This window comes from Mycobacterium canetti CIPT 140010059, from assembly GCF_000253375.1.
GTDB lineage: Bacteria > Actinomycetota > Actinomycetes > Mycobacteriales > Mycobacteriaceae > Mycobacterium > Mycobacterium tuberculosis.
In genome coordinates, this window is sequence record NC_015848.1 from 3,971,753 (window position 1) to 4,029,423 (window position 57,671).

The following is a 57,671-nucleotide window of genomic DNA, read 5'->3' on the forward strand; positions in this document are numbered from 1 at the left end:
TGCTCGGCCCAGGTTGTCCTTGTCACGTGCCAGGATCGCGGAGACTCGGTTCAGCCCATCCAACGCATCGATGATGTCGTGAACCTGCCGGTTCAGGCCCGCCGTCAACTCCGCGAGCCTGGGGACCAGGTTGACGAACTGGGCCTGCCGACCCGCCACCGCCTGGTGGGTCTCGTCAATGATCTCTTCCAACGCACCGACGTTACCCTTGTTGACCACCACCCCCAGCGCCGAGAAAACCTCCTCGGTGGTGGGGAATCGGTCGGTGTTGGCCTCGGTGATTCTCGAGCCGTCAACCAACCTCCCGGTCGGCGGGCGGTCCGTCGGTGGCGCCAGCTCTACATGTAACGAACCCAGCAGCGAGGTCTGGGAGACCTTCGCCACGGCGTTGGCCGGCAGCAACACATTCTTGTCCAGGTCCAGCTTCACGGCGGCATAAAAGGATCCGTCGGGTCGTTGGACCGCGACAATGCCGGCCACGCTGCCGACGGTGACGTTATCGACCATGACCGGTGAGTTCTGCGGCAACGTCGCCACATCAGCCATTTCGACGGTGACCGAGTAGGCACCTTCACCGTGCCCGGCGGTGCCAGGCAGCGGCAGCGAGTTCAGCCCGCCAAACTGACAGCCGGCAAGCAGCGCGCTGCTGGCCGTCAATATGATGGCGCGCAACCAGATTCGGTTCATCCGCCGCCCCCATGCTCGCCCGGTCCTGCCCCCGGCGCCGGCGGGGCCGGTGCCGGACCGGGCGCCGGTGGGACGAGTAGGCTCTGCAGATCCGCGGGGTTGTCCACAGGCGCTCCTCCTCCCGCGGGTATCCAAGTCAATTCCGGAACCGGCGTCTCCGACTTGGCCTCGGTGGCCGGGGTGTCGTAGATGATCTGGCCCTTGTACGCCGTGATCGTGTTAAGCGGGTGGAACATGATCGGCGGGTAATTCACCGTGAGCCGGCGCAGCACCGGCCCCAGCCGCTCACGGCAGATCTCGGCGCGCCGGTAGTAGTCCGGCGCCGACGGGCCCGCGGCGGTATCGAAGGAACCGCCGCAGATGAACTGCACCGGGTTAGCGAAGTTGGGTATCGACAACAGACCGTTGAGGGTGCCTTGCGCAGGGTCATAGATGTTGTAGAAGTTGGTGATCCCCGGCCCAGCCACGTGCAGCACTTGCTCGATGTTCTCGCTCTGGTCACTCAACGTCTGCGCAAAGTCGTTGAGCTGATTCACCGTTTCGATCAGCGTCGAGTTGTTCTCGCGCAAGAACCCCCTGATGTCGGACAGCGCCTGGTTGAGCGTGCCCAGGGTCTGGTCCAGATTGGCCGAGCTGTCGGCGAGCACCTGCGACACCGATGCCACGTGGCCGGCGAACTGCACAATCTGCTCGTCGCTCTCCGATAGCGCGTCGACCAGTACCTGCAGGTTCTTGACGGTGCCGAAGATGTCGCCGCGCGAATCCCCCAGCCGCCCGGCGACCTGCGCAAGCTCGCGCAACGCGTTGTGTAACGAGTCTCCGTTGCCGTCAAGGGTGTCCGCGGCCTGGTTGATCGCCGCGCCCAGCGGCCCCTGCAGCTCGCCCGCCGCCGGACTCAGGTCGGCGGCCAACCGGGTGAGCCCCTCTTTCACCTCGTCCCATTCCACCGGCACCGCGGTGCGATCCAGATCGATCCGACCGTTGTCGGGCAGCACCGCCCCGCCGGTATACACCGGGGTGAGCTGAATGAACCGCGCCGCCACCAAATTCGGCGACATGATCACGGCCTGCACGTCCACGGGCACCTTGACGTCCTTGGACACCGACATAGTGATCTTGACGTCGGACGACCGCGGCTCGATCATGTCGATCTCACCCACCGGGACGCCCAGGACGCGGACCTGGTCACCGGGATAGAGCCCGACAGCAGAGGTGAAGTAGCCCACGATGGTGCGCTTATTACCGGTGGACGAGAGCACGTACACGCCGCCCACCAGCGCGGCCACCAGCGCGATCACCGTGGCGTAGCGCAATCCCCGGCTCCCCGTCAACATGGCGACCCGGCCCATCACGGCGACTTCGGTCTGATGATCCAGCGCTCCTGGATAAACCCGCGCAAGTAATCGGCGAGGCTATCCGGCAGCTTGCCCGGCTGAAAGACCAGGTCGAACACGGTCGCCACCAGCGGCCCGGGCAGCACGCTGTAGACGTTGACATTGAATCCGGGTCCGGATCCGACCACCTCCCCCAGCGTGGTCGCGTACGTGGGCAGCCGCTTGAGGGCCTCGGTGATATAGTCGCGGCGCTCGTTGAGGTTGGCCAGCACCAGGTTGAGCTTGCTCAAAGCCGGGCCGAACTCCTTACGGTTGTCGGCGACAAAGCCGGAAATCTGCGCTGCAACATCGTCGATCCCAGAGATCAACGCGCTGAGCGCGGCCCGCCGGGCATCGAGCGCCGCAAACAACTGGTTGCCGTCCTCGACCAGCTTGTTGACCTGTTCGGCGCGTTCGGACAACACCGATGTCACCGACTTGGCGTGCGCCAGCAGGCCTTGCAGCGCTTCGTCGCGACGATTCAGGGCGCGCGACAGCGACGTCAGCCCGTCCACGGCACCACGCACCTGCGGGGTGGCGTCATGCAAGGCCTGGGTGAACACGTTCAAGGCCTGCTCGAACTGCGGCCTATTCAGGTCGTTGGCGTTGCGGCCCAGATCCTGCAGCACCCCGTTGAGCGTGTAGGGCGTGGTGGTCCGGCTCAACGGAATCGTGGTCGACTTGCCGGAGCCAGCCGGACTGACCGCGATGGAGCGCTCGCCGAGGATGGTGTCGGTGCGGATCGCGGCCAGGGACTGGTCGCCGACGACGATGCTGCGGTCCACGCTGAAGGTGACCTTTGCACTGTTTCCGGCCAGACTCACGGCCGACACCGCGCCCACCTTGAGGCCCGAGACATAAACCGAGTTACCGGGGGTGATCCCACCGGCGTCGGTGAAATACGCGTCGTAGGTTTTGCCCTGTGGCCAGAAAGGCAACCCGCTGTAGCCGAATGCGATCAGGACGACGCAGATCACCAGCACCAGGCCGAAGATGCCGGTGCGGAGCGGGTCGCGTTCGTGTTTGCTACTTGGCTTCCTATTTAGCAAAGGCGCACCTCCCCTTGCTGGGATCCGGCTGGCCGCCGATCGGCAGCAGGATGTCGCTGCCGGCCGGTCCGTTGATCTTGATCGTCACCGAGCAGAAGTAGATGTTGAAGAATGCTCCGTAACTGCCCAGCGCGGACAGGCGCAGGTAGTCCTCGCCGAGCTGCTCGATGTCGTTGTTGACCTCGGCCTTTCGGTTGTCCAGCTCGGTAGCCAGCGGCCGGGCGTTTTCCAGGATGCCTTGCAGCGGCCGGCGCGAATTCCGCAACAGTTCCGTAAGATCCGTCGTCGTCGACGCCAGCGGCGAAATGGCGCCCGCGATCGGATCCCGGTTCTTGGCCAGGCCGCTGACCAGCTGCTGCAGCTGGTCGACACTGGCCGAAAATTGCGCGCTCTTTGCATCGACGGTCGCCAGCACCGCGTTGAGGTTGGTGATTACCTCGCCGATCAGCTGGTCGCGTGCGCCCAGCGCCGCCGAGAAGGCACCGGTGTCGGCGAGCACGTTCGCCAACGGACCACCCTGGCCCTGCAGCAACTCGATGACCGCACTGGTGATGGTGTTGATCTTGTCAGCGTCAAAGCCTTTCAGCACCGGCCGTAGCCCACCCAGCAACGCATCGAGATCCAGTGCGGGCTGGGTGTGGGCCACGTTGATGGTGCCACCCGGCGGCAGCTTGCGCAGTTCACCCGGACCCGACGTGATCTCCAGGAACCGGTCGCCCACCAGGTTTTCGTACCGGATCACCGCACGCGTGGACGAGTACAGCGTGTAGCTGCGGTCGATCGCGAATGCCACGTCGATGCTGTGGTCTGGGTTGAGCTTGACCGCCTTCACTGAACCGACCGGCACACCGGCGATGCGAACCTTCTGGCCTGCCTTCAGCCGCGACGCGTCGGTGAAGGTGGCGTGGTAGACGGTTGTGGGACCAAACCGGAAGTCCCCGAAGACCACCACCAGACCGGCGGCCACCAGCAGCATGACCACCGCGAAGACGCTGACCTTGATCACCATCGACCGGTGCGAGGGAACGCCCGAGCCCGCCATCAGAAGTCGTCCCGTTCCGCGAACGCACCGTTGAACAGGAACTGCAGCGTCGACGGCGCGTCAACCTGTAACTCGGTGAACGGCTGGTATGGGATCAAAGCGTTGTCGGTGACCAGGAACGGCGCGCGGTAGAACGACCCGCCCGTCTGCTTGGTCGGGATATCGGGCAACCCTCGGCAGTTCGGACCGCCGGAGGCGTTGACGATCGGCAGGCTCTCCGGATAGGTGTACGACGGCGCACCCAACACGAAGCTCGACGAGGTGAACAGCCCAGCCTTACGGACACCGATTAGCGGGGCAAACTCCTTGACACCGCGCGCGATGCCCTTGAAAAGGCAGCCGAATACCGGGGAGTAGTCGGAGGTCACTTTGAGCGGGGCTCGGAGCCGGTTGATGGCGTCGATGAAATTCTGTTCGGCGGGCGCCAACGTCTCATAGGCGTTATTAGACAGACCGATGGTGGCTAGCAGCGTGTCGTTGAGGTTGTCCTTCTGGTCGACGATCGTCTTGTTGATCGTCGGCAGGTTATCGAACACGGTGTTCAGGTCCCCGGCGGCGTCAGCATAGACGTTGGCCACCACCGCCGCCTTGCGGAAATCCTCCTGAAGGGCGGGTAACTTTGGGTTCGCTTGGCGGGTCAGCGTGTTCAGTCCCGACAACAGCGCACCCAGATCATCGCCGTGGCCGCGCAGGCCTTCGGACAGCGCGCTCAGCGTCGCGTTCGTTTCAAGCGGATCGATCTTGTGTAGCAGGTCGATGAGCGATTGGAACAACGTGTTGACCTCAAGCTGTACCTGAGACGCCGCCACGTGCGCATTCGGACTTAGCGGCTTGGGCGACGGTGTCTTTGGCGGAATGAATTCCACCGATTTGGCGCCGAAGATGGTGTTTCCGGCGATGCGCACCGTCGCGTTGGAGGGGATAAAACCCATCTCGCCGCTGTCGATGGCCAGCTTGAGCCGTGCTTGGTTGCCGCTGTAGCTGATATCCGTGACCTTGCCTACCTGGATGCCACGGTATTTGACCTTGGCGCCCTTCTCCATAACCAGGCCGGCCCTCGGCGACGATACCGTGACGGTGTCCGTAGACGTGAAAGCCGCCGTATACGAAAGATAAGTCAGCACTGCGGATCCCACCATCAGCCCGGCCAGCAGCGCCGCTGCCACCCTGACACTGGTGCGTCGAGATCCGCCGCCGGACATGTTTCCTTTCTGAAGGTTTTTACCCCGAGAGGTTGAAGTTACCGGACGCGCCGTAGACGGCGAGCGAGATGAACAAGGTGATGACAACAACCACGATCAGCGAGGTCCGTACGGCCTGCCCGACCGCGACCCCGACCCCAACCGACCCGCCGCTGGCGTTGTAGCCGTAGTAGGTATGCACCAGCATTACCGCGATCGACATAGCGATGGCTTGCATAAACGACCACAACAGGTCGGAGGGGATGAGGAAGGTGTTGAAGTAATGGTCATAAAGGCCCGCGGACTGCCCATTGACAAACACCGTGGTGAAACGAGCGGCGAAGAACGCGGCCAGCACCGACAACGAATACAACGGAATGATCGCCACCAGGCCGGCGATCAGCCGGGTTGACACCAAATAGGACACCGAGTGCACCGCCATGCATTCGACGGCGTCGATCTCCTCAGAGACCCGCATGGCACCCAGCTGCGCGGTGGCTCCGGCCCCGATAGTGGCCGCCAGCGCGATACCCGCAATCACCGGCGCGACAACGCGGACGTTCAAAAACGCCGACAGGAACCCGGTCAACGCCTCGATACCGATGTCGCCCAGCGACGAATACCCCTGCACGGCGATCACTCCACCGGACGCCAGGGTCAAAAAGGCCGCCACCCCGACCGTGCCGCCGATCATGACCAGCGCTCCGGCGCCCAGCGTCATCTCGGCGACCAGCCGGACCGTCTCCTTCCGGTAGCGGGTGATGGCGTTGGGCACATAGCGCATGGTTTCGCCGTAGAACAGCGCCTGCTCGCCGAAGTTGTCGACCGGCCGCTGCAGCCGCGAAAAGAAACGGCGAAACCGGATAGTGACGTCGTAGCTCATCGCGTCATCACCATCGCTCGCTCACCGTCGTTTGTTACTGCGCCGAGATTCGCACACCTATAGCGGTCATGACTACGTTGATCACGAAAAGGCAGATGAACGCGTAGACGACGGTCTCGTTGACCGCATTGCCCACCCCCTTGGGCCCACCCTTGACCGTCAGACCGCGGTAACACCCAACCAACCCGGCCATGACCCCGAACAGCAGCGCCTTGATCTCCGCCAGTATCAATTCGCGCAGTCCGGTGAGCACGGTCAGACCGTTGATAAACGCACCCGGGTTGACGCCCTGAAGAAAGACCGAGAACGCGTAGCCGCCGGACAGGCCGATGGCGCACACCAAGCCGTTGAGCAGCAGCGCAACCAATGTGGACGCCAACACCCTGGGGACCACGAGCCGTTGGATTGGGTCGATGCCCAGCACCCGCATCGCGTCGATTTCCTCGCGGATGGTGCGGGCGCCCAGGTCGGCGCAGATCGCCGTGGCACCAGCACCGGCCACCACCAGCACAGTCACGACCGGGCCCAGCTGGGTGATGGTGCCGAACGCCGTTCCGGCGCCGGACAAGTCGGCGGCCCCAATTTCACGCAACAGGATGTTGAGGGTGAACGCCACCAGGACCGTGAACGGAATGGACACCAGCAACGTCGGGACTAGCGAAACGCGGGCCACCATCCAGGTCTGGTCCAAAAACTCGCGGAACTGGAACGGCCGCCGGAAAGCGGCACGCGCGGTGTCCATCGACATTTCGAAGAACCCGCCGACGGCCCGGGCCGGAACCGCAAGTTGTTGGATCAACTGGGGTCCCCCCGTCTACTGCTCGCGGCGAAGTCTGTGAGTCTCCTGAACGCGCTCAGGGCCCGCATGTTGCACGGTGTGAGCCGGCTCATCCTAACCCAGAACAAGTTTTCCGTGTCAACGAACCGCATACCGGCTCAGCCACGTCAATTTCGCTGGTTAAGGCACTTGTTGCCAGGGTGATGCGGACACCGGTTCGAGGGCTCGCCCGGCGGCATCCACAGGTTACTGACGCATCAACTCGGTCGCGGAAAAACTCTGCTCGCGATCTCGACCAGCAAAGTAGTCCTGCAACGTCGCGCTGAGCTGGACGGGGTCCCAAGCCGTGTCATCCGCGCTGAACCGGCGCTCAATGCGCGGCGCCGACAGCAACGTCACTTGCGGACCGTAGACGATGAACACCTGACCGTTGACTTCCGCGGCCGCCGGGGACGCCAGAAACTGGACCAGGCTTACCACATGCTGCGGCGACAGCGGGTCGATCTGGCCCGCTTCGACATCGGGTGCGGCGCCGAAGACATCGGCCGTCATCGCGGTGCGCGCCCGCGGACAAATCACATTGGCGCAAACCCCGTAGCGCCCCAGCGCCCGCGCCGCCGACAGGGTTAGCGCGGTGATGCCAGCCTTGGCGGCGGCGTAATTCGCCTGCCCCACCGGGCCCACCAGACCCGCCTCCGACGAGGTGTTGACGAGCCGGCCGAAGACCGATCCCCCTTCGGCCTCCTTGGCTTTGTCCCGCCAGTAGGCAGCGGCGTTGCGGGTGAGCAGAAAATGGCCGCGCAGGTGCACCGCGATCACGGCGTCCCACTCCTCGTCGGCCATGTTGAACAACATCCGGTCGCGGGTGATGCCGGCGTTGTTCACCACGATGTCCAGTCCGCCCAGCCCGACGGCGCTGGCGAGTAGTTCGTCGGCCGTCGCGCGCTGGCTGACGTCACCGGCTACCGCGACGGCCTTAGCACCAGCATCGGCAGCGGCGGCACCGATCTCGTCGACGACGTCGGAAGCATCCAGGGCGGAAGCAACGTCGTTGACGACGACGGTGGCGCCCAACCGGGCCAGGCCGAGCGCTTCGGCCCGACCCAAACCCGCGGCCGCGCCGGTGACCACCGCCACCTTTCCAGACAGATCGGTCGTGTTCGTGGTACGCGGCGAGCGATTAGACTCGGTCAATTTATGAATACCTCTAGTTCCGTCCTACTCACCACGCAACAACGCCGCACGCGGGCATTCCGCTATGGCCTGCTCGGCCAGATCCTCCTGATCAGCCGGGATCGGATCGGTCTTGACCACGGCATAGTCCTCGTCGTCCAGGTCGAAGATATCCGGTGCGATTCCCAAGCACACCGCGTTGCCTTCACACCGGTCTCGGTCCACGATCACCCGCACGGCACCCTCCTTACCCTAACCATCCCCCCGGTCGCTGCTAGTTCCACCATAAGGCCCTGCTACATCCGAGGAAACGGTCGCTGGATTCAGAGACTAGAACGTGTTACAACCGGGAAGACGGACGGGTTGCCGTTGGCGTTGGTTGTCGACAGCTAATGGACGGCTGGTGACGGCCAGTGATAAAGACGCGATCATTCAATCGGAGGCAGCTGAGATGCGCATCAGTTACACCCCACAGCAGGAGGAGCTGCGTCGCGAACTGCGCTCGTACTTCGCCACGTTGATGACCCCGGAACGCCGGGAGGCGCTGAGCTCGGTCCAGGGTGAATACGGCGTCGGCAATGTCTACCGGCAGACGGTCGCGCAAATGGGCCGCGACGGGTGGCTTGCGCTGGGCTGGCCCAAGGAATACGGCGGCCAGGGCCGCTCGGCGATGGACCAGCTGATCTTCACCGATGAAGCCGCCATCGCCGGTGCACCGGTGCCGTTCCTGACCATCAACAGCGTGGCGCCGACGATCATGGCCTACGGAACCGACGAGCAGAAGAGGTTTTTCCTGCCCCGGATCGCCGCCGGGGACCTGCACTTCTCGATCGGCTACTCCGAGCCCGGCGCCGGCACCGACCTGGCCAACCTGCGCACCACCGCGGTTCGCGACGGCGACGACTATGTGGTCAACGGCCAGAAGATGTGGACCAGCCTGATTCAGTACGCCGACTACGTCTGGTTAGCGGTACGCACCAACCCGGAGTCTTCTGGGGCCAAAAAACACCGTGGCATATCGGTGTTGATTGTTCCGACGACCGCTGAGGGCTTCTCCTGGACTCCAGTGCACACCATGGCCGGTCCGGACACCAGCGCCACCTACTACTCCGACGTGCGGGTACCGGTGGCCAACCGGGTCGGTGAGGAAAACGCCGGCTGGAAGCTGGTGACCAACCAGCTCAACCACGAGCGGGTCGCCCTGGTGTCGCCGGCACCGATTTTCGGATGCCTGCGCGAGGTCCGCGAATGGGCGCAAAACACCAAGGACGCCGGCGGCACCAGGCTGATCGACTCGGAGTGGGTGCAGCTCAACCTGGCCCGGGTACACGCCAAGGCCGAAGTCCTCAAGCTGATCAACTGGGAGCTGGCTTCCTCGCAAAGTGGGCCAAAGGACGCTGGACCGTCACCGGCCGATGCGTCGGCGGCCAAGGTGTTCGGTACCGAGCTGGCCACCGAGGCCTACCGGCTGCTGATGGAGGTGTTGGGCACCGCGGCGACCCTGCGCCAGAATTCGCCAGGCGCGTTGCTGCGCGGCCGCGTCGAACGGATGCACCGGGCGTGCCTGATCCTGACGTTCGGCGGCGGCACCAACGAAGTCCAGCGCGACATCATCGGCATGGTCGCGCTGGGACTGCCGCGAGCCAACCGCTGAGCGGACCTGAGAGGACAAGACAGTCATGGATTTCACGACAACCGAAGCCGCCCAGGATCTTGGTGGTCTGGTCGACACCATCGTGGACGCGGTGTGCACGCCGGAGCATCAACGTGAGCTGGACAAGCTCGAGCAGCGGTTCGACCGCGAGCTGTGGCGCAAGCTGATAGACGCCGGCATCCTGTCCAGTGCGGCGCCGGAGTCGCTGGGCGGCGACGGCTTCGGCGTGCTCGAGCAGGTTGCGGTGCTGGTGGCGTTGGGGCATCAACTGGCCGCGGTGCCTTACCTGGAGTCGGTGGTGCTCGCCGCCGGCGCCCTGACCCGGTTCGGCTCGCCGGAACTGCAGCAGGGCTGGGGGGTGTCGGCGGTCTCCGGCGAGAAGATCCTCACCGTCGCCCTCGACGGTGAGATGGGCGAGGGTCCGGTGCAGGCCGCCGACACCGGCGATGGCTACCGTCTCACCGGCACACGCACCCAGGTCGGCTACGGCCCGGTGGCCGACGCATTTCTGGTACCCGCCGAAACCGATTCCGGTGCAGCCGTTTTCCTGGTTGCCGCCGACGACCCAGGGGTTGCGGTGACCGCACTGGCCACCACCGGACTGGGCAGCGTCGGACACCTCGAGCTAAACGCGGCCAAAGTGGACACCGCCCGCAGGGTCGGCGGAACCGATGTCGCGGTTTGGCTCGGCACGCTTTCCACCCTGGGCCGCACCGCTTTTCAGCTCGGTGTGCTCGAGCGCGGACTGCAAATGACGGCCGAATATGCGCGCACCCGTGAACAATTCGACCGCCCGATCGGCAGCTTCCAGGCGGTGGGGCAACGGCTGGCCGACGGCTACATCGACGTTAAGGGATTGCGGCTGACGCTCACCCAGGCGGCCTGGCGGGTGGCCGAAGATTCCCTGGCAAGCCGGGAGTGCCCCCAGCCAGCCGACATCGACGTCGCCACCGCGGGGTTCTGGGCCGCCGAAGCCGGGCATCGGGTGGCGCATACCATCGTGCATGTGCATGGCGGCGTCGGCGTCGACACCGATCATCCCGTGCACCGGTATTTCCTGGCCGCCAAGCAGACCGAGTTCGCGTTGGGCGGCGCCACCGGTCAGCTCCGCCGAATCGGCCGTGAACTGGCGGAAACCCCTGCCTAGCCCGGCGACGATGCGGTCCGCGCAGCGAACCGAGAAGGAGCGGGCGCATCGAACCCGCCCGTCGACGATGCGGTCCGCGCAGCGAACCGAGAAGGAGCGGGCGCATTGAACCCGACCGGCGACGATGCGGTCCGCGCAGCGGACCGAGGAGGAGCGGGCGCATTGAACCCGACCGTCACCGAACTTCTGCTGCCGCTATCCGAAATCGACGATCGGGGCGTCTATTTCGAGGACTCGTTCACCAGTTGGCGCGACCACATCCGCCACGGTGCCGCAATCGCCGCAGCGCTGCGGGAACGCCTGGACCCGGCGCGGCCGCCACATGTCGGTGTGTTACTGCAGAACACGCCGTTCTTCTCGGCGACACTGGTGGCCGGCGCGCTGTCGGGGATCGTCCCGGTGGGCCTCAACCCGGTGCGCCGCGGCGCGGCACTGGCCGGCGACATCGCTAAAGCCGACTGCCAGTTGGTGCTCACCGGCTCGGGATCGGCGGAGGTACCGGCCGATGTCGAGCACATCAATGTCGACTCCCCCGAATGGACCGACGAGGTGGCCGCACACCGGGATACCGAGGTGCGTTTTCGATCCGCGGATCTCGCAGACCTTTTCATGCTGATCTTCACCTCGGGCACCAGCGGCGACCCGAAGGCGGTGAAGTGCAGCCACCGCAAGGTTGCGATCGCCGGCGTGACGATCACGCAGCGCTTCAGTCTGGGCCGCGACGACGTCTGCTACGTCTCGATGCCGTTGTTCCATTCCAACGCGGTGCTGGTCGGCTGGGCGGTGGCTGCGGCCTGCCAAGGCTCAATGGCGTTGCGACGCAAATTTTCGGCGTCGCAGTTCCTGGCCGACGTCCGCCGTTATGGCGCCACTTACGCCAACTACGTGGGCAAGCCTCTTTCGTATGTGCTTGCGACACCGGAGCTTCCCGACGACGCGGACAACCCGCTGCGGGCGGTGTACGGCAACGAGGGAGTACCCGGTGACATCGACCGTTTCGGGCGCAGGTTCGGCTGCGTTGTCATGGACGGCTTCGGCTCGACTGAAGGCGGGGTGGCGATCACGCGGACACTCGACACCCCGGCGGGTGCCCTGGGCCCACTGCCGGGGGGAATCCAAATCGTCGACCCCGACACCGGCGAACCGTGCCCGACAGGAGTGGTCGGCGAACTGGTCAACACCGCCGGGCCGGGCGGTTTCGAAGGCTATTACAACGACGAGGCCGCCGAGGCCGAGCGGATGGCCGGCGGCGTCTACCATAGTGGCGACCTCGCCTATCGCGACGACGCCGGCTACGCCTATTTCGCCGGTCGGCTCGGCGACTGGATGCGAGTCGACGGTGAAAATCTAGGCACCGCCCCGATCGAGCGGGTGCTGATGCGCTACCCGGACGCCACCGAGGTCGCTGTGTATCCGGTACCCGATCCGGTGGTGGGTGATCAGGTGATGGCCGCGTTAGTGTTGGCGCCCGGCACCAAATTCGATGCCGACAAGTTCCGGGCGTTTCTGGCCGAGCAGCCCGACCTGGGGCACAAGCAGTGGCCGTCGTATGTGCGGGCCAGCGCGGGGCTGCCGCGCACCATGACCTTCAAGGTGATCAAGCGCCAGTTGTCGGCCGAAGGTGTCGCCTGCGCCGATCCGGTGTGGCCGATTCGCCGGTAGCCTCACGGCGCGCCACCATGCTCACCGGGATCTGGCCGGATGGTGGACCCGAATAATCGGGTAGAACCGCCGAATGAGCTGCCCGGATCGCGATACGATCCATTCCTAGCAATTGCACCGATGATGCACGGCCGCGGCCGGGTTCGGCTTGGGCTGGTGCGAGGTACCGGATGTCGTTTGTGTTGGTTTCGCCGGAGACCGTGGCGGCGGTGGCCACGGATCTCAAGCGCATCGGCGCCTCGCTGGCCCACGAAAACGCGTCGGCGGCCGCTTCGACGACGGCGGTGGTCTCCGCGGCCGCCGACGAGGTATCGACGGCCATCGCCGCGCTGTTCTCCCAACACGCCCAGGGCTACCAAGCGGCGGCCGCTCAGGTAGCAGCGTTTCACAGCCAGTTCGTGCAAGCCCTGACGGCCGGTGCCGGGGCGTACGCCTTTGCCGAGGCGGCCAACGCGTCGCCGCTACAGTCAGCCATGGGTGCGGTAAGCGCGTCTGCGCAGACGCTGTTATCGCGCCCGTTGATCGGTAATGGGGCCAACGCGACGACGCCGGGCGGTAACGGGGGCGACGGCGGATGGCTATTCGGCAGCGGCGGCAACGGCGCGCCCGGCGCGGCGGGCCAGGCCGGCGGTAATGGCGGGTCGGCCGGACTGTGGGGCAACGGCGGCGCGGGCGGCGCGGGCGGCAGCGGCGGCGCCGCCGGCGGCAACGGCGGTAACGGCGGGTGGCTGTTCGGCGCCGGCGGCACCGGCGGTATCGGCGGCACCGGCGCTGCCGGCGCCATGGGCGGCACCGGAGGCAACGGCGGCAACGGCGCGCTGCTGATCGGCGGCGGCGGCCTCGGCGGCGCCGGCGGCATGGGTGGCACCGGCGGCGGCACCGGCGGCACCGGCGGCAACGGCGGCAACGGCGCGCTGCTGATCGGCGCTGGTGGTGTCGGCGGCGCTGGCGGGATCGGTGGCCAGGGTACCGGCGCCGGCGGTGCCGCCGGCGCCGGCGGCAACGGCGGCAACGGCGGCGCCGGGGGGTTGTTCATGAACGGCGGCGACGGCGGCACCGGCGGGCAAGGCGGCGACGGCACGGCCGGCGACGCGGCCGCCAGCGCCGGCGGCACCGGCGGCAAAGGCGGCCAAGGCGGCGACGGCGGCACCGGAGGGGCCGGCGGCGCAGGCCCAGTGCTGTTCGGCCACGGCGGCGCCGGCGGCATGGGCGGCCAAGGCGGCACCGGCGGCATGGGCGGCGCCGGCGGAGACGGCACCACCATCATCGCCGCCGGTACCGGGGGCGACGGCGGCACTGGCGGCGCGGCCGGCGCCGGCGGAGCCGCAGGCGCTCGCGGGGCTCTCACCAGCGGCGGCCTAGCCGGCGGCGTCGGGGCCGGCGGCACCGGCGGCACCGGCGGCACCGGCGGCAACGGCGCTGACGCCGCTGCTGTGGTGGGCTTCGGCGCGAACGGCGACCCTGGCTTCGCTGGCGGCAAAGGCGGTAACGGCGGAATAGGTGGGGCCGCGGTGACAGGCGGGGTCGCCGGCGACGGCGGCACCGGCGGCAAAGGTGGCACCGGCGGTGCCGGCAGCGCCGGCAACGACGCCGGCAGCACCGGCAATCCCGGCGGCAAGGGCGGCGACGGCGGGATCGGCGGCGCCGGCGGGTCCGGCGGCGCGGCCGGCGCCGGCAACGGCGGCCATGCCGGCAACACAGGTGATGGCGGCGACGGCGGGGCCGGCGGTGACGGCGGCAACGGCACCGGAGGCGTGAACGGCGCCGACAACACCCTCAACCCCGACACCCCCGGCGGCGCCGGGGAGCCCGGCGGGGCCGGCGGGGCCGGCGGGGCCGGCGGGGCCGCCGGCGGCCCGGGCGGTACCGGCGGTACCGGCGGTAACGGCGGCAACGGCGGCAGCGGCGGCAACGGCGGCAATGCCGGCAACAACAGCACCAATGCCCCAGTCGGTGGCGAAGGCGGCGCCGGCGGCGACGGCGGCGCCGGCGGCGCAGGCGGGGCCGCCAACGGCGGCACCGCGGGCAGCCAGGGCACTGGGGGCGTCGGCGGCGACGGCGGCGCGGGCGGCAACGGCGGCGGCGGCAAGGCTGGCACCGGCAACAGCGGCAACTTCGGGGTGAACGGCGAAGCCGGCTTCAACGGCGGCGCCGGTGGCAACGGCGGCGTAGGCGGGGCCGCCGGCGCCAATGGCGGAACCGGCGGCAGCGGTGGTAATGGCGGTGACGGCGGTGCGGGAGGCATTGGCGGGGCCGGCGGCAACGGCATACCGGGCACTGGCACAGAGCCTGCCGGGGGCACCGGCGCCAAAGGTGGCGACGGCGGCGACGGTGGCGCCGGCGGCGCAGGCGGCAATGCCGGCGGGGCCGGCGGTAACGGCGGGGCCGGCGGCCAGGGCGGCAATGCCGGCCAGGGTGGCGCCGGCGGTGCGGGCGGCAACGCCGTGATTCCCGGCGACGGCGTCGGGAAGGCGCCGCACGGCGGCGCGGGCGGCAGCGGCGGCGACGGCGGCAACGGCGGCCAGGGCGGTAGTGGCGGCACCGCCGGATCCGGTGCCCCGATCGGTGGCGGCGCCGGAGGCACTGGAGGGTCCGGCGGACACGCCGGCAAGGGTGGCGCCGGCGGCATCGGCGCACAGGGCACCACCATCACCGTGCCCGGGAACGGCGGCAACGCCGGTGACGGCGGCAACGGCGGTGGCGGCGGCGCGGGTGGCACCGGCGGCGACGGCGCCACCGGCACGCCAGCCGGCAACGGCGGCAACGGCGGCAACGGCGGCAACGCCGGCGCCGGTGGAAACGGCGGCTCCGGCGACTTCGGTGGCAATACCACCAGCGGCGCCTCCGGCAGCGGCGGCAACGGCGGCAACGCCGGCAACGCGGGTAGCGGCGGTGCGGGCGGAACCGGCGGCACCGGCCTTAGCGGCGGCAACGGTGGCAACGGCGGCAACGGCGGCAACGGCGGTGACGGCGGTGACGGCGCCCACGGCACCGTCGGCGCCCAGTTCGTCCCGGCCACCAGCTTGCCCACACCCAACGGCGGGGCCGGTGGCCACGGTGGCACCGGAAGCAACGGCGGCGCGCCCGGCCTCGCCGGGGCGCCCGGCCCCACTACCGGCGGTAACGCTGGCAGCCAGGGCATCGGCGGCGATGGCGGCAACGGCGGTGACGGCGGTAAAGGCGGTGACGGCGCCGACGCTGTCAACGTCGTATTCATGCCGACTGAGCCACAGGCCGCGACCGGCACTGCCGGCAGCGCCGGAGACCCCACCGGCGGTAACGGCGGGCCCGGCACTCCCGGCAGCCCCATGGTTGCCCCGCCCCCGCCAACGCCAATCACTCAAGTCCAACAGGGCGGTGACGGTGGCGCCGGGGGCACCGGATCCACCAACGCCAACGGCGGCACAGCCACCGGTGGAAAGGGCGGAGAAGGCGGAGTCGGCAGCATTCTCGGCGGGCCCGGCGGTAATGGCGGAACCGGCGGCGACGCCTCGGCAACCGGCACCAACGGGGTGGCCAAGGCCGGAAATGGCGGCAAAGGTGGCGACGGCGGCCAGTTTGCGGCCGGCGGCAACGGTGGCGCCGGCGGCAGCGTAACCGACGGATCCGCCGGCAGCACCGCAGGCAACGGCGGCAACGGCGGCAACGCAACCAACGGCACCATCGCAGGCCAACCCGCTGGCGGCAACGGCTCCGCCGGCGGGAAAGGCGGCGACGGCGGAAACATCGCGGCCGGTGCCACCGGCACCGCCGGCAACGGCGGGGCCGGCGGCAACGGCAACGACGGCGCTGTCAACGCCGGCACCGGCGGCTCCGGCGGGGACGGCGGTAACGCCGGTGGCGGCGGCGCCAATGGCGGCGACGGAGGCACCGGTGGCGCCGGCGGGGCCGGTGGACGTGGCGGCAAAGGCATTGACGGCGGGTTCGGCGGTGACGGCGGCAACGGCGGCAGCAACAACGGCACCGGCGCCGGTGGCAACGGCGGCAACGGTGGCACCGGCGGGGTCGGCTCGGTTGGCGCGGCAGGTGGCGATGGCGGCAACGGCGGCACCGGCGGCTTCGCCGGTTTCGGCGGCACCGCAGGCAATGGCGGTTCCGGCGGCACGGGCGGGGCCGGCGGCGACGGCGGCACCGGCGGGGGAGGCGGCAACGGCGGCACCGGCGTTATCGCCGGCGGCGGGGGGACCGGCGGCAACGGCGGCGCCAGCGGGGCCGGCGGCGCCGGCGGCACGGGCGGGTTCGCCGGCAACGGCAATGCCGGCGGCAATGGCGGCGCCGGCGGCGCGAGCGAGGACGGCGACAACGGCAACGCTGGCAGCGGCGCCACCGGCGGTACCGGCGGCGACGGCGGCACCGGCGGCGACGGCGGCGCTGCCGGGCTGGGCGGCGTCGCGTGAGGTTGACCGGCGATCACCGTAGCTAGCACGGCCCGTGACACCGGTCCGGTACGCCACCCTCGTCTTTCAGGTGGTGCCGCCACTCGCGCTACACGCCGCTTCACGGCACTCGTCGAGACTTATGCCCGAGTTCTGATACGTGGAGCAACTGTTTTGGCGTTCGACCCGTATTGCGCAGGTGGCGGTACTGGAAAACGTAGACGTGTTGGGCGGGTGACGAATAAGATCCTGGCCTAACTACTGCGTCAATTATGCCGCGGTGGCCGCGCCGTCCGGTTGGGAGTTCGCCCATGTCGTTCGTGTTGATCGCACCGGAATTCGTGACAGCAGCCGCGGGGGATCTGACGAATCTGGGTTCGTCGGTCAGCGCGGCCAACGCGGCGGCCGCCAGTGCGACCACGCAGGTGCTGGCTGCCGGCGCCGATGAGGTGTCTGCCCGTATTGCGGCGCTGTTCGGCGGGTTTGGCCTGGAGTACCAGGCGATTAGTGCGCAGGTGGCGGCCTACCACCAGCGGTTTGTGCAGGCCTTGAGTACCGGCGCGGGCGCATATGCCTCGGCCGAGGCCGCCGCCGCTGAGCAGATCGTGCTGGGCGTGATCAATGCGCCCACCCAGGCGCTGCTGGGGCGCCCGTTAATCGGTGACGGCGCCAATGCGACGACTCCCGGCGGGGCCGGCGGGGCCGGCGGTCTGCTGTTCGGCAACGGCGGGGCCGGGGCAGCCGGGGCGCCCGGCCAGGCCGGCGGGGCTGGCGGGCCCGCCGGATTGTGGGGCAACGGCGGGCCCGGCGGGGCCGGCGGCAGCGGTGGGGGCACCGGCGGCGCCGGCGGCGCCGGTGGGTGGCTGTTCGGGGTTGGCGGGGCCGGCGGTGTCGGTGGGGCCGGTGGCGGCACCGGCGGGGCGGGTGGGCCCGGTGGTTTGATCTGGGGCGGCGGCGGGGCCGGCGGTGTCGGTGGGGCCGGTGGGGGCACCGGCGGGGCCGGCGGCCGCGCCGAGCTGTTGTTCGGCGCCGGCGGCGCGGGCGGCGCGGGTGGGGCGGGCACCGACGGCGGGCCCGGTGCTACCGGCGGGACCGGCGGACACGGCGGAGTCGGCGGCGACGGCGGATGGCTGGCACCCGGCGGGGCCGGCGGGGCCGGCGGGCAAGGCGGGGCAGGTGGTGCCGGCAGCGATGGTGGCCCATTGGGTGGTACCGGCGGCACGGGCGGTACCGGCGGCGCCGGTGGCGCCGGCGGTCGCGGCGCACTGCTGCTGGGCGCTGGCGGACAGGGCGGCCTCGGCGGCGCCGGGGGCACCGGGGGTGCTGGCGGGGCCGGCGGCGATGGCGTTCTGGGGGGTGTCGGTGGCACTGGTGGTGAGGGCGGTGTCGGCGGCGTGGCTGGCCTCGGCGGGGCCGGTGGTGCCGCGGGCCAGCTCTTCAGCGCCGGAGGCGCGGCGGGTGCTGTTGGGGTTGGCGGCACCGGCGGCCAGGGTGGGGCTGGCGGAGCCGGAGCGGCCGGCGCCGACGCCCCCGCCAGCACAGGTCAAACCGGTGGTACCGGGTTCGCTGGCGGGGCCGGCGGCAAAGGCGGCGCCGGCGGCAACGCCATTGCCGGTGGCATCAACGGCTCCGGCGGTGCCGGCGGCACCGGCGGACAAGGCGGCGCCGGCGGCATGGGTGGCTCCGGTGCTGACAATGCCAGCGGGATTGGCGCCGACGGCGGCGCGGGTGGAACTGGCGGTAACGCCGGCGTCGGCGGTGCCGGCGGGGCCGGCGGCACCGGAGGAACCGGCGGGGTTGTCGGCGCCGCGGGCAAGGCCGGTGTCGGCGGCACCGGCGGCCAAGGCGGTACCGGCGGCGCGGGCGGCGCCGGCACGGATGCGACCGCTACCGGTGCCACCGGCGGCACCGGGTTTGCCGGTGGAGCCGGCGGGGCCGGCGGGGCCGGCGGCAACACCGGGGTTGGCGGCACCAACGGCTCCGGCGGGCAAGGCGGCACCGGCGGCGCGGGCGGCGCCGGTGGTGCCGGCGGCTCGGGCGCTGACAACCCCACCGGCATCGGCGGTAGCGGCGGCACCGGCGGCACAGGTGGAGCGGCCGGCGCCGGCGGGGCCGGCGGAGCGGCCGGCACCGGCGGCACCGGTGGCGTTGTCGGCGCCGTTGGCAATGCAGGGATCGGCGGCACCGGCGGGCAAGGCGGCGCCGGCGGCGCGGGTGGTGCCGGCGCGGACGCGACCGCTACCGGCGCCATCGGCGGCACCGGGTTTGCCGGTGGCGCCGGCGGAGAAGGCGGAGCGGGCGGCAACAGCGGTGTCGGTGGCACCAACGGCTCTGGCGGCGCTGGCGGCACCGGTGGACAAGGCGGGATGGGGGGTGCTGGCGGCTCCGGCGCCGACAACCCCACCGGCGTCGGCGGCACCGGCGGCACCGGCGGCACCGGTGGAGCGGCCGGCGCCGGCGGGGCCGGCGGCGCCATCGGTACCGGCGGCACCGGCGGCGCGGTGGGCAGCGTGGGTAACGCCGGGATCGGCGGTACCGGCGGTACGGGTGGTGTCGGTGGTGCTGGTGCTGCAGGTGCGGATGCGGCCGCTGGCAGCAGCGCTATCGGCGGGGCCGGCTTCGCCGGCGGCGCCGGCGGAGAAGGCGGAGCGGGCGGCAACAGCGGTGTGGGCGGCACCAACGGCTCCGGCGGCGCCGGCGGTGCAGGCGGCAAGGGCGGCACCGGAGGTGCCGGCGGGTCCGGCGCGGATAACCCCAGCGGTGCTGGGTTCGCCGGTGGTGCCGGCGGCATCGGTGGAGCGGCCGGCGCCGGCGGGGCCGGCGGGGCGACCGGCACCGGCGGTACCGGCGGCGGTGTCGGCGCAACCGGTAGTGCAGGCATCGGCGGTGACGGCGGCCGCGGCGGTGACGGCGGCGAGGGGGCCAGCGGTCTCGGCCTGGGCCTCTCCGGCTTTGACGGCGGCCAAGGCGGCCAAGGCGGTGACGGCGGCAGCGCCGGCTCTGGTGGTGTCAACGGCAACGGCGGGGCCGGCGGCAACGGCGGGGCCGGCGGTGACGGCGCAACCGGTGCCGCAGGTCTCGGCGACAACGGCGGGGTCGGCGGTGACGGTGGAGCCGGTGGCGCCGCCGGCAACGGCGGCAACGCGGGCGTGGGCCTGACAGCCAAGGCCGGCACCGGCGGCGCCGCGGGCAATGGCGGCAACGGGGGCGCCGGCGGTGCTGGCGGGGCCGGCGACAACAATTTCAACGGCGGCCAGGGTGGTGCCGGCGGCCAAGGCGGCCAAGGCGGCCTGGGCGGGGCAAGCACCACCTCGGTCAACGCCAACGGCGGCGCCGGCGGCAACGGCGGGACTGGCGGGGACGGCGGCGCCGGTGGCGCGGGAACCCTGGGCGTCGGCGGGTCCGGCGGCACCGGCGGGACCGGCGGCGATGCGGGCGCTGGTGGTGGCGGCGGCTTCGGCGGGGCCGCGGGTAAGGCCGGCGGCGGCGGAAACGGCGGTGTTGGCGGTGACGGCGGCGAGGGGGCCAGCGGTCTCGGCCTGGGCCTCTCCGGCTTTGACGGCGGCCAAGGCGGCCAAGGCGGTGACGGCGGCAGCGCCGGCGCCGGCGGCATCAACGGGGCCGGCGGGGCCGGCGGCAACGGCGGGGCCGGCGGTGACGGCGCAACCGGTGCCGCAGGTCTCGGCGACAACGGCGGGGTCGGCGGTGACGGTGGAGCCGGTGGCGCCGCCGGCAACGGCGGCAACGCGGGCGTGGGCCTGACAGCCAAGGCCGGCACCGGCGGCGCCGCGGGCAATGGCGGCAACGGGGGCGCCGGCGGTGCTGGCGGGGACGGCGACAACAATTTCAACGGCGGCCAGGGTGGTGCCGGCGGCCAAGGCGGCCAAGGCGGCCTGGGCGGGGCAAGCACCACCTCGGTCAACGCCAACGGCGGCGCCGGCGGCAACGGCGGGACTGGCGGCAAAGGCGGCGCCGGCGGCGACGGCGACGGCTTTATCGGCGGGTCCGGCGGCACCGGCGGGGCCGGCGGCGATGCGGGCGCTGGTGGTGGCGGCGGCTTCGGCGGGGCCGCGGGCAACGCCGGTATCGGCGGGGCCGGCGGCCGCGGCGGCGACGGCGGGGCCGGCGACAGCGGCGCCCTCTCCCAGAACGGCAACGGCTTCGCCGGCGGCCAAGGCGGCCAAGGCGGGGCCGGCGGCAACGCCGGCGCCGGCGGCATCAACGGGGCCGGCGGCACCGGCGGCACCGGCGGGGACGGCGGTGACGGCGCCCCGGCGACCCTGATCGGCGGACCCGACGGCGGGGACGGCGGCCAAGGCGGGGCCGGCGGGGCCGGCGGCAACGCCGGATTCGGCGCCGGCGATCCCGGCGACGGCGGCATCGGCGGCACCGGCGGGGCCGGGGGCGCCGGCGGCGCCGGCGCCGACGGGGACCCCAGCATTGACGGCGGCCAAGGTGGTGCCGGCGGCCACGGCGGCCAAGGCGGCCAAGGCGGCCTAAACAGCACCGGGCTCACCAGCGCCGCCAGCGGTGACGGCGGGGCCGGCGGCACCGGCGGGGCCGGCGGCCACGGCGGCGACGGCGACGGCTTTATCGGCGGGTCCGGCGGCACCGGCGGGACCGGCGGCGACGCCGGCGTCGGCGGCCTGGCCAACACCGGCGGGGCCGCGGGCAACGCCGGTATCGGCGGGGCCGGCGGCCGCGGCGGCGAAGGCGGGGCCGGCGACAGCGGCGCCCTCTCCCAAGACGGCAACGGCTTTGCCGGCGGCCAAGGCGGCCAAGGCGGGGCCGGCGGCAACGCCGGCGCCGGCGGCATCAACGGGGCCGGCGGCACCGGCGGCACCGGCGGGGACGGCGGTGACGGCGCCCCGGCGACCCTGATCGGCGGACCCGACGGCGGGGACGGCGGCCAAGGCGGGGCCGGCGGGGCCGGCGGCAACGCCGGATTCGGCGCCGGCGATCCCGGCGACGGCGGCATCGGCGGCACCGGCGGGGCCGGGGGCGCCGGCGGCGCCGGCGCCGACGGGGACCCCAGCATTGACGGCGGCCAAGGTGGTGCCGGCGGCCACGGCGGCCAAGGCGGCAAAGGCGGCCTAAACAGCACCGGGCTCACCAGCGCCGCCAGCGGTGACGGCGGCAACGGCGGGGCCGGCGGGGCCGGCGGCCACGGCGGCGACGGCGACGGCTTTATCGGCGGGCCCGGCGGCACCGGCGGGACCGGCGGCGACGCCGGCGTCGGCGGCCTGGCCAACACCGGCGGAACCGCGGGCAACGCCGGTATCGGCGGGGCCGGCGGCCGCGGCGGCGACGGCGGGGCCGGCGACAGCGGCGCCCTCTCCCAAGACGGCAACGGCTTTGCCGGCGGCCAAGGCGGCCAAGGCGGGGCCGGCGGCAGCGCCGGCGCCGGCGGCATCAACGGGGCCGGCGGCACCGGCGGCACCGGCGGAGCCGGCGGTGACGGACAGAACGGAACGACAGGCGTGGCGAGCGAGGGCGGCGCCGGCGGCCAAGGCGGTGACGGTGGGGACGGCGGCGAAGGCGGCAGCGCGGGATTCGGCAGCGGCGTAGCCGGCGCCGCCGGCGCCGGCGGCACCGGCGGTGAGGGCGGTGACGGCGGGACCGGCGGGACCGGCGGGACTAACTTCGCTGGCGGCCAAGGCGGTGCCGGTGGCCGAGGAGGTGCTGGCGGCAATGGCGCCAACGGCGTTGGCGACAACGCCGCCGGGGGCGACGGCGGCAACGGCGGAGCCGGCGGGCTCGGCGGGGGCGGTGGCACAGGCGGCACCAACGGCAACGGCGGCCTCGGCGGAGGCGGCGGCAACGGCGGAACCGGCGGTGCCGGGGGAACGCCCACCGGCAGTGGCGCCGAGGGGACCGGCGGCGACGGTGGAGATGCCGGCGCCGGCGGCAACGGCGGCTCTGCCACCGGCGTCGGTAACGGCGGTAACGGCGGTAATGGTGGCAACGGCGGCGCCGGCGGCCAAGGCGCACCCGGCGGCTTCGGTGGCGGCGCTGGCGCCGGCGGCTTGGGCGGTTCCGGCGCCGGCGGCGGCACCGACGGCGACGACGGCAACGGCGGCAGCCCCGGCACCGACGGCAGCTAAGCTAACGGCAGCCCAAAGCACCAGCAGCCACCCGACAACGCTGGGCGGCTACCCATGGCCCGTTGGCAGCACAGGCTGGCGATGGCCGTCCGACCGATAGCACCCGAGCCATCGCATCCCCAGCAAAACCAGGTGCCCTAGCGGGCTTATGCGCGACGGGGGACCACTACCCCAAAAGCGATGGCACCACTACATCGATCAGATGCGGCCCGGGCTCGGCGAAGGCCGCGCGCAGCGCGTCGGCGAATTCCTCGCAGGTGGTGACACGACGTGCAGGAACACCCATACCTTCGGCGATCTTGACGAAATCCATTGTGGGACGCGATATATCAAGGAGATCCAGGGCCTTCGGGCCAGGATCCGACCCCGCGCCGACACGTTGCAGCTCGATCCGCAGAATGTCGTAGGCGCCGTTGTTGTAGATGACGGTGGTGACGTCGAGGTTCTCCCGCGCTTGGCTCCACAATCCTGAAATCGTGTACATTGCCGACCCGTCGGATTCCAGGCACAACACCGGGCGGTCGGGCGCGGCGACCGCGGCACCGACCGCAGCCGGGATGCCATAACCGATTGCGCCGCCGGTCAGCGTGAGCCAGTCATGGGCCGGGGCCCCGGCGGTGGCCTGCGGCAGCAGGACACCACAAGTATTCGACTCGTCGACAACAATCGCCCGTTCCGGCAGCAACGCACCGACCACATCGGCCGCCGACACCGACGTCAGGTCACCCGTCGGCAGCTGCGGACGCGACGCGCCCGCCACCGGGGCAACCGCCCCGGGCGCTACCTCGTCGGCCAACGCGGCCAGTGCGTCGGCCGCACCGCCGGGTTCGGCAAGCACGTGCACCTCACAACCGGCCGGCACCAGGTCACTGGGCATACCCGGGTAGGCGAAAAACGACACCGGCGACCTGGCCCCGGCCAGCACGAGATGCTTGACCCCGTCCAGCTGGGCCGCGGCGCCTTCAGCGAAATAGGCCAGCCGTTCGACGGCGGGGATACCGGCGCCACGTTCCAGGCACGTCGGAAACGTCTCGCATAACCAACGGGCCCCGGTTGCCTGCACAATCCGCGCAGCCGCGGTCAGCCCCGGCCCGCGGGTGGCATCCCCACCGATCAGCATCATGGCGGGTTCCCCCGAGCGCAGCACCCCAGCCACCGGCCCCACGTCCACTGGCGCCGCCGCCGACTGAGCCGGCACGCCCGCGGCCGCGTGGGCACCGTCGCTCCAACACACATCCGCGGGCAGAATCAGCGTCGCGATCTGTGAACCTGACCGGCTGGCCGCAATGGCCGCTTCAGCGTCGGCCCCGACGTCGGCGGCAGCCTCCGTCCGGCGCACCCATCCCGAAACGGTGCCAGCGACCGCATCGATATCGGATTCCAGCGGGGCGTCGTACTTCTTGTGGTAGGTGGCGTGGTCTCCGACAACCACCACCATCGGCACCCGGGCACGGCGCGCGTTGTGCAGGTTGGCCAGGCCGTTGCCCAGTCCGGGGCCCAGATGCAGCAGCACCGCCGCCGGCCGCCCAGCAATGCGGGCATAACCGTCGGCGGCCCCGGTGGCCACGCCTTCGAACAGGGTCAGCATGCCACGCATGCGCGGGACGGTGTCTAGCGCCGCCACGAAATGCATTTCCGACGTGCCAGGGTTGGCGAAGCACACATCGACACCCCCGTCGACCAGGGTGTTGATCAAGGCCTGAGCACCGTTCACGTCTGCACCTTTCCTCGTGGGTCCAGCTTGAATACCCGCACGGCGTTGCCGTGCAGAAAGTCGCGACGAGCTTCGTCGCTTAGCCCCAGTTCGTCAAGACCGGTCAGGGCGTGCGTGTGGGCGATCATCGGGTAATTGGTACCAAACAGCACCTTGCGCTGTCCCGTGTCGGTTTTCATGAACCGCACCAGCTTCCCGGGCAGCCGCTTGATGGTGTAGGCCGAGGTGTCGATGTAGACATTCTCGTGTTTGCGGGCGACCGCGACCATCTCCTCGGTCCACGGATAGCCGACATGTCCGCACACGATCACCAGTTCCGGAAAGTCCAACGCCACCTGGTCGATGTAGGGAATGGGGCGTCCGGTCTCCGACGGCCGCAGCGGGCCGGTGTGACCAACCTGGGTGCAGAACGGCACCGCGGACTGCACGCATTCGGCGAACAACGGATAGTAGCGGCGGTCGGTCGGCGGGGCGCCCCATAGCCAAGGCACCACCCGCAGGCCGACGAACCCCTCACCGACTCGGCGCCTCAACTCCCGGACGGCCGCCATCGGGCGATCCAGGTCGACCGCCGCCAGACCGGCAAAACGGTTGGGGTACAACCGGACCCATTCCGCAACAGCGTCATTAGAGATGAGGTCCTGGCCGTTGGGGCCACGCCAGGCGCTGAGCAAACCCAGGGTGACGCCGCCGGCGTCCATCGAGGAGACGGTCGCTTCGATCGGGATGTCGGTCTCCGGGATAGACCCACCGGTCCACCGGCTCAGCGAGGCGAACATGTCGCCGTGTAGGAACCGTTGCGTCGGATGCTGCATCCACACATCGATGGTCATCGCGTTTCAGACTGTAGCCGCCCGGGCGGCGACTACCCGCGGCGACGCTGCAGATCATCGCCCGGCCAGGGTGCTACCAGGTTGCTGCCATCCCCGAATGTTCGCGGTCGGAGGGCGACGCGACGTGTTGAAACGCCGTACGTTCGGGCCTTCCCGCGAAAAGCCCTAGCCGCCCGAGATTGTCCCTCCCGGCGTTCGTGGCCACGCGGTGCTTCGCCTTCCTGCCCATCCCAAATTACACGGGTGGTACTCACGAGAAAGCTTGGACGTATTGGGCGGGTGCTGAATTATGATCCCGACACAACTGCATCAATTTAGCCGCGTCGTGATGCTATCCGCCGACGGTTTGGAGCTGGTCCGTGTCGTTCGTGTTGATCTCACCCGAAGTTGTGTCCGCCGCCGCCGGGGATCTAGCGAACGTGGGATCGACAATCAGCGCAGCCAACAAGGCGGCAGCGGCCGCGACCACGCAGGTGCTGGCCGCGGGCGCCGATGAGGTGTCAGCGCGCATCGCGGCGCTGTTTGGTATGTACGGCCTGGAATATCAGGCGATCAGTGCGCAAGTTGCCGCGTATCACCAGCAGTTCGTGCAGACGTTGCGCACCGGAGCGGCCTCGTACATGTTGGCCGAGGCCACCAACGTCGAGCAAAATCTACTGAACCTCACCAACGCGCCGACCCAGACGCTGCTCGGGCGCCCGCTGATCGGAGACGGGGCCAACGCGACGACGCCGGGCGGGGCCGGCGGAGACGGCGGGCTGCTGTTTGGCAGCGGCGGCAACGGCGCGCCCGGTGCACCCGGCCAGGCTGGCGGTGCCGGTGGGTCTGCCGGGCTACTGGGCAACGGCGGGAGCGGCGGAGCCGGCGGGACGGGCGCGCCCGGCGGAAACGGCGGTAATGCCGGTTGGCTATACGGCCGCGGCGGAGTCGGCGGCGCCGGGGGAATCGGCGGCGGAACAGGCGGGGCCGGCGGGCACGCGTGGCTGTTCGGCCACGGGGGAACCGGCGGTATCGGTGGCGGGCCCGGCGGCAACGGCGGGTGGCTGCTCGGCAACGGCGGACATGGCGGCGCTGGCGGAATCGGTGGCGGCAGCGGCGGCGCTGGCGGGAACGGCGGGTGGCTGCTCGGCAACGGCGGTACCGGCGGAGCGGGCGGAACCGGCGGCGGAGCGGGCGGCACCGGTGGCAACGCCGCGTGGCTGCTCGGCGGTGGTGGTACCGGCGGCGCCGGCGGAATCGGTGGTGGCAACGGCGGGCACGGCGGCAACGGCGGGTGGCTGCTCGGCAACGGCGGCAACGGCGGCCTCGGCGGTGACGGTGACGGCGGTACTGGCGGCGGCCACGGCGGCAACGGCGGGAATCCCGGGTGGCTCTTGGGCACAGCCGGGGGTGGCGGCAACGGTGGCGCCGGCAGCACCGGTACTGCAGGTGGCGGCTCTGGGGGCACCGGCGGCGACGGCGGGACCGGCGGGCGTGGCGGCCTGTTAATGGGCGCCGGCGCCGGCGGGCACGGTGGCACTGGCGGCGCGGGCGGTGCCGGTGTCGACGGTGGCGGCGCCGGCGGGACCGGCGGGGCCGGCGGCAACGGCGGCGCCGGGGGTCAAGCCGCCCTGCTGTTCGGGCGCGGCGGCACCGGCGGAGCCGGCGGCTACGGCGGCGATGGCGGTGGCGGCGGTGACGGCTTCGACGGCACGATGGCCGGCCTGGGTGGTACCGGTGGCAGCGGCGGCACCGGCGGTGACGGCGGCGCCCCCGGCAACGGTGGCGCCGGGGGTGCCGGCCAGTTGTTGAGCCATAGCGGCGTGGCCGGTGCTACCGGCAAAGGTGGTGCCGGCGGCACCGGCGGCAACGGCGGGGCCGGCAGTGCCGGCGCCGACGCCCCCGCAGGCTCCGGCGCGATGGGTAGCACTGGCTTTGCTGGCGGCGCCGGCGGTGACGGCGGTAACGGCGGCGGGAGCGGTGCCAGCCAAGGCAACGGCGGCAACGGCGGCAACGGCGGCACCGGCGGCAAAGGCGGCACCGGCGGGGCCGGCATGAACAGCCTCGACCCGCTGCTAGCCGCCCAAGACGGCGGCCAAGGCGGCACCGGCGGCACCGGCGGCAACGCCGGCGCCGGCGGCACCGGCTTCACCCAAGGCGCCGACGGCAACGCCGGCAACGGCGGTGACGGCGGGGTCGGCGGCAACGGCGGAAACGGCGCAGACAACACCACCACCGCCGCCGCCGGCACCACAGGCGGCGACGGCGGGGCCGGCGGGGCCGGCGGAACCGGCGGAACCGGCGGAGCCGCCGGCACCGGCACCGGCGGCCAACAAGGCAACGGCGGCAACGGCGGCAACGGCGGCACCGGCGGCAAAGGCGGCACCGGCGGCGACGGTGCACTCGCAGGCAGCAGCGGTGGTGCCGGCGGTAAAGGCGGCAACGGCGGCGACGCCGGCAAGGCCGGTACCGGCTCCGCTCCTGGCACGGCGGGGACCGGCGGCGATGGGGGTAAGGGCGGCAACGGCGGCATTGGCGCTGCCGGCACAACCGGCCCCGTAGGCACCGGCGCGTCCGGCGGCACCGGTGGTAGTGGTGGCGCCGGCGGAACCGGCGGTGACGGCGGCGCCGCCAACGGCGGCACCGCCGGGGCTGGCGGGGCGGGCGGCAATGGCGGCAAAGGCGGCGACGGTGGAGCAGGCGTCACCAGCAGCACCGCCGGCAACAGCGGCGGCGCGGGCGGCAGCGGCGGAAAGGGCGGAGACGCGGGCGCGGGCGGCGCCGGTGCCACTCCGGGCGCCAACGGTATCGCTGGCAATGGCGGCGACGGCGGAGATGGCGCGGCTGGTGCCGTCGGCATCTCCGGCGCAACCGGCGCTGGCGACGGCGGGCATGGCGGAACCGGCGGGGCCGGCGGCAACGGTGGAACCGGCGGTGCTGGCGGTAGCGGCATCGACGGCGTCGGCGGCGGGACCGGAGGTACCGGCGGCAACGGCGGCAACGGCGCCATCGGCGGCGCTGGCGGAGACGCCGGTGGTAGCGGAAATAGCGGCGGAAACGGTGGGACTGGCGGAAAGGGCGGAAACGCCGGTGCCGGTGGTGCCGCGGGCAGCAACGGCGGCACCGTCGGCGCCAACGGTACCGGCGGCGACGGCGGCAACGGCGGCGCTGCCGGGGCCGCCACGGCTGGCAGCAACGGTGGGGCCGGCACCGGCTCGGCCGGCGGCAACGGCGGCACCGGCGGCAGAGGCGGCAGTGGTGGCGCCGGCGGCGACGGTATCGGTGGCGTCGGCGGCGGCAAGGGCGGCAACGGCGCGGACGGCGAAGTCGGCGGTGCGGGCGGCGCCGGCGGCAGCGGGCCCAACACCAGTCCCGGCGGCAACGGCGGGCAAGGAGGTCAAGGCGGCAGCGGTGGTGCCGGTGGGGCGGCCGGGGCTGGCGGCGCGGGTGGCGGCGCTAACGGCACCGCTGGCAACGGCGGCCAAGGCGGTGCCGGCGGCACCGGCGGCGCCGGCGCAGCCTCCTCAGCTACCAACGGCGGCAGCGGCGGTGCCGGCGGCACCGGAGGCGCCGGCGGCACCGGCGGCGCTGGTGGCGATGGCGTCGGCGGCGCCGGCGGCGGCAATGGTGGCCACGGCGGTGACGCCGGAGACGGTGGCAACGGCGCCAACGGCAACAACCGCAGTTCCGGCTCCTTCCTCGCAGCCGGCGGCACCGGCGGGGCGGCCGGCGACGGCGGACAAGGTGGCCAGGGCGGCGCCGGCGGCGGTGCCGGTGGTCAAGGTGGTGCCGGGGGTGCCGGCGGGACCGGCGGCAACGGCGGCAATATCACCGGCGGCACCGCGGGCACCGCGGGGGCCGCCGGTAACGGCGGCGCCGCCGGAAAGGGTGGCGCCGGCGGCCAAGGCGGCACCGGTGGCGGGACCGGGGGTCAGGGTGGCGCCGGCGGCGACGGCGGTGCCGGCGGCACCGGCGGCGACCGCACCGTCGGCGGTGGCACGGTCCCCGCCGGCTCCGGTGGACAAGGCGGTAACGCTGGCGGTGGTGGGGCCGGCGGGCAGGGTGGAGCCGACGGCGGCAGCGGCGGCGACGGCGGCGACGCCGGCACAGGTGGCAATGGCGGTAACGGCGGCAACCGTAATTCCGGCAATGGCACCGGCGGCGCTGGCGGCAACGGTGGTGGTGGTGCTAACGGTGGCGCCGGCGGCGCTGGGGGCAGCGGCGGCGGCACCGGCGGCAACGGCGGCGCTGGCGGCGACGCCGGCGACGCCGGCAACGGCGGCAACGGCAACGGCACCGGCAACGGCGGCAACGGCGGCAACGGCGGCATCGCCGGCATGGGCGGCAACGGCGGTGCCGGGACGGGCAGCGGCAACGGCGGCAACGGCGGCAGCGGCGGCAACGGCGGCAACGCCGGCATGGGCGGCAACAGCGGCACCGGCAGCGGCGACGGCGGTGCCGGCGGGAACGGCGGCGCGGCGGGCACGGGCGGCACCGGCGGCGACGGCGGCCTCACCGGTACTGGCGGCACCGGCGGCAGCGGTGGCACCGGCGGTGACGGCGGTAACGGCGGCAACGGAGCAGATAACACCGCAAACATGACTGCTCAGGCGGGCGGTGACGGTGGCAACGGCGGCGACGGTGGCTTCGGCGGCGGGGCCGGGGCCGGCGGCGGCGGCTTGACCGCTGGCGGCAACGGCACCGGCGGGCAAGGCGGCGCCGGCGGCGATGGCGGCAACGGGGGCATCGGCGGCCACGGCCCACTCACTGACGACCCCGGCGGCAACGGGGGCACCGGCGGCAACGGCGGCGCCGGCGGCACCGGCGGCGCGGGCATCGGCAGCCTTGGCGGCGGCACCGGCGGCGATGGCGGCAACGGCGGCAACGGCGGTACCGGCGGCGAGGGCGGCGAGGTCGGCGGCGCCGGCGGCACCGGCGGTGCGGCCGGCAATGGCGGCGATGGCGGCACCGGCGGCACCGGCGGCGGGGACGGGGGCGCCGGCGGCACCGGCGGCACCGGCGGCACCGGCGGCCTCGGCGACCCCCGGGTCGGCGGATCCGGCGGCGACGGCGGCACCGGCGGCAGCGGCGGTGCGGCCGGCAATGGCGGCAACGGCGGCAACGCCGGCGCGGGAGGCAATGGCAACGGCGGCACCGGTGGGGCCGGCGGTATCGGCGGCACCGGCGGCAATGGCGGCGACGCCGAGCCCGGAGTGCCCCCGGGAGCCGGTGGTGCTGGCGGCGCCGGCACCACCGGCGGCAAGGGTGGCACCGGCGGCAACGGCAGTGGCACCGGCTCGGGCGGCACCGGCGGCGATGGCGGCACCGGCGGTGGTGGTGGGAACGGCGGCACCGGCTGGAATGGCGGCAAGGGAGACACCGGCAGCGGCGGTGGCGCCGGAGACGGTGGTAAGGCACCAGCCGGTGGCACCGGCGGCGCCGGCGGCGACGGCGGAGCGGGCGGCAAGGGCGGCAGCGGCGGCGTCTAGTCGCGATGGGCCCAGCGGCCGCGATGGTGCGCCGGGCGTCCGCCGGCGAGTGGTCCAGCCAGATTTGACGACAAACGGCGACCCAGCGGTATCCCCCAGCCGCGGCGCCATAGCCGCGACCCGCGCAATCAGGAACCGCTCGTCACGTGTCCCGCATGCACGTCATCGGCTGGCCGCGCCTCGGTCTGCTCCTTGGCCCAGCGGTAGTCCGGCTTACCGGCGGGCGAACGCTTCACCTCGTCGACAAACCACAGACTGCGCGGCACTTTGTAGCCCGCGATCTCGGAGCGCACGAACGAGTCCAACTCGGCCAACGACGGCCGACAACCCGGCCGGGCCTGCACCACGGCGGCCACCTGCTGGCCGTAACGCGGATCGGGCACCCCGACCACCAGAGCGTCGAACACGTCGGGATGCCCCTTCAAAGCGGCCTCGACCTCTTCGGGGTAGACCTTCTCGCCGCCGCTGTTGATCGACACCGAGCCACGACCCAGCATGGTGACCGTGCCGTCCTCCTCGACTTGGGCGTAGTCCCCCGGAATGGCGTAGCGCACACCGTTAATCGTCCGGAACGTCTCGGCCGTCTTCTTCTCGTCCTTGTAGTAGCCGACGGGAATGTTGCCCTTCTTGGCGATGACGCCCCGCACCCCCGAGCCGGGCTTGACTTCGTTGCCGTCGTCATCGAGCACGACGGTGCGATGGTCGATCCGCACCCGGGGCCCGCCGCCATGCGCCTGCCCGGCAGCAACGACGCTGGTACCGCCAAAACCCGTCTCCGACGAGCCAATTGAGTCCGTGATCACCCGATTCGGCAGCAGCTCAAGGAGTTTCTCCTTGATGCTCGGCGAGAACAGCGCCGCGGTGCTGGCCAACAGGAACAACGACGACAGGTCGTAGTCGTTGCCCTTGACCAGCGCGTCGACCAGCGGGCGGGCCATCGCATCACCGGTGAAGAACAGCAGGTTCACCTTGTGTTTGTGGATCGTGCGCCACACCTCGTCGGCGTTGAATTCCGGTGCCAGTACCGTGGTTTGGCCCGAGAAGAGCGCCATCCAGGTGGCCGACTGGGTGGCGCCGTGGATCATCGGCGGGATCGGGTAGCGGATCATCGGTGGATTCGCCGCGGCCGCCTTGGCCAGGTCGTATTCGTCTTTGACGAACTCTCCTGTCGCAAAGTCGGTTCCACCGAACAGCACACGATAGATGTCCTCGTGACGCCACATCACACCCTTGGGGAAACCGGTGGTGCCGCCGGTGTAGAGCAGATAGATGGCGTCGGCGCTGCGTTCGCCGAAGTCACGCTCCGGCGAGCCCGCCGCGATCGCGGAATAGAACTCGACGCCGCCGTAGCGCCGATAGTCCTGGTCCGAGCCGTCCTCGACGACCAAGATCGTCCTTACATGGGGCGTGTCGGGGAGAACGTTGGCGACCCGGTCGGCGTAGCGGCGTTCGTGCACCAACGCGACCATGTCGGAGTTGTCGAACAGGTAGCGAAGTTCGCCCTCCACGTAACGGAAGTTGACGTTCACCAAGATGGCGCCCGCCTTCACGATGCCCAGCATCGCGATCACGATCTCGATGCGGTTGCGGCAGTACAGGCCGACCTTGTCGTCCTTTTGCACGCCTTGATCGATCAGGTGGTGCGCGAGGCGGTTGGCCTTATCCTCCAGCTGGGCGTAGGTCAACTGCTCATCGCCGCAGATAACGGCGACACGGTCAGGCACGGCGTCGATGGCGTGCTCGGCGAGATCGGCAATATTCAGGGCCACGGCCACCAAACTAGAACGTGTTACATTTCTTGACAAGCTCACACCCGACGGGCAGAAAGAGGTGGCGGCCGTGGCAACCGTGGAATCCGGACCCGACGCGCTGGTGGAGCGGCGCGGCCACACCCTGATCGTGACCATGAACCGGCCGGCCGCCCGCAACGCGCTGAGCACCGAAATGATGCGAATCATGGTGCAGGCCTGGGATCGCGTCGACAACGATCCCGACATCCGTTGCTGCATCCTCACCGGAGCCGCTGGCTACTTTTGCGCCGGCATGGACCTCAAGGCGGCAACCCAGAAACCGCCGGGCGACTCTTTCAAGGACGGCAGCTACGACCCGTCGCGCATCGATGCCCTGCTCAAAGGGCGCCGCTTGACCAAACCGCTGATCGCCGCCGTCGAGGGGCCCGCGATCGCCGGCGGCACCGAGATCCTGCAGGGCACCGACATCCGGGTCGCCGGTGAAAGTGCGAAGTTCGGCATCTCCGAGGCCAAGTGGAGCCTGTACCCGATGGGCGGCTCGGCCGTGCGGCTGGTCCGGCAGATCCCCTACACTCTGGCCTGCGACCTGCTGCTGACCGGACGGCACATTACCGCCGCCGAGGCCAAGGAAATGGGCCTGATCGGCCACGTGGTGCCCGACGGCCAGGCGCTGACCAAGGCTCTAGAACTTGCCGACGCCATCTCGGCTAACGGACCCCTGGCCGTGCAGGCCATCCTGCGGTCCATCCGCGAGACCGAGTGCATGCCCGAAAACGAGGCGTTCAAGATCGACACCCAGATCGGCATCAAGGTCTTCCTGTCCGACGACGCCAAGGAAGGCCCGCGCGCGTTCGCCGAGAAGCGCGCACCCAACTTCCAGAACCGCTAGGCGCCGAGCGTGAACTGAGGGCGAGATTTCGGCCGATTTTCCGCCCTCAGTTCACGTTGGACGGCGGTGTCGGTGCACGACGGCACACTGCGATCGTGATCGAACCATTCCTCGGCAGCGAAGCGATTGCCTCCGGCGCGTTGACGCGGCACCGGCTGCGAAGCGCATACGCCACGATCCACCCCGACGTCTATGTCTCCCCCGGCGCCGACCTGACCGCATGGAGTCGCGCTCAGGCCGCCTGGCTATGGTCCCGGCGGCGCGGCGTCATCGCCGGGCAGTCGGCGGCGGCGATGCACGGCGCCAAATGGGTCGACGCGCGACAGGCGGCCGAGCTGCTCTACGACCACCGTCGCCCGCCGGCCGGCATCCACACCTGGTCGGACCGTGTCGCCGACGACGAGATCCAGCCAATCTCCGGCATGAATACGACCACACCGGCGCGCACCGCCCTCGACCTCGCCCGCCGCTATCCGGTCGGCAAGGCCGTCGCGGCCATCGATGCGCTCGCCCGCGCGACGGACCTCAAGCTGGCCGATGTCGAGATGCTCGCCGAACGCTACCGGGGAAGCCGCGGCATCCGAAATGCTCGTATCGCATTGGATCTGGTGGATCCAGGTGCCGAGTCACCTCGCGAGACGTGGCTGCGTCTGCTACTCATCCGAGCGGGCTTTCCAAGACCACAGACCCAGATCCCGGTTTACGACGAGTACGGCCAGCTGGTCGCGGTTATCGATATGGGTTGGGCAGGAATCAAGGTCGGCGTGGATTACGAGGGCGACCATCACCGGACCGACCGCAGAACGTTCAACAAGGACATCAAGCGTGCCGAAGCGTTGACCGAGCTTGGGTGGACCGACGTACGCGTGACGGTCGAGGACACCGAGGGTGGCATCATCTGGCGGGTGTCAGCGGCCTGGCAGCGCCGAACGTGAACTCACGGCGGAGATTCGGCCGATATTCCGCCCTCAGTTCACGTTCGGCGTGGCTCAGCCCAGCGGCGGGCTCGGCGTGAACACCACCGGCATGGATTCCAGGCCGCTGACAAAGTTCGCCGGCCGCAGCGGCAACACGGAGTCATCGGCGACCAACCGCAGGTCGGGTAGCCGCCGCAACACCCGTTCCGTCATCAACGACAGCTCCAACCGGGCCAGCTGATTGCCCAGGCAGAAATGCGTGCCGAAGCCAAACGCCAAGTGGCTGTTTGGATTTCGCTGAACATCAAACTTTTCCGGTTCACAGAAAACCGCCTCGTCGAAGTTCGCCGACTCGAAGAGCAGCATCATCTTCTCGCCGGCACACAACGCCGTGCCGTGAAACTCGGTATCCGCGGTCAACACCCGGCACATGTTCTTTACCGGGGCGGTCCAACGCAGCATCTCCTCGATGGCCCCGGGCAGCAACGACGGGTCGCGCTGCAGCAGGTCCCACTGGTCACGGTTGCGCAGCAGCTGCTCGGTACCACCGCTCAAGGTATGCCGCGTGGTCTCGTCGCCGCCGATCAGGATCAGCAGCGTCTCCATGACCAGCTCGTCGTCGCTTAGCCGCTCGCCGTCAACTTCGGAACTCACCAGCACGCTGACCAGGTCGTCGGTGGGGTCCGCTCGCCGTGCCGCAATGGTGGCCCGGGTGAAGTCGTTGTAGGCCGCGAAGGCGTCCATGGTGATCTGGAAATCCTCTTGAGACACATGCGAACTGAGGAATGTCACCAGATCGTCGGACCACCGCAAGAACATGTCCCGCTGCTCTGGACGCACCCCGAGCATGTCGCCGATCACCGCCATCGGTAGCGGCGCGGCCAGGTCCCGCACGAAGTCACACTCGCCGCGTTCGCACACGGCGTCGATCAGGGTGTCACACAGCGCGGCAATCGACGCCTCCTTGTCCTTCACCCGCTTGCGGGTGAAGCCGGCGTTAACCAGCTTGCGCCGCAACAGATGTGCGGGATCGTCCATGTCGATCATCATCGGCAGGGCGGGCTGGTCGGGGCGGATGCCGCCGGCGTTGGAGAACAGCTCGGGTTGACGTTCGGCGTCGATCACCGCCTGGTACGTCGACGCGGCCGCCAGGCCGTTGCGATCGCGGAACACCGGTTGGTTGGCCCGCATCCACCGGTACGCGGCCCGCGCCTCGCGGCTGGCGTAGAAGTTGCCGTCGGCCAGATCCACGTCCGGAGCTTCAGTCATCGCGATCCTCCGCACTACAGTGGGCGATATGCCCGTCTCGCAACACACCATCGCCGGCACGGTGCTCACCATGCCGGTGCGCATTCGCACCGCCAACCTGCATTCCGCGATGTTCTCGGTGCCCGCCGACCCAGCGCAGCGCCTCATCGACTACAGCGGGCTGCGGGTGTGCGAATACCTGCCCGGTAAGGCAATCGTGATGCAGATGCTGGTGCGCTACGTCGACGGGGATTTGGGGCGATACCACGAGTACGGCACCGCGATCATGGTGAACCCGCCCGGCACCCAACGCCGCGGGCCCAGAGCCCTCACCCGAGCCGCCGCGTTCATCCATCATCTGCCGGTAGATCAGGTGTTCACGCTTGAGGCCGGGCGCACCATCTGGGGCTTCCCGAAGATCATGGCGGACTTCAACGTCACCGACGGCCGGAGGTTCGGCTTCGACGTCAGCGCCGACGGACGGTTGATCGCCGGGATCGAGTTCAGCACCGGCCTGCCGGTGCCGACCCTCGGGTGGCAAATGTTGAAGACCTACTCCCACCATGACGGCGTAACTCGCGAGATTCCCTGGGAAATGAAAGTCTCGGGCCTGCGCGCCCGGCTCGGCGGCGCCCGACTGCGGTTGGGAGACCATCCCTACGCCAAAGAACTGGCATCGCTGGGCCTGCCGAAGCGGGCTCTGCTGTCCCAGTCGGCGGCCAACGTAGAAATGACCTTCGGCGACGGTCACCCGATCTGAACCGCAAGAAAGCGAAGCCATCAGCCCAATCTAGAACGCGTTCTAGCCCGCTGGCAAGGATCGATCAGACCAGGGCGGCAAGGTCGCGGACCTGCTCTGCGCTGCCGGCGGTCACCACCATCATGGTGACCCCGGCGGCCTCCCAGACGGCCATCTGCTTACGCACGTGGTCGATGTCACCGACGATCACGGCGTCGTCGACGAGCTCGTCCGGGATGATCTCGGCGGCCTCGTCCTTGCGGCCAGACCGAAATAACTTGGTGACCTCATCGACCACTTGCGTGTACCCCATCCGGCGATAGACGTCGGCGTGGAAGTTGGTCTCTTCGGCGCCCATCCCGCCCATGTAGAGCGCCAGGAACGGCTTGATTCCGGCAAACGCGGCCGCCCGATCGTCGGTGATGACCACCTGCGCCGTCGCGCAGATCTCGAAGTCCTCGCGGCTACGCCGGGCGCCGGGCCGGGCGAATCCTTCGTCGAGCCATTCGTTGTACATGCCGGCCATGCGTGGCGAATAGAAGATGGGCAGCCAGCCATCGCAGATCTCGGCGGCCAGCGCGACGTTCTTGGGCCCCTCGGCCCCCAGCATGATTGGTATGTCGGCGCGCAGCGGATGGGTGATGGGTTTGAGCGCTTTGCCCAGACCCGTCGTGCCCTCCCCCGTCAGTGGCAGCCGGTAGTGCGGCCCGGCGCTGGTCACCGGCGATTCTCGGGCCCACACCTGGCGCACGATGTCGATGTATTCGCGGGTGCGAGCCAGCGGCTTGGGAAACCGCTGCCCGTACCAACCCTCGACCACCTGCGGACCGGACACGCCGAGCCCGAGAATGTGCCGGCCACCGGACAGATGGTCCAGTGTCAGCGCGGCCATCGCACAGGCCGTTGGTGTGCGCGCGGACAGCTGGATCACCGACGTACCCAGCCGCACCCGTTGCGTCGACGAGCCCCACCAGGCCAGCGGCGTGTAGGCGTCGGACCCCCACGCCTCGGCGGTGAACACCGTGTCAAAACCCGCATCCTCGGCCGCGGCGACGAGTTCCGCATGGTTCTGCGGCGGCTGCGCGCCCCAATACCCCAGCTGTAGTCCGAGCTTCATCCCTGCCTCCACGACGCCCTTCAGGAGGGCAATGTTGAAACCGTTGTTAGAACCTGTTCTACTCGACAGGCGTGACAGCCAGCTCGAGCGGCCCGGCGCTGATCGATCACTCTGAGCCGCCCCTTTCCGCGCCCCTCACGTTGTCCTTCGACTACACCCGTTCGGTGGGGCCCACGTTAAGCAGGTTTTTCACCGCCTTGCGTGCACGCCGCATTGTCGGGGTGCGCGGATCCGACGGCCGAGTCCATGTGCCGCCGGTGGAATATGACCCGGTTACCTACGAACCCCTGAGCGAAATGGTACCGGTGTCCAGCGTCGGCACCGTCGCGTCCTGGACCTGGCAACCCGAGCCGCTAGCCGGCCAGCCCCTGGACCGGCCGTTCGCCTGGGCGCTGATCAAGCTCGACGGCGCCGACACCTTGCTGATGCACGCCGTTGATGTGGGAACCGCCGGCCCTTCCGCCATCCACACCGGCGCCCGGGTGCACGCGCATTGGGCCGACCAACCGGTGGGCGCCATCACCGATATCGCCTGCTTTGCGCTCGGCGAGACCGCAGAACCGGTGGCGGCTCACAAGACCGAGGATGCGCGGGACCCGGTCACCATGATCGTCACGCCGATCCAGCTGGAAATTCAGCACACCGCCTCGCACGAGGAGAGTGCGTATCTGCGCGCCATCGCCCAGGGCAAGCTCGTGGGCGCCAGAACCGGAAAGACCGGCAAGGTCTACTTCCCGCCGCATGGCGCCGACCCGGCCACCGGGAAACCCACCACCGAGTTTGTCGAGCTGCCCGACAAGGGCACGGTGACGACGTTCGCGATCGTCAACATCCCGTTCCTGGGCCAGCGAATCAAGCCGCCCTATGTGGCGGCCTACGTGTTGCTCGACGGCGCCGACATCCCGTTTTTGCATTTGGTTTCCGACGTCGACGCGCACCAGGTGCGGATGGGCATGCGCGTCGAGGCGGTGTGGAAGCCGCGGGAGCGGTGGGGACTGGGCATCGACAACATCGAGTACTTCCGCCCCACCGGCGAACCGGATGCCGACTACGACACCTACAAGCACCACCTGTAAAGGGCCCACCAACCAATGAGCGTTCGCGATATTGCCGTTGTCGGCTTCGCCCACGCCCCGCACGTGCGCCGCACCGACGGCACTACCAACGGCGTCGAGATGCTGATGCCGTGCTTCGCCCAGCTATACGACGAGCTGGGCATCACCAAGGCCGACATCGGATTCTGGTGTTCGGGATCTTCGGATTACCTGGCTGGACGAGCATTTTCGTTCATCTCCGCGATCGACTCCATCGGAGCCGTACCGCCGATCAACGAATCGCACGTCGAGATGGACGCCGCCTGGGCACTGTATGAGGCCTACATCAAACTGCTGACCGGCGAGGTCGACACCGCGCTGGTGTACGGCTTCGGGAAGTCCTCGGCCGGAACGCTGCGCCGTGTGCTGTCCCGCCAGACCGACCCCTACACCGTCGCGCCGCTGTGGCCGGATTCGGTGTCGATGGCTGGGCTACAGGCCCGAGTGGGGCTCGACTCCGACAAGTGGACCCACGAGCAGATGGCGCGGGTTGCGTTCGATTCGTTTGCAAACGCACCTCGCGTGGACTCCGTGCAGTCGCCGATCAGCATAGCGGAATTGCTCGACCGGCCATTTTTTGCCGATCCGCTGCGGCGCCACGACATTGCGCCGATTACCGACGGTGCCGCCGCGGTCGTGCTCGCGGCCGACAACCGCGCCCGAGAACTGCGCGAAAATCCGGCTTGGATCACCGGGATCGAACATCGCATCGAGTCTCCGGCGCTGGGGGCGCGCGACATCACCGAGTCTCCGTCGACCAAACTGGCGGCCAAGATAGCCACCGGCGGACACACCGGCGACATCGACGTGGCGGAGATCCATGGGCCCTTTACCCACCAGCACCTGATCGTCGCGGAGGCCATCAGGATTCCGGGTAAGACGAAAGTGAATCCGTCCGGCGGCCCGTTGGCCGCCAACCCCATGTTCGCCGCCGGCCTTGAGCGTATCGGCTTTGCCGCACAACATATCTGGGACGGATCGGCGCGGCGCGTGCTGGCGCACGCCACCAGCGGACCGGCGCTGCAGCAAAACCTGGTCGCGGTCATGGAAGGACGGGGATAGTGGAGGGGCAGCGCTGATGGCCGGAAAGCTGGCCGCCGTACTCGGCACCGGGCAGACCAAGTATGTCGCCAAGCGCCAAGACGTTTCGATGAACGGTCTGGTGCGGGAGGCCATCGACCGAGCGCTGGCGGATTCCGGTTCCACCTTCGACGACATCGACGCCGTCGTGGTCGGCAAGGCGCCCGACTTCTTCGAAGGGGTGATGATGCCGGAGCTATTCATGGCCGACGCCATGGGCGCGACCGGCAAGCCGCTGATCCGGGTACACACCGCCGGTTCGGTTGGCGGATCCACCGGGGTAGTGGCTGCCAGCCTGGTGCAATCCGGCAAATACCGCCGGGTCCTGGCATTAGCCTGGGAAAAGCAGTCGGAATCCAATGCCATGTGGGCGTTGTCGCTTCCTGTGCCGTTCACCAAACCGGTCGGTGCCGGTGCGGGGGGATACTTCGCCCCGCATGTCCGGGCCTATATCCGCCGCTCGGGCGCACCGGCACACATCGGTGCTATGGTTGCGGTCAAGGACCGGCTCAACGGCAGCCGCAACCCGTTGGCACATCTGCAGCAGCCCGACATCACCCTGGAGAAGGTGATGGCATCTCAGATGCTCTGGGATCCAATACGTTTCGATGAGACGTGCCCGTCGTCAGACGGTGCGTGCGCGGTTGTCGTCGGCGACGAGGAGATCGCCGACGCGCGACTGGCGCAAGGGCATCCGGTGGCCTGGATTCATGGCACCGCATTACGCACCGAGCCGCTGGCTTTCGCCGGGCGCGACCAGGTCAACCCGCAGGCCGGCCGCGACGCGGCGGCGGCGCTGTGGAAGGCCGCGGGCATCACCAGCCCCATCGACGAAATCGACGCCGCCGAAATTTACGTCCCGTTCTCCTGGTTCGAGCCGATGTGGTTGGAGAATCTGGGATTTGCCCGCGAGGGCGAGGGCTGGAAGCTCACCGAGGCCGGCGAGACTGCGATCGGCGGTCGACTACCGGTGAACCCTTCCGGCGGCGTGCTGTCCGCCAATCCGATCGGCGCATCGGGCCTGATCCGCTTCGCCGAGGCCGCGATTCAAGTCATGGGCAAGGCGGAGGCGCGTCAAGTTCCGGGTGCGCGAAAGGCCTTGGGGCACGCTTACGGTGGCGGCTCGCAGTACTTCTCTATGTGGGTGGTCGGCTGCGAGAAACCCAAACAGGCGGCCGCATAATCGCCCGGCGCGATCCGGGCGACGCCGCAGACCATCCGAGCATGGTGAAGTTCACACCCGATAGCCAGACGTCAGTTCTGCGCGCGGGCAAGTGCTCAGGTACTCTTTCTCCGTCGCGGTCGCGATTGCAAAGGGGGAGCTGGCCGGTGGATTCCGAACGCCGACGCTACGGGTGGCCGCGGAATCGATGCACCTTAGCCATTACTGGAGCTGCAGTCGTTGTCGTGGTGACCCTCGCAGCCATTGGTTACCTGATCTTTGAGCCAAAAATTTCTGGGTCGTCCACGTCCAGGCAGGCCGCATCGCCAACCACTCCTTCCCCGCCCAGCCAGGTCGTGGTGCCGATCGACCTTTGGAATCCCGACGGGGTGACGGTGGACCTGGCGGACGCTGTTTACGTGGCCGACTCCGGTCACAAGCGACTGCTGAAACTGCCGGCCGGCTCCAACACCCCGACCACGTTGCCATTCACCGACACAATCGGTCCAGGCGGCGTGGCGGTAAACAGCAACCGCGACGTCTATGTCATCGATGAAGACAGCCACCATGTGTTGAAACTCGCGGCCGGCATCGAACCCCCGGTCGAGCTCCCGTTCGGCAGCCTTGGAGATGCGCATGGTTTGGCAGTGGACCGCAGCGACAGCGTCTATGTCGTCGACTATGACAATGCCAAAGTGTTGAAACTGCCCCCAGGCGCAGATACCCCTACCGAACTGCCGTTCGTCGGGCTCGACCACCCCTATGATGTGGCGGTGGACGGTGCTGGCACCGTCTACGTGACCGACAGCGGCCACAATCGCGTGGTGGCGTTGACCGCGGGGTCGGCCACGCCGGTGCACCTCCCATTCGCCGATCTCAGCTTTCCCGCCGGTGTGACGGTGGACCGCGACGATAGCGTCTATGTGGCCGATCTGAACAACAATCGGGTGCTGAAGCTGGCGGCCGGCTCGAATGCGCAGTCGCAGCTGCCGTTCACCGGACTCTTCTCCCCAACTGATGTGGCGGTGGACAACGACGGCGCCGTCTACGTGATCGACTTTTACAACCGGATGTTAAAACTGCCGACGGCTTAACCCGCAGCGACGCCTACATGGGTTCCAGTCCGGCCAGATGCCGTGCAGCCAGGTCACGATAGGCCTGCGGATTGACGTTAACCCACATTTCCGCGCCCGTTCCTTCAATCGGTCCCTTCACCTTGGCCGGCGCTCCCGTTACCAGCATTCCGGCCGGAATCTGAGTGCCGGCCACCACCAGCGCTCCCGCGGCGATCATGCAGCGCGCGCCGATTACCGCTCCGTCGAGGACCGTCGCGTGGTTGGCGATCAGAGCCTCAGACCCGACGTGGACGCCGTGGATCACACACAGGTGCGCCACTGTCGCCCCCGGGCCGATGTCTACCGGGATGCCGGGCGGTGCGTGTAATACCGCCCCGTCCTGCACATTGGCCCCCTCGCGCACGACGACGGGCGCATAGTCGCCGCGCAGCACGGCATTGAACCAGACCGACGCCCCTGCCTCGATGGTGACGTCGCCGATCAGGGTGGCTGTCGGGGCCACAAACGCGGTGGGATCGATCCGGGGCGATCGGCCCTCGAAAGAAAACAGCGGCATCGTTTAGATATACGCCCGTCGTACATATGCCGTGGCCAGACTCGCCGTCGTTGCGCTCGCCGGAGAGAAAACTGTAACGTGTTCTAGTTAGCGATACCGATCGGGAGGTGACAGGTGAGTACCGACACGAGTGGGGTCGGTGTTCGGGAGATCGATGCCGGCGCCTTGCCGACCAGGTATGCGCGTGGCTGGCATTGCCTGGGCGTCGCGAAGGATTATTTGGACGGGAAGCCACACGGGGTAGAGGCGTTCGGCACCAGGCTGGTTGTGTTCGCTGATTCCCACGGGGACCTGAAGGTCCTCGACGGCTACTGCCGGCACATGGGCGGCGACCTGTCCGAGGGCACCGTCAAAGGCGACGAGGTCGCTTGCCCGTTCCACGACTGGCGCTGGGGTGGCGACGGCCGCTGCAAATTGGTGCCGTATGCCAGGCGCACACCCAGAATGGCGCGCACTCGGTCGTGGACGACCGATGTGCGCAGCGGGCTGCTGTTTGTCTGGCACGACCATGAGGGCAATCCACCCGACCCCGCGGTCCGGATCCCCGAGATTCCCGAGGCGGCCAGCGACGAGTGGACCGACTGGCGGTGGAACCGCATCCTCATCGAAGGGTCCAACTGCCGCGACATCATCGACAACGTCACCGATATGGCGCACTTCTTCTACATCCACTTCGGTTTGCCGACGTACTTCAAGAACGTCTTCGAGGGCCACATCGCCTCGCAGTATCTGCACAACGTGGGCCGGCCCGATGTCGACGATCTCGGGACGTCTTACGGTGAGGCGCATCTGGATTCGGAGGCGTCTTACTTCGGGCCGTCGTTCATGATCAACTGGCTGCACAACCGCTACGGCAACTACAAGTCCGAGTCGATCCTGATCAACTGCCACTACCCGGTGACCCAGAACTCGTTCGTCCTGCAATGGGGCGTCATCGTCGAAAAGCCCAAGGGTATGAGCGAAGAGATGACCGACAAGTTGTCGCGGGTGTTCACCGAGGGCGTCAGCAAGGGCTTCTTGCAGGATGTCGAGATCTGGAAGCACAAGACCCGCATCGACAACCCGCTGCTGGTTGAAGAGGACGGCGCCGTGTATCAGCTGCGCCGCTGGTATGAACAGTTTTATGTCGACGTAGCCGACATAAAACCAGAGATGGTGGAGCGCTTCGAGATCGAGGTCGACACCAAGCGCGCCAACGAGTTCTGGAATGCCGAGGTAGAGAAGAACTTGAAATCGAGAGAAGTTTCCGACGACGTGCCCGCCGAGCAACACTGACGGACATGCCTGACGATCAGCCGGCGGTTCCCGACGTCGATCGGCTGGCCCGGTTGATGCTACTGCTGCACGGTGATCATCACGATCACAACGATTCCCCCGAGCAACACCGCACATGTGGATCCTGGTCGAAGTCAAGGGATTTCGCTGACGACCCGCAGCGTGCTGCCGCGGTGCGCGAAGCCAGCCGCGCCGAACGCGACCGTTATCTGACCTCAGGCCTGCAGCCGGTGGATTGCCGGTGCTGCCATGTCACGGTGACCGTAAAGAGGCTGGGGCCAGGTCATACCGCTGTGCAATGGAACACCGAGGCGTCGCGGCGCTGCGCGTACTTCACCGAGCTGCGGGCGCGCGGCGGGGATTCCGCACGCACCAGGGCCTGTCCCCGGCTGGCCGACAGCATCGAACACGCAGTGGCCGAGGGCTACTTGGAGCACCACGATCCAAACCGATAACGTCGCACACCCGCTTGCCGCGGGATACGGTGCCGCATCCGGCACGGTGCCACCGAGGCGTACGGTTTGTGACGGCGGTTCCGGGACTGAGCTTCCTATGAAGCCTCTCCGGTGTGGGCGAGTCGATCGAGGCGCACCAGAGCATCGTGTTCGCCGCCCTGGCGGTCAGTCACTGATTGAACACCAAACAGGTTGGAGCATCAAGAAATTCGTTCAAACACTACGTCGCTACCGCACCGTGACCATCCGCGCCGGCAACCACACCCTCCGTGCGGGACCTTCAGGGCCCGATGCAAGAGCACCGGCCTGTTGGATGGGGATGCGACTCGTAGGCGATGCCCTGTCCATTCACTCGAGATCCATTCACTCGAGGTCGGCTTCGCCCGGCCCACCCCGCATCTCACAAACGAGGGTTTACTGTGACCTTATTGTCGCGCAAAAAGAAAGGCCCGATTCTGAATATTGGGCAGCCAGCCAAATCCGCGGCAATCCTCCTTGTAGAGCAGCTTGAAACCGAGTTCAGAAGCTTTTGATTCGAGATCAGCGTCGGTGATACCCCATTGCCAGATGTCTGGTATATCGCGCCACGGCTTGTCATGATCCGGGTGCTTCTTATCGAGTTTCTCAAAGAGATCTCTATAAGCCTTGTTAAGTTTGCTGTGCGGGACGTTGCGAAAGTAGTGCTTTTCACCCAGATCCAACAATCTAACTGTAGTTGTTGAACCTGTCCATTGTTGATTATAAATCAGCAAACAACGTACATTCTTTGCGTACATATCCAGGATAGTGTCCCAATCAGGCGACACTTGGTGCAGCAGCACATCGAATAGGAAGAGGGCGTCGACATTACCGACTTTATCGGCAATCTCCTCGTCTCCGAAGTTCCCTTCAATAACGCGAAGTTGCGGATATGACTTTGCACGGGCCGCGACTGTTGGAGTTATGCGGCCATCGACCAATACTGCCTCTTTTACCGGGTACTTATCCAGGGCGCGAAATGTATAGGCGCCTTCCACTCCCCAAACGGCACCGAGATCCGCGAACGACTCTATGCGACATGATGTGAAAGCCCGATCTATCAGGTTGATTTTGCCTCTAACGAGCCAATAGCCACCCTGTCGTAACCGGTCCAACATCATTTCACCTCAAATACGTGTGTTCAACTGGCGTCTCGCTGGATGGTAGATCACCGCTAGCTGGTCCAGTATGCCGCCTGCCATGAGCTTGGGACCAGTGTGATCTGCTTTGTGCCAGGGGGAGGACGGGACCACCTTGATTGCCAGTCACGGGACCACGGCGCGCCGCGTCGGTGGTCTTTTCGCTTATTCGTGCGATCGTCGTGACAGCTCAAGTCACGGGAGGCGGCGGGCATGGCTTTTCGGGAGGTCAGTATGAACAAGATCAGGGAAGTGCTGCGGGTCTGGCTGGGGGTGGCCGGGTTGCCGGCCCCGGGGTGCCGCACGATCGCCGCGCATTGCGGTATGGACCGCAAGACGGTGCGGCGCTACGTGGAGGCCCGCGCAGGCAGCCGGTCTGCGCCGCGACGACGATGTCAGCGCTATCGATGACGGGTTGATCGGGGCGGTCGCCGACGCGGTGCGTCCGGCCCGGCCGGATGGTCATGGTGCGGCGTGGGAGCAACTGCTGGGGGTAGCGAACTGTTCACTACCCCCTGGCAATCAGGTGGTCCCGTCTCCCTGGCAAGCGACAGCTCGGGCAATCCACCTGGTAATCAAACAATTTCGGGCGGCTGGCGAGTTGTCGCGCTGAGGCGGGCAAATTGCGTATCTGCTCGACCAATGCGACGCGGCTGGCCAAACAGCACACCGAATCACAGCCCGGCGAACCGCTCTTTGACCATTTCGACCGTGAGCCCGTAGTCAGCCAACGAATAGGAATGCTTTGGGGCCCGGGCACCGCTCTGGCTCTCGGCGTGGACGGTTGTCATTGCCTGTCGAGCCTCGTCGGACAGCGTCAACCCGAAGTGCCGGTAGATATCTGCCACCGTACCCAGCGGATCGGCAATCAAGTCGTGGTAGTCCACGTCGTAGAACTGGGCCGAATCATATTTGGCCCGTGCGGCATTGAACCGCTCCAGCCCACGCGACCAGGTGTCCATCGCGTCCGCACCGATCTGGGCGCCCACAAACTTCGTCGACCACCCTTCTGTGGTGTGCTGCGCCAGCGAGCACATCGACGCCATGATCGTCTCCACCGGCCGGTGAGTCTGCACCACCAGGGCATCGGGATAGGTCGCCATCAGCGCATCCAGGGCAAATAGATGACTCGGATTCTTTAGTACCCAACGCTTTTCGGCATCGTTGAGCCCAATCAGCTGCAGGTTGCGGCGGTGCCGGCAATACGACGGCGTCCAGTCCTGGCGTGACAACCAGTCGGCATAGCTGGGTACATGCGCCAGCGCCTCGTACGACACCGAATGCAGCGACTGCCGCAACAGCTGCCAACACTCCTCCAACTCGTAGGCCGCCATGAAATGCAAGCCGGTGTATCCCGGATTCTCGGCATGATGCTGGGTGAACTGTGCATCGAGCTGACGATACAACGGGTTTGACTCCCAGGTCTCGCGCGGGGGGCGCGGCTGCGGGTACTCGGCCAGCCACATGTGCAGGCCTTGGTGGGCCGGGTCGGCGCCCAGCAGCCGGTGCAGCGCAGTGGTTCCGGTGCGCACCAACCCGGTGACGAAGATAGGCCGTTTGATGGCAACGTCGACGTGCTCCGGATACTGCTTCCACGCGGACTGGGACAGCAGCCTGGCCACCAGCGCACCGCGCAGGAAGAACCGGTTCATCTTGCTGCCCAACACGGTGAGGCCGGCTTCGCCCTGGTAAGCGTCCAGCAACACACCCAGCGCCTCACGGTAGTTGTCGTCGTCGGTGCCAAAATCGTCGAGACCCACCAGTTTGGTAGCCGATGCGTGCAGTTCGTCGACGGTGGCCACATCTTTCCGATCGGGACGCCGAGTCATTACGTGTGGTACTCCCCGCAATTGACGTCCAGGGTCTGCCCGGTGATGCCGCTGGCCAGGTCGCTGGCCAGGAAAAGAATCGCTGAGGCCACCTCGTCTTCGGTTGGCAGCCGTTTGAGATCGGAGTTTGCCGCGGTCGCCTGATAGATCTGATCCACGGTAGTGCCGTATTTGCCGGCCTGATGGTCGAAATAGCTTTTCAGCGTGTCACCCCAGATATAGCCGGGTGCAACGGAATTGACGCGAATTCCCTGCTCGCCCAGTTCCGTGGCCAGCGAATGCGACATAGCTAGCAGTACGGACTTGGCCATCTTGTAGGCGCCGTATTTCGGCTGCGAGTGCCGGATCACCATGGAGTTGACGTTGACGATCGCGCCGTGAGACTGCGCCAGCGCGGGCGTAAACGCCTGGATGAGTCGTAGCGTCCCCAGCGCGCTGAGCTCTATCGCGTCACGGATGTGCTCAAATGTGGTGCCGGCCAATGGTTTCATCGATGGCACCCGGAACGCGTTGTTGATCAGCACGTCGGCCTTGCCGTACGCCGCCAGCGTGGCCTGCACAAGGTTGCTTACGTCGTCGTCGTCGGTGATGTCGGTGCGCACCGCCACCGCCCGTCGCCCGGTGTCGATGATCTGCTTGGCGACGTCGTCGAGACGCTCCGCGCTGCGCGCAGCCAGCACCAGATCGGCGCCGTCTCGCGCACATCGGTGCGCCAGCGTCGTGCCCAGCCCCGGTCCGACGCCACTGACGACGATCACCTTGCGCTTGAGCATCCCGGTCATCCCAGCATCCTGGTCGCGATTTGCCGTTGACGCAACGCAATTCGCGCCCGCCAATCATCCTCGGAAATCTTGTTGTGCTGGTAATGCGGCAGTGCCGCCGGGATGGCGTCGAAGTCGACCAGTTCGACGGTGGGCCCATCGGCCTCGGTGAGCTCACGGGATACCCGCTGCCAGCGGAACTGCAGAAAGCCGCGCCGATGGCCGAGCGTTTCCACCCAGTTGGTCACACCCGGATTCTGCTCGGCGACCACGATGCGCACCTTGCCATCCGGGTCCGCTTGGGCCTGGCTGGCATTCAACGAGGTCTGATGATTGATATAGTCCAGCGAGATGTACCACATGCTGCCCAACTGAAACCCTAAGTAGGGGGCGTCGCTCACCGGCACCGTGATCACCAGCGCTTGACCCGGCCGCAGCTCGAAATGACCGGCCGACGAGTATTGGGTGGCCAGGCCACCGGGAGTCAACCGAGGCGCCACCATGGTGTTAACCGGGATATTGAGGTAGAACCACTGGGGAAACTGTAACCAGGTTTTCACCCGGTTCACAAGCTGGGATCCCGCTGTGGCATAACGCTTTTCCATGAGCTCGCGAGTCAGCGGCGGCGGCGCGGTGCCGACGGTGTCCAGCCTGGCGATGGCCAGCGTGCCGCGCTGTTGTGACCAATCGCCGTACACCTCACGGATCACTAATTGCCCGGGAGCGCTGGGCCGCAACCGCCATTCGAAGCTGCCGTCCGCGGCGATGTCGAGCTCACGGTCGTCGAACGCGGCCTGGCTGGCCGGCACGTTATAGTCGGTGTACTCGCCGCCGAGCAGCTGAAAGCTCAGGTCGGTGGTGGTGCCGCGCCGTCCGCTGACCACGTAGTCGCGGTTGGCCTGCAGCCGGGTGCCGAAGTAGAGGGTGTCGGGGTTGTCCAGGCCCATCTTCGTGAACGGCCCTGTTCCGGACTGCAGGAACGGGTGGTCACGCTCGTAGTCGAAGGCCAGGTGCATGCAGCCCGCGATGCAGCCGGCCAGGTATTGCAGCCCTTCGAGCAGGTCGGCTTCAGTCTCGATGTGCGGGGCGGCGGCTACCAGCTGCTCGGCTTCTGCGATCGCCTCGCGCAGCGGGTCGGAGTACACGACTTCGACACTAGAACGTGTTCCTGTTTTGCGTCAATGGCGAACATCTGCCCCCGTCATTTACGGCAATTGAAGACAAAGCCCGCTCGCTTCCAGAGCCCTGCGCACGAGCTACCCATTATTGATCTAGCTTATTGTTGCGTTATACGACAGTCTGAGCAGTATATTGTCCGCTATATGTGTATTCGTAGCGGCGTGGATTGACGCGAGGCTGGTCGAGACCCGGTCCGTGAGATGCGCCGGAAAGGGTGTCGCGATGCGGAACTCTACTGACCGTCCAGCGGCGGCTAACGAAGTCTGCATCCGCGACAGCCACCCAATGACGCGCCTGCCGTTGCGATCTCAGCACTGACGGCAGCCCGGCCTATCCGCGACCAGCTAGGGAAAGGCATTCGCAGATGTTCATGGATTTCGCGATGCTTCCGCCGGAAGTCAACTCGACACGGATGTATAGCGGGCCGGGAGCGGGCTCGTTGTGGGCCGCCGCCGCCGCCTGGGATCAGGTGTCGGCGGAATTGCAGTCGGCGGCGGAGACCTACCGCTCGGTGATCGCCAGCCTCACCGGCTGGCAATGGCTGGGTCCATCGTCTGTGAGGATGGGTGCGGCGGTCACCCCGTATGTTGAGTGGCTGACCACCACCGCCGCGCAGGCAAGGCAGACGGCCACCCAGATCACCGCGGCCGCGACCGGATTTGAGCAGGCGTTCGCCATGACGGTGCCGCCACCGGCAATCATGGCCAACCGTGCACAGGTGCTATCGCTGATAGCGACCAACTTTTTCGGCCAGAACACCGCGGCGATTGCGGCCCTGGAGACCCAGTACGCCGAGATGTGGGAACAGGACGCCACCGCCATGTACGACTACGCGGCCACCTCGGCGGCAGCGCGGACTTTGACACCATTTACCTCCCCGCAGCAAGACACCAACTCAGCCGGTCTGCCGGCGCAAAGCGCCGAAGTCAGCCGCGCGACCGCCAACGCCGGCGCCGCCGACGGCAACTGGCTGGGAAACCTCCTGGAAGAAATCGGAATACTGCTGCTGCCGATCGCGCCCGAGCTGACACCCTTTTTCCTGGAGGCGGGCGAAATCGTCAATGCGATACCTTTCCCGAGCATCGTCGGGGACGAGTTCTGTTTGCTCGACGGCCTACTGGCTTGGTACGCAACGATCGGCTCGATCAACAACATCAATTCGATGGGTACCGGCATCATTGGGGCCGAGAAGAATTTGGGGATCTTGCCCGAGCTAGGGAGCGCGGCTGCGGCGGCCGCTCCCCCACCAGCCGACATCGCCCCGGCGTTCCTCGCGCCGCTGACCAGCATGGCCAAGTCACTATCGGACGGAGCACTACGCGGCCCGGGCGAAGTTTCGGCCGCGATGCGCGGCGCGGGTACCATCGGGCAAATGTCGGTGCCGCCCGCCTGGAAGGCGCCCGCGGTCACCACCGTCAGGGCGTTCGATGCCACCCCAATGACCACACTGCCCGGCGGCGACGCCCCCGCCGCTGGAGTGCCTGGACTGCCCGGGATGCCAGCCTCGGGGGCCGGACGGGCTGGCGTGGTGCCCCGATACGGCGTACGGCTGACCGTGATGACACGTCCACTCTCGGGCGGGTGACATCAGTGCGTGATGGCGGCGCACCTTGACCGTCGCGCATTGCGCTTCCAACACCAACGAACTGGGACTGCAGTAGTAGCGCAACCGCGCTTGGAGCGGGTCCCCACCGGTTATGGCATTCGATACCGCACCAAAGCGAAATCAGTTCCCGAACCCCGACCGCTGGTTCTCGCTGTTGAAGCCGCCCGAGTTGTGGACGCCCGAGTTGAAGAATCCGGAGTTTAAGACGCCCGAGTTTGCGATACCCACCGTTTGGGCGCCGGTGTTTCCGAAACCCGCCGCGATGACGGTGCCGACCGCGTTTTGCAGGCCCGAGTTGTTGCTGCCCCCGTTCTGGAACCCCGAGCTGCCAACGCCCGTGTTGAAAAAGCCCGAGTTGTTCGTGCCGGCGTTGCCGAAACCCGAGTTCGGGCCGGGGCCGGTGCCGACGGCGCCGAACCCGGTATTGAGCGAACCCGCGTTGAAGGCGCCGGTGTTAGTGAGGCCCGAGTTTGACCAGCCGGTATTTCTGACGCCGGCGTTGAAATCACCGGTATTGCCTTGTCCGGAATTGAAGTTGCCCGTGTTGATGCTGCCCGCGTTGAAGCTGCCCGCATTCAACTGGCCCGAGTTCCCGAAGCCGAGGTTTATTGCGCCGCCGTTTCCGAAACCGGTATTCACGCCCCCGGCGTTTCCCATGCCCGTGTTGAGCGAACCCGAGTTCCCGAAACCGGTGTTATGGCCCGCCACGAACGGGCCCACGGTGGCCCCCGAGTTTCCGATGCCCACATTCGCGTCGCTGGAGTTGCCGATACCCAGGTTGCCGTTGCCGGAGTTGAAGAAACCGACGTTGTTGGTGCCCGAGTTGAACAAGCCGATGTTTCCGCTGCCCGAGTTCAGCCCACCGATGCCCACCTGGTTGTTGCCGGTGAGCCCGAAGCCGATGTTGCCGTTGCCGGTGTTGCCGAAACCGATGTTGCCAATGCCGTTGTTGCCGAAGCCCCAGTTGCTGCTGCCGGTGTTCCCGGCGCCGATGTTGCCGCTGCCGGCGTTTCCGGTGCCGACGTTGTTGTTGCCGGTATTCCCGAACCCGACGTTGGAGTTGCCGGTATTGCCGCTGCCCAGGTTGCTGTTGCCGAGGTTCCCGTTGCCGACGTTCCCGCTGCCTGGAAGTCCCGCCCTCCCGTTGCCGCTGCCGAAGTTGCCGTTGCCGAAGTTGCCGCCGCCCACGTTGGAGTTGCCGATGTTGCCGCTGCCCAGGTTCGCGTCACCCCGGTTCCCGCTGCCCAGGTTGGTGTTACCGATGTTGCCGTTGCCGGTGTTCAGGTCGCCGGTGTTGCCGCCGCCCAGGTTGGCGTTGCCGATATTGCCGATACCCAGGTTCGGCAGCTGCTGCAGCGCCTGCTGAAAGGGCACCAACTGCTCGGCCGCCGCCGAGGCCCCGGAGTGGTAGCCCACCATCGCGGCCACATCCGCGGCCCACATCTGTTCGTAGGCGCCCTCAACGGCCGCAATCAGCGGTGCATTCAACCCGAACCAATTCGACATCACCAACTGCGCAAACGCACTGCGGTTGGCCGCCACCACCAAAGGGTGCACCGTCGCCGCCCGTGCCGCCTCAAACGCGCTGGCCACCGCTTTGGCCTGGGCCGCCGCCCCCGCGGCCCGGGCCGCCGCAGCGCTCAACCATCCCGCATACGGTGCCGCCGCCGCCGCCATCGCCGCCGCCGCCGGCCCCTGCCACGCCTGACTTGCCAAGCTCGAGGTCACCGACCCAAACGAGGACGCCGCAGACCCCAACTCTGCGGCCAGCCCGTCCCAGGCCACCGCCGCCGCCAACATCGGCGCCGAACCTGCACCTGTGAACATCCGCAACGAATTAAGCTCCGGCGGCAATACCGCATAGTTCATGACCCCGTCCCTTCCCGACCTGACAATCAGTCAAGACCGTAGGACAAACCGGGTCGGACCATCTGCGTTTCCGTGAAATCCGCGAACCAGCGGTGTCGTCAATGCGTTACGGCCGCACCGCTATCCAGCTCGCGTTTGATTTCCAGCGCGATGTCGATGAGCTGGTCTTCCTGGCCACCGATGAGTTTGCGCTGACCGGCCCGGTGCAACAGCGCCGACGCCGGCACGCCGTAGCGCTCGGCCTGGCGGACCGCATGCTTGAGGAAGCTGGAGTAGACCCCGGAATACCCCATGATCAACGCGTTGCGGTCAAGCAGACATTCGGCCGGCATGGCCGGGCGCACCACGTCCTCGGCGGCGTCGGCAATGTCGAAGAAATCAATGCCGGTCTTGACGCCGATCTTGTCGAACACCCCGATCAGCGCCTCGACCGGCGCGTTACCCGCCCCGGCGCCGAAACGCCGGCAGGACCCGTCGATCTGCTTGGCGCCCGCGCGCACCGCCGCCACCGAGTTGGCCACGCCCAGGCCGAGGTTCTCGTGCCCGTGGAAGCCCACTTGGGCGTCTTCGCCGAGCTCGGCGACCAGGGCCGACACCCGGTCGGCCACGCCGTCGAGCACCAGGGCACCGGCGGAGTCGACGACGTAGACACACTGGCAGCCGGCGTCGGCCATGATGCGGGCCTGCGCGGCCAGCTTCTCCGGTGCAATGGTGTGGGCCATCATCAAAAACCCGACGGTTTCCAGACCCAGTTCGCGGGCCAGGCCGAAATGCTGAATCGACACGTCGGCCTCGGTGCAATGGGTAGCGATCCGGCAGATGGACCCGCCATTGTCCTGCGCCTCTTTGATGTCGTCCTTGGTGCCCACCCCGGGCAGCATCAAAAACGCGATCCTGGCCTCATTGGCGGTCTGTGCGGCCAGCTTGATCAGTTCCTGCTCGGGGGTCTTGGAAAAGCCGTAGTTGAACGAGGAGCCCCCCAGGCCGTCCCCGTGGGTCACCTCGATCACCGGCACCCCGGCCGCGTCCAGGGCGGCCACGATGGCGGCGACCTCGTCCTTGGTGAACTGGTGGCGTTTGTGGTGTGACCCATCCCGCAGCGAGGTGTCCGTGATGCGGACGTCCCTCATATCGGTCATCGCGCTCCTCCTACAACCAGCGTCTCCTTGGCGATCTCCTCGCCCACCTTGGTGGCCGCCGCGGTCATGATGTCCAGGTTGCCCGCATAGGGCGGCAGGTAATCCCCGGCGCCCTCAACCTCGACGAACGTGGTGACCAGCGCCTGCCCGCCCGAGTTGATCGACGGCTCGTCGAACTGCGGTTCGTTGAGCAGCCGGTATCCAGGCACGTAGGTCTGCACCTCTTTGACGACGTCGTGGATGGAGGCGGCGATCGCTTCGCGGTCGGCGTCGGTGGGGATGGCGCAAAAGATGGTGTCGCGCATGATCATCGGCGGGTCGGCGGGATTCAAGATGATGATCGCCTTGCCGCGGGCGGCCCCGCCGATGGTCTGGACCCCACGGGCGGTGGTCTTGGTGAACTCGTCGATGTTGGCGCGCGTGCCCGGTCCCGCTGAAACGGAAGCCACCGACGCCACGATCTCGGCGTAGGGCACCTCCACGATCCGAGACACCGCGTACACGATCGGAATGGTCGCCTGTCCCCCGCAGGTGATCATGTTGACGTTCGGCGCGTCCAGGTGCTCACGCAGGTTCGCCGGCGGGATCACCGCCGGACCCACCGCCGCCGGCGTCAGGTCGATGGCCCGGATCCCGGCCTCGGCGTACTTGGGCGCCGCGTCCCGGTGCACGTAGGCACTGGTTGCCTCGAACACCAGGTCGGGTTTATCGGGCTGCGCCAGCAGCCAGTCCACCCCCTCGTGGGTGGTCTCCAAACCCAGCTTGGCCGCGCGCGCCAGGCCATCGCTCTCCGGGTCGATGCCCACCATCCAGCGCGGCTCCAGCCACTCCGATCGCAGCAGCTTGTACAGCAGATCGGTGCTGATATTTCCCGACCCGACAATCGCCACTTTTGCCTTGGACGGCATGTTGCTCCCCTTATTCGAACGACAACCGGACCAAACCCAGCCCGGTGAAGTCGGCGACAAACTCGTCGCCGGCCCGCGCCTCGACCGCGAACGTGCATGACCCGGGTAACACGATGTCGCCTTTGCGCAGCCGCACGCCGAAACTCTCGACCTTGCCGGCCAGCCAAGCCACCGCGGTCGCCGGGTTACCCAACACCGCATCACTGCGGCCCTCGGCCACCACCTCGCCGTTGCGGGTCAGCTTCGCATCGATCGCCCTGACGTCAAGATCGGCCGGCGGCACCCGGGCCGCGCCCAACACGAAGCCCGCCGCCGAGGCGTTGTCGGCGATGGTGTCGCAGATCTTGATCTGCCAATCCTTGATCCTGGTGTCGATCAGCTCGATGGCGGGCACCAGGGCCTCGGTGGCCGCCAGCACGTCGTCCTCGGTGCAGCCCGCACCCGGTAGGTCGGCGGCCAGGATGAAGCCCACCTCCACCTCAACCCGCGGAGACAGGTACCGGGACGCCTGGACCGGCGTGTCTTCGAACACCTGCATGTCGTCGAGCAGGTGTCCGTAGTCTGGTTCGTCAACCCCCATCATCTGCTGCATGATCGGCGACGACAGCCCGACCTTATGACCCACCACGCGGGCACCCTCGGCCACCCGCTGCCGGATGTTGATCAACTGGATCTCGTAGGCGTCGACGACATCGATCTCGGGATGGGCGGCGGTCAGTTGACCGATCGGGTCGCGGCTTCGCTCGGCTTGTGCTAGGTCGGCGGCCAGCTCATCACGGGTGGCATCACGGAGCATTCGGCGAAGTCCCCTCGTAGGCGTGACCGGGCCAGTAGCGCCCGACCCGAGCAATTCTATAACGTGTTCTACATGACTGTGCAGGAGTTCGACGTCGTGGTGGTCGGCAGCGGCGCCGCCGGCATGGTTGCTGCGCTGGTCGCCGCTCACCGAGGTCTCTCGACGGTAGTCGTCGAGAAGGCCCCGCACTACGGCGGCTCCACCGCACGCTCGGGCGGCGGCGTCTGGATCCCCAACAACGAGGTCCTCAAGCGCCGCGGCGTTCGAGATACACCGGAGGCGGCACGCACCTATCTGCACGGCATCGTCGGCGAAATCGTCGAGCCGGAACGCATCGATGCTTACCTCGACCGCGGGCCCGAGATGCTGTCGTTCGTGCTGAAGCACACGCCGCTGAAGATGTGCTGGGTACCCGGCTACTCCGACTACTACCCCGAGGCTCCGGGCGGCCGCCCGGGCGGACGTTCGATCGAGCCGAAACCGTTCAACGCGCGCAAGCTTGGTGCCGACATGGCCGGGCTGGAGCCCGCGTATGGCAAGGTTCCGCTCAATGTGGTTGTGATGCAGCAGGACTACGTTCGCCTCAATCAGCTCAAACGTCACCCCCGTGGCGTGCTGCGCAGCATGAAGGTCGGCGCCCGCACGATGTGGGCGAAGGCAACAGGTAAGAACCTGGTCGGCATGGGTCGAGCCCTCATTGGGCCGTTGCGGATCGGGTTGCAGCGCGCCGGAGTGCCGGTCGAACTCAACACCGCCTTCACCGATCTTTTCGTCGAAAATGGCGTCGTGTCCGGGGTATACGTCCGCGATTCCCACGAGGCGGAATCCGCTGAGCCGCAGCTGATCCGGGCTCGCCGCGGCGTGATCCTGGCCTGTGGTGGTTTCGAGCATAACGAGCAGATGCGAATCAAGTACCAGCGGGCACCCATCACCACCGAGTGGACCGTGGGCGCCAGCGCCAATACCGGTGACGGCATTCTCGCCGCCGAAAAGCTCGGCGCAGCACTGGATCTGATGGATGACGCTTGGTGGGGCCCGACGGTACCGCTGGTCGGCAAACCATGGTTCGCGCTCTCGGAGCGCAACTCTCCCGGTTCGATCATCGTCAACATGTCAGGCAAGCGATTCATGAACGAATCGATGCCATACGTCGAAGCCTGTCATCATATGTACGGCGGCGAACACGGCCAGGGGCCCGGACCGGGCGAGAACATTCCGGCGTGGCTGGTGTTCGACCAGCGATACCGGGACCGCTACATCTTCGCGGGACTACAACCAGGGCAACGCATTCCGAGCAGGTGGCTGGATTCCGGCGTCATCGTCCAGGCCGATACCCTTGCGGAGCTGGCCGGCAAGGCCGGTCTACCCGCGGACGAACTCACTGCCACCGTCCAGCGTTTCAACGCATTCGCCCGGTCCGGTGTCGACGAGGACTACCACCGCGGGGAAAGTGCCTACGATCGCTACTACGGCGACCCGACCAACAAGCCCAATCCGAACCTCGGCGAGGTCGGCCACCCGCCCTATTATGGCGCCAAGATGGTTCCGGGCGACCTGGGGACCAAGGGCGGTATCCGCACCGATGTCAACGGACGTGCTCTGCGGGACGACGGCAGCATCATCGACGGCCTTTACGCTGCAGGCAATGTCAGTGCCCCAGTGATGGGACACACCTACCCTGGTCCGGGCGGCACGATAGGCCCGGCGATGACGTTCGGGTACCTGGCGGCGCTGCACATTGCCGATCAGGCGGGAAAGCGCTGATATGCCCATCGACTTGGACGTCGCGCTGGGTGCACAGCTACCGCCCGTCGAATTCTCTTGGACCAGTACCGATGTGCAGCTCTACCAGCTGGGACTGGGCGCCGGCTCTGATCCGATGAACCCCCGTGAGCTGAGTTATCTGGCGGACGATACACCGCAGGTGTTGCCGACGTTCGGCAA

At 68.5% G+C, this 57,671-nt stretch carries 42 protein-coding genes and 1 pseudogene (2 of these 43 running past the window's edge); 20 read left to right on the top strand and 23 right to left on the bottom strand.

The annotated features are described in order from the left end of the window. The 9 genes from lprN to MCAN_RS18470 form a co-directional block, all read right to left on the bottom strand. Positions 1 to 687, bottom strand: partial view of an Mce family lipoprotein LprN gene (lprN, locus tag MCAN_RS18430; RefSeq protein WP_014001771.1) — the 5' portion only. Its footprint begins 468 nt before the window's first position; the window shows 687 of its 1,155 coding nt (coding positions 1-687); the start codon lies at positions 685 to 687; the stop codon falls past the left edge of the window. Next, positions 684 to 2,039, bottom strand: coding sequence for a virulence factor Mce family protein (locus MCAN_RS18435; protein WP_014001772.1), 1,356 nt, complete (start codon positions 2,037 to 2,039; stop codon positions 684 to 686). The genes lprN and MCAN_RS18435 overlap by 4 nt, the downstream gene beginning before the upstream one ends. After that, the gene (locus tag MCAN_RS18440) at positions 2,036 to 3,109 is read right to left on the bottom strand and encodes a virulence factor Mce family protein (protein ID WP_003418967.1); all 1,074 of its coding nucleotides are present in this window, start codon (positions 3,107 to 3,109) and stop codon (positions 2,036 to 2,038) included. Before MCAN_RS18440 ends, MCAN_RS18435 begins: the two co-directional genes overlap by 4 nt. Next, positions 3,099 to 4,151, bottom strand: coding sequence for a virulence factor Mce family protein (locus MCAN_RS18445; protein WP_003418972.1), 1,053 nt, complete (start codon positions 4,149 to 4,151; stop codon positions 3,099 to 3,101). The genes MCAN_RS18440 and MCAN_RS18445 overlap by 11 nt, the downstream gene beginning before the upstream one ends. Beyond that, complete coding sequence (gene mce4A, locus MCAN_RS18450; RefSeq protein ID WP_003418979.1) at positions 4,151 to 5,353, bottom strand: virulence factor Mce4A; 1,203 nt, start codon at positions 5,351 to 5,353, stop codon at positions 4,151 to 4,153. Before mce4A ends, MCAN_RS18445 begins: the two co-directional genes overlap by 1 nt. A 19-nt stretch (positions 5,354 to 5,372) precedes the next feature. Continuing rightward, positions 5,373 to 6,215 carry an ABC transporter permease gene (locus tag MCAN_RS18455; RefSeq protein ID WP_003418983.1) on the bottom strand — a complete coding sequence of 281 codons (843 nt, stop codon included), beginning with the start codon at positions 6,213 to 6,215 and terminating at the stop codon, positions 5,373 to 5,375. A 34-nt stretch (positions 6,216 to 6,249) separates the two neighbouring features. Further along, positions 6,250 to 7,014, bottom strand: a complete 765-nt coding sequence (locus MCAN_RS18460) for an MlaE family ABC transporter permease (RefSeq protein WP_003418986.1) — start codon at positions 7,012 to 7,014, stop codon at positions 6,250 to 6,252. Between the two features lie 225 nt (positions 7,015 to 7,239). Further along, a complete protein-coding gene (locus tag MCAN_RS18465) occupies positions 7,240 to 8,196 on the bottom strand; it encodes a 3-oxoacyl-ACP reductase (RefSeq protein WP_080603503.1) in 957 nt (318 codons plus the stop codon). A gap of 15 nt (positions 8,197 to 8,211) precedes the next feature. Next, positions 8,212 to 8,403 (bottom strand): ferredoxin, encoded by a 192-nt coding sequence (locus tag MCAN_RS18470; protein ID WP_014001774.1) that lies wholly within the window; start codon positions 8,401 to 8,403, stop codon positions 8,212 to 8,214. A 214-nt stretch (positions 8,404 to 8,617) separates the two neighbouring features. On the opposite strand from MCAN_RS18470, the gene MCAN_RS18475 reads away from it, so the two are divergent. From MCAN_RS18475 to MCAN_RS18495, 5 genes are all read left to right on the top strand, one after another. Continuing rightward, a complete protein-coding gene (locus MCAN_RS18475; protein WP_014001775.1) occupies positions 8,618 to 9,820 on the top strand; it encodes an acyl-CoA dehydrogenase in 1,203 nt (400 codons plus the stop codon). Between the two features lie 25 nt (positions 9,821 to 9,845). Beyond that, on the top strand, positions 9,846 to 10,967 hold the full coding sequence (locus MCAN_RS18480; RefSeq protein WP_014001776.1) for an acyl-CoA dehydrogenase family protein: 1,122 nt from the start codon (positions 9,846 to 9,848) through the stop codon (positions 10,965 to 10,967). A gap of 162 nt (positions 10,968 to 11,129) precedes the next feature. Further along, a complete protein-coding gene (gene fadD17, locus MCAN_RS18485) occupies positions 11,130 to 12,629 on the top strand; it encodes a long-chain-fatty-acid--CoA ligase FadD17 (protein WP_041180313.1) in 1,500 nt (499 codons plus the stop codon). 170 nt (positions 12,630 to 12,799) lie between these two features. Then, positions 12,800 to 17,026 carry a PE family protein gene (locus MCAN_RS18490; RefSeq protein ID WP_014001777.1) on the top strand — a complete coding sequence of 1,409 codons (4,227 nt, stop codon included), beginning with the start codon at positions 12,800 to 12,802 and terminating at the stop codon, positions 17,024 to 17,026. Positions 17,027 to 17,316: 290 nt separating this feature from the next. Then, positions 17,317 to 23,109, top strand: a complete 5,793-nt coding sequence (locus MCAN_RS18495) for a PE family protein (protein WP_014001778.1) — start codon at positions 17,317 to 17,319, stop codon at positions 23,107 to 23,109. A gap of 166 nt (positions 23,110 to 23,275) precedes the next feature. Here MCAN_RS18495 and MCAN_RS18500 read toward each other — a convergent pair whose 3' ends face one another. Both MCAN_RS18500 and MCAN_RS18505 read right to left on the bottom strand, forming a co-directional pair. Beyond that, positions 23,276 to 24,823, bottom strand: coding sequence for an acetolactate synthase large subunit (locus tag MCAN_RS18500; protein ID WP_014001779.1), 1,548 nt, complete (start codon positions 24,821 to 24,823; stop codon positions 23,276 to 23,278). Next, entirely contained in the window at positions 24,820 to 25,656 is an 837-nt protein-coding gene (locus tag MCAN_RS18505) for an amidohydrolase family protein (protein WP_014001780.1), read from the bottom strand. The genes MCAN_RS18500 and MCAN_RS18505 overlap by 4 nt, the downstream gene beginning before the upstream one ends. Positions 25,657 to 26,015: 359 nt before the next feature. Here MCAN_RS18505 and MCAN_RS24235 point away from each other — a divergent pair, with 359 nt between their 5' ends. After that, positions 26,016 to 31,124, top strand: a complete 5,109-nt coding sequence (locus tag MCAN_RS24235; RefSeq protein WP_014001781.1) for a PE family protein — start codon at positions 26,016 to 26,018, stop codon at positions 31,122 to 31,124. Between the two features lie 128 nt (positions 31,125 to 31,252). Here the strand turns inward: MCAN_RS24235 and MCAN_RS18515 are convergent, their stop codons facing one another. Next, the gene (locus MCAN_RS18515) at positions 31,253 to 32,899 is read right to left on the bottom strand and encodes an acyl-CoA synthetase (RefSeq protein ID WP_014001782.1); all 1,647 of its coding nucleotides are present in this window, start codon (positions 32,897 to 32,899) and stop codon (positions 31,253 to 31,255) included. A gap of 73 nt (positions 32,900 to 32,972) precedes the next feature. Here MCAN_RS18515 and MCAN_RS18520 point away from each other — a divergent pair, with 73 nt between their 5' ends. Continuing rightward, the gene (locus MCAN_RS18520; RefSeq protein ID WP_014001783.1) at positions 32,973 to 33,764 is read left to right on the top strand and encodes a crotonase/enoyl-CoA hydratase family protein; all 792 of its coding nucleotides are present in this window, start codon (positions 32,973 to 32,975) and stop codon (positions 33,762 to 33,764) included. 95 nt (positions 33,765 to 33,859) lie between these two features. Next, positions 33,860 to 34,699 (top strand): hypothetical protein, encoded by an 840-nt coding sequence (locus MCAN_RS18525; protein WP_003419184.1) that lies wholly within the window; start codon positions 33,860 to 33,862, stop codon positions 34,697 to 34,699. Positions 34,700 to 34,753: 54 nt separating this feature from the next. On the opposite strand, the gene cyp142 is transcribed toward MCAN_RS18525, so the two are convergent. Then, positions 34,754 to 35,950, bottom strand: a complete 1,197-nt coding sequence (cyp142, locus tag MCAN_RS18530) for a steroid C26-monooxygenase Cyp142 (RefSeq protein ID WP_003900082.1) — start codon at positions 35,948 to 35,950, stop codon at positions 34,754 to 34,756. A 28-nt stretch (positions 35,951 to 35,978) separates the two neighbouring features. Here cyp142 and MCAN_RS18535 point away from each other — a divergent pair, with 28 nt between their 5' ends. Then, entirely contained in the window at positions 35,979 to 36,689 is a 711-nt protein-coding gene (locus MCAN_RS18535) for an acetoacetate decarboxylase family protein (RefSeq protein ID WP_003419190.1), read from the top strand. Positions 36,690 to 36,753: 64 nt separating this feature from the next. Here MCAN_RS18535 and MCAN_RS18540 read toward each other — a convergent pair whose 3' ends face one another. Continuing rightward, on the bottom strand, positions 36,754 to 37,785 hold the full coding sequence (locus MCAN_RS18540) for an LLM class F420-dependent oxidoreductase (protein ID WP_003419192.1): 1,032 nt from the start codon (positions 37,783 to 37,785) through the stop codon (positions 36,754 to 36,756). Positions 37,786 to 37,856: 71 nt separating this feature from the next. Here MCAN_RS18540 and MCAN_RS18545 point away from each other — a divergent pair, with 71 nt between their 5' ends. Genes MCAN_RS18545 through MCAN_RS18560 form a run of 4 tightly spaced genes read left to right on the top strand, consistent with a single transcriptional unit; the run spans position 37,857 to position 42,215 of the window. Next, on the top strand, positions 37,857 to 38,861 hold the full coding sequence (locus MCAN_RS18545; protein WP_041180161.1) for a Zn-ribbon domain-containing OB-fold protein: 1,005 nt from the start codon (positions 37,857 to 37,859) through the stop codon (positions 38,859 to 38,861). 15 nt (positions 38,862 to 38,876) lie between these two features. Next, complete coding sequence (locus MCAN_RS18550) at positions 38,877 to 39,941, top strand: thiolase domain-containing protein (RefSeq protein WP_014001785.1); 1,065 nt, start codon at positions 38,877 to 38,879, stop codon at positions 39,939 to 39,941. A gap of 16 nt (positions 39,942 to 39,957) precedes the next feature. Beyond that, on the top strand, positions 39,958 to 41,142 hold the full coding sequence (locus MCAN_RS18555; protein ID WP_014001786.1) for a thiolase domain-containing protein: 1,185 nt from the start codon (positions 39,958 to 39,960) through the stop codon (positions 41,140 to 41,142). A 41-nt stretch (positions 41,143 to 41,183) separates the two neighbouring features. Beyond that, complete coding sequence (locus tag MCAN_RS18560) at positions 41,184 to 42,215, top strand: NHL repeat-containing protein (RefSeq protein WP_014001787.1); 1,032 nt, start codon at positions 41,184 to 41,186, stop codon at positions 42,213 to 42,215. 13 nt (positions 42,216 to 42,228) lie between these two features. Here MCAN_RS18560 and MCAN_RS18565 read toward each other — a convergent pair whose 3' ends face one another. Continuing rightward, positions 42,229 to 42,753, bottom strand: coding sequence for a gamma carbonic anhydrase family protein (locus MCAN_RS18565; RefSeq protein ID WP_003419208.1), 525 nt, complete (start codon positions 42,751 to 42,753; stop codon positions 42,229 to 42,231). 114 nt (positions 42,754 to 42,867) lie between these two features. Between MCAN_RS18565 and kshA the strand changes: the two genes are divergently transcribed. From kshA to MCAN_RS22865, 3 genes and pseudogenes are all read left to right on the top strand, one after another. Further along, on the top strand, positions 42,868 to 44,028 hold the full coding sequence (gene kshA, locus MCAN_RS18570; RefSeq protein ID WP_014001788.1) for a 3-ketosteroid-9-alpha-hydroxylase subunit KshA: 1,161 nt from the start codon (positions 42,868 to 42,870) through the stop codon (positions 44,026 to 44,028). A 5-nt stretch (positions 44,029 to 44,033) separates the two neighbouring features. Beyond that, positions 44,034 to 44,483, top strand: a complete 450-nt coding sequence (locus MCAN_RS18575; protein ID WP_014001789.1) for a hypothetical protein — start codon at positions 44,034 to 44,036, stop codon at positions 44,481 to 44,483. Positions 44,484 to 44,602: 119 nt separating this feature from the next. Next, positions 44,603 to 44,775 (top strand): annotated as a pseudogene (locus MCAN_RS22865) (IS1634 family transposase); the annotation flags it as partial. Between the two features lie 133 nt (positions 44,776 to 44,908). Here MCAN_RS22865 and MCAN_RS18580 read toward each other — a convergent pair. Continuing rightward, entirely contained in the window at positions 44,909 to 45,622 is a 714-nt protein-coding gene (locus MCAN_RS18580) for a class I SAM-dependent methyltransferase (RefSeq protein WP_014001790.1), read from the bottom strand. Positions 45,623 to 45,874: 252 nt separating this feature from the next. Here MCAN_RS18580 and MCAN_RS18585 point away from each other — a divergent pair, with 252 nt between their 5' ends. Continuing rightward, complete coding sequence (locus MCAN_RS18585) at positions 45,875 to 46,051, top strand: hypothetical protein (protein WP_230870866.1); 177 nt, start codon at positions 45,875 to 45,877, stop codon at positions 46,049 to 46,051. Positions 46,052 to 46,314: 263 nt separating this feature from the next. Here MCAN_RS18585 and MCAN_RS18590 read toward each other — a convergent pair whose 3' ends face one another. The 3 genes from MCAN_RS18590 to MCAN_RS18600 are packed head-to-tail and all read right to left on the bottom strand — an operon-like array spanning position 46,315 to position 49,375. Further along, positions 46,315 to 47,469, bottom strand: coding sequence for a TLR2-mediated response inhibitor (locus MCAN_RS18590; protein WP_003419222.1), 1,155 nt, complete (start codon positions 47,467 to 47,469; stop codon positions 46,315 to 46,317). Then, positions 47,469 to 48,251 (bottom strand): SDR family oxidoreductase, encoded by a 783-nt coding sequence (locus MCAN_RS18595; RefSeq protein WP_014001791.1) that lies wholly within the window; start codon positions 48,249 to 48,251, stop codon positions 47,469 to 47,471. The genes MCAN_RS18590 and MCAN_RS18595 overlap by 1 nt, the downstream gene beginning before the upstream one ends. Beyond that, entirely contained in the window at positions 48,248 to 49,375 is a 1,128-nt protein-coding gene (locus tag MCAN_RS18600; RefSeq protein ID WP_003900087.1) for a hypothetical protein, read from the bottom strand. Before MCAN_RS18600 ends, MCAN_RS18595 begins: the two co-directional genes overlap by 4 nt. A 398-nt stretch (positions 49,376 to 49,773) precedes the next feature. Between MCAN_RS18600 and MCAN_RS18605 the strand changes: the two genes are divergently transcribed. Continuing rightward, positions 49,774 to 50,994, top strand: coding sequence for a PPE family protein (locus tag MCAN_RS18605; protein ID WP_003419226.1), 1,221 nt, complete (start codon positions 49,774 to 49,776; stop codon positions 50,992 to 50,994). A 141-nt stretch (positions 50,995 to 51,135) separates the two neighbouring features. Here MCAN_RS18605 and MCAN_RS18610 read toward each other — a convergent pair whose 3' ends face one another. The 4 genes from MCAN_RS18610 to MCAN_RS18625 form a co-directional block, all read right to left on the bottom strand. Then, positions 51,136 to 52,884 (bottom strand): PPE family protein, encoded by a 1,749-nt coding sequence (locus MCAN_RS18610; protein WP_014001792.1) that lies wholly within the window; start codon positions 52,882 to 52,884, stop codon positions 51,136 to 51,138. A 98-nt stretch (positions 52,885 to 52,982) separates the two neighbouring features. Then, complete coding sequence (gene dmpG / locus MCAN_RS18615) at positions 52,983 to 54,023, bottom strand: 4-hydroxy-2-oxovalerate aldolase (RefSeq protein WP_014001793.1); 1,041 nt, start codon at positions 54,021 to 54,023, stop codon at positions 52,983 to 52,985. After that, complete coding sequence (locus MCAN_RS18620) at positions 54,020 to 54,931, bottom strand: acetaldehyde dehydrogenase (acetylating) (protein WP_003419251.1); 912 nt, start codon at positions 54,929 to 54,931, stop codon at positions 54,020 to 54,022. The genes dmpG and MCAN_RS18620 overlap by 4 nt, the downstream gene beginning before the upstream one ends. Positions 54,932 to 54,941: 10 nt before the next feature. Next, a complete protein-coding gene (locus tag MCAN_RS18625) occupies positions 54,942 to 55,727 on the bottom strand; it encodes a 2-keto-4-pentenoate hydratase (protein WP_003419252.1) in 786 nt (261 codons plus the stop codon). Between the two features lie 72 nt (positions 55,728 to 55,799). On the opposite strand from MCAN_RS18625, the gene kstD reads away from it, so the two are divergent. Beyond that, positions 55,800 to 57,491: a 3-oxosteroid 1-dehydrogenase gene (gene kstD / locus MCAN_RS18630; protein ID WP_014001794.1), complete on the top strand. Its 1,692-nt coding sequence runs from the start codon at positions 55,800 to 55,802 to the stop codon at positions 57,489 to 57,491. Between the two features lies 1 nt (position 57,492). Then, positions 57,493 to 57,671: the beginning of a dehydrogenase gene (locus MCAN_RS18635; protein WP_003419285.1), read on the top strand. The gene runs 682 nt beyond the window's last position; only the first 179 of its 861 coding nucleotides appear in the window; its start codon is at positions 57,493 to 57,495; its stop codon lies beyond the right edge, outside the window.

Coding starts and splice junctions, on each gene's coding strand:
- MCAN_RS18445 (WP_003418972.1), bottom strand. CDS start 4,151: ATGGCGGGCTCGGGCGTTCCCTCGCACCGGTCGATGGTGATCAAGGTC.
- mce4A (WP_003418979.1), bottom strand. CDS start 5,353: ATGTCCGGCGGCGGATCTCGACGCACCAGTGTCAGGGTGGCAGCGGCG.
- MCAN_RS18455 (WP_003418983.1), bottom strand. CDS start 6,215: ATGAGCTACGACGTCACTATCCGGTTTCGCCGTTTCTTTTCGCGGCTG.
- MCAN_RS18475 (WP_014001775.1), top strand. CDS start 8,618: ATGCGCATCAGTTACACCCCACAGCAGGAGGAGCTGCGTCGCGAACTG.
- MCAN_RS18480 (WP_014001776.1), top strand. CDS start 9,846: ATGGATTTCACGACAACCGAAGCCGCCCAGGATCTTGGTGGTCTGGTC.
- MCAN_RS18490 (WP_014001777.1), top strand. CDS start 12,800: ATGTCGTTTGTGTTGGTTTCGCCGGAGACCGTGGCGGCGGTGGCCACG.
- MCAN_RS18495 (WP_014001778.1), top strand. CDS start 17,317: ATGTCGTTCGTGTTGATCGCACCGGAATTCGTGACAGCAGCCGCGGGG.
- MCAN_RS18505 (WP_014001780.1), bottom strand. CDS start 25,656: ATGACCATCGATGTGTGGATGCAGCATCCGACGCAACGGTTCCTACAC.
- cyp142 (WP_003900082.1), bottom strand. CDS start 35,950: ATGACTGAAGCTCCGGACGTGGATCTGGCCGACGGCAACTTCTACGCC.
- MCAN_RS18535 (WP_003419190.1), top strand. CDS start 35,979: ATGCCCGTCTCGCAACACACCATCGCCGGCACGGTGCTCACCATGCCG.
- MCAN_RS18540 (WP_003419192.1), bottom strand. CDS start 37,785: ATGAAGCTCGGACTACAGCTGGGGTATTGGGGCGCGCAGCCGCCGCAG.
- MCAN_RS18550 (WP_014001785.1), top strand. CDS start 38,877: ATGAGCGTTCGCGATATTGCCGTTGTCGGCTTCGCCCACGCCCCGCAC.
- MCAN_RS18555 (WP_014001786.1), top strand. CDS start 39,958: ATGGCCGGAAAGCTGGCCGCCGTACTCGGCACCGGGCAGACCAAGTAT.
- MCAN_RS18560 (WP_014001787.1), top strand. CDS start 41,184: ATGGTGAAGTTCACACCCGATAGCCAGACGTCAGTTCTGCGCGCGGGC.
- MCAN_RS18565 (WP_003419208.1), bottom strand. CDS start 42,753: ATGCCGCTGTTTTCTTTCGAGGGCCGATCGCCCCGGATCGATCCCACC.
- MCAN_RS18575 (WP_014001789.1), top strand. CDS start 44,034: ATGCCTGACGATCAGCCGGCGGTTCCCGACGTCGATCGGCTGGCCCGG.
- MCAN_RS18580 (WP_014001790.1), bottom strand. CDS start 45,622: ATGATGTTGGACCGGTTACGACAGGGTGGCTATTGGCTCGTTAGAGGC.
- MCAN_RS18585 (WP_230870866.1), top strand. CDS start 45,875: ATGAACAAGATCAGGGAAGTGCTGCGGGTCTGGCTGGGGGTGGCCGGG.
- MCAN_RS18590 (WP_003419222.1), bottom strand. CDS start 47,469: ATGACTCGGCGTCCCGATCGGAAAGATGTGGCCACCGTCGACGAACTG.
- MCAN_RS18595 (WP_014001791.1), bottom strand. CDS start 48,251: ATGACCGGGATGCTCAAGCGCAAGGTGATCGTCGTCAGTGGCGTCGGA.
- MCAN_RS18605 (WP_003419226.1), top strand. CDS start 49,774: ATGTTCATGGATTTCGCGATGCTTCCGCCGGAAGTCAACTCGACACGG.
- MCAN_RS18610 (WP_014001792.1), bottom strand. CDS start 52,884: ATGAACTATGCGGTATTGCCGCCGGAGCTTAATTCGTTGCGGATGTTC.
- dmpG (WP_014001793.1), bottom strand. CDS start 54,023: ATGACCGATATGAGGGACGTCCGCATCACGGACACCTCGCTGCGGGAT.
- MCAN_RS18620 (WP_003419251.1), bottom strand. CDS start 54,931: ATGCCGTCCAAGGCAAAAGTGGCGATTGTCGGGTCGGGAAATATCAGC.
- MCAN_RS18625 (WP_003419252.1), bottom strand. CDS start 55,727: ATGCTCCGTGATGCCACCCGTGATGAGCTGGCCGCCGACCTAGCACAA.
- kstD (WP_014001794.1), top strand. CDS start 55,800: ATGACTGTGCAGGAGTTCGACGTCGTGGTGGTCGGCAGCGGCGCCGCC.